Origin of the sequence: Alkanindiges illinoisensis (assembly GCF_004377485.1) — a bacterium.
Classification (GTDB): Bacteria; Pseudomonadota; Gammaproteobacteria; order Pseudomonadales; family Moraxellaceae; genus Alkanindiges; species Alkanindiges illinoisensis_A.
In genome coordinates, this window is sequence record NZ_SNTY01000019.1 from 1 (window position 1) to 44,124 (window position 44,124).

Consider the following 44,124-nt stretch of genomic DNA (forward strand, 5'->3'; position numbering starts at 1 on the left):
AGAGCACGTAGTCTTCATGGATTTCTGAGTGGAATTTACGCCTCACTATGTGCATATCAACTCACTCATCAAAATAAGCCAACAATTCAAATTAAGGAATCATCGGCTTAAGCACGATTCGGGTTAATCTAATAATTTTAAAAGGGCTAACTATTTCATTTAGCCCTTTTAATTTCTTAAACTTAGTTTAGCTCAGCGCGGATTTTTTCAGCCAATTGCTTAATTTTTTCCTGATCGCCCATCTGGCTGGCATGTCGGCCTAATTCGTGAATGGAGCTTGGAATCAGGTGAAAGTGAATATGCGGTACCGTTTGGCCTGCTTTACTGCCATTGAGTTGCATTAGCACAATCCCTTCGCTTCCCAATGCCTTTTTAATAGCATTGCCCACTTTTTGCACAATATTAATGGTGTAAGCTGCACTCTCGGGTGATAAGTCCAGCAGGGTTTCAGCAGGTTCCTTGGGAATGACTAGTGTGTGACCATCAGCTTGCGGCATGATGTCCATAAAGGCCAGGGTTTTGTCATCTTCATAAACCTTTGTGCAAGGTATTTCACCTCGTAAAATTTTGGCAAAAATATTCTGGTCATCATAGGCCATGGTAAGGTTCCTTTATTCTGCGGTGAAAATAATAATGCGGTTAAAAAATTTAAGAATAATCTGCTTAACTGAGTTCGATATTGGTCCAGCGTTCCAGCATTTTGACTGCTGCTGAAAAATCACTGTCATTGGCTGAGGTGTCGCTAGCTGCACGAATCAGGCTTTGGGTTAAGGCCAGAACCGGGGCAGGCAGTTTGGCGCGTTGTACCAGATCAAGGGCAATGCCTGCATCCTTGGCCAGCAGGTTGAGTGCAAAGGTATTGGGAAAGCTGCGGTTAAACACCCGTTGCGGTAACACAGTTTCGGTGGCATTGCTTTTGCCACTGGACGCATTGATACAGGCAAGCGCACCTTGCACATCAACACCATGTGCTTTTAAGGCACTAAAACCTTCTGCGGCTGCCCATAAATTAACCGCCAGCAGCATGTTGTTTACTGCTTTGACTGCAAAGCCTGAACCACTGTCGCCGACATGCTGGATTAAACCGGCAAAGGGTTCAATGGCCGGGCGTGCACGTTGCAGTGCTTCAGCATCACCACCCACCATAACTGTTAAGGTGCCTTTTTCTGCACCAATGGTCTGGCCTGAAACCGGGGCATCCAGAAAAGCCACGTCGCGCGCCTGCAAATGGACATTCAGGTACTGTGCCGAGGTAGGCTCACCACTGGTGCAATCCACCCAGATACTGCCAGCCTTAGGTAAATGTTCAGCAATCAGGGTTTCAACTTCGCTACTGGTAGGCAGGCAGGAAAAAATAATATCCGCCTGTACTGCTTCTTTAATATCAACTGCCCGGGTGCCAAATTCTGCTGCATGCTGCTGTGCCTTGCTGAATGTCCGGTTCCATACCCTTACATCAGCAAATGCCTTGGGCAAATGGGCAGCCATGCGCCATCCCATGGCACCTAGTCCAATAAATGCAACAGAACTAATCGTCATTACCCGCTTTTTCCTAAAAATCTGGTTGAGATGTTGCCAAGACTAATCAAGAAAAAGCAGTCTTGGCAAGCTTAACTTGAGCGTGTAGCCAGCCAGTTTGCCATGAATGGCCAGAACTCTGTAGCAGCCTGCTGGCTACTCATCAAGCCAACATGACCACCGGGAATTGTGGTAAAGGTCGCATCATCAGTACCAACCAACCGTGTGAGTGGCCGTACGGAATCGACAGTTACCATGCCGTCATTGCATCCACCACCTGCCAGCAAGGAAGCATGAATATCTTTCAGGTAGGCAGTCTGACCACCAATGGGAAACTCACCCCGGCTCAGGCTGTTTTCCATCCATACTTTTAGCAGCATATCGCGATTAATGCCACCGGGATAATCCACCATATTGTTTAAAAATGAACCCAGCGTGGCATGAGCTTCCACTGCCTTGCGGTCATCGAGTTGCCGGATCAGGTTAATATGGCCTTTGAGCGTGCCTACAGGATCAAGCAGCTTGAAACCCAGCGCATTTGACCAGCCGGGCGAGTGTAACAGTGTTGCCGGAAGTTGACGCGGATGCAGGCCAGTTTTGTTCTGTAACCAGCGGAAACTATTGCCGGCATGGCGGTACAAGCGGCCAATGCCACCCGAGGCATAGGCATCAATAGGCGTTCCCAGAATAATCATGTTTTTAATGTTCGGGTCTTTGGTGGCTGCTGCATACAGCAGTGTAAATACACCTGCCATGCTCCAGCCATGCAGGGTTACCTGCTGTTGTCCACTATGCTGGCGCACCTGAGCCAGCATATTTGGCATCAGCTCCAGCACATAATGTTCAAAATTCAGGTTTGCATGTTTGCGCGATGGATTGCCCCAGTCCATCAGGTAAACCTCAAAACCCTGTGCTGTAAAATAGCTCACTAGCGAACGGTCATGAAACAGGTCGTAAATATCCATATTTATGGCTAGCGGTGCAACAAATACCAGTGGAATCCGATGCTTGATGGGAGCTGTGGCAGCCGCTGGATAGTAGCGTAAGGTTGCCAGACCGTCGTGGTAAATCTCCTGATAGGCTGTCCTGCCGGATTGTACCAGTGGAGCTTTGTTAAACAATCGGTCATAGGCATTGATCAGGCGTGTATTCTTACGAAGCTGATTCACTGGTGTAAACGGCTCGGGCTCAAGCGCCTTGGAAGTAAATGCCTTGGGTTTAAACAAATTGGACATGGCAGGACTCTGGCAATGTAGTGCAACGGGATACAACAGGTAAATTACAGGAGTTTGCAAGGAGGAATGCAAGAAACTGTAATCGACAAAGTCATTCATTTTAATCCAATACAACAATTGATGATTTGGCATTACTGACAATTTGTATTTTCAAAATTATCAATCATCCCTAAATACAGGGTGTGTCAATTTCCAAAATGACTTGCCGGACTTACATCTCAATTTTCTAATAATTTAACCTTGACGGGCTGGTTTGCCGCTCTCACAATTAACCCTTAATTAATAATCTGTGTTTTTAAGCACCTTGAGAGAAAAAATGAGTCAAACACCTGATTTTGAGCCTAATTCATTCAGTACTGCTAAACAGGATCAGGAATCGCAAAACCAGCATTTTGACACGCTGGCCCTGCGTACCGGACATCGCCGTACCCATGAAGGCGAACATGGTGAACCCATTTTTTTAACCTCATCATTTGTTTATCAGAGTGCGGCTGATGCAGCTGCCTATTTTTCCAATGAAAAGCAGGGCAATATTTACTCCCGTTTTACCAATCCTACCGTGCGCATGTTTGAAGAACGTCTTGCTGCACTGGAAGGTGGCGAGCGTTGTGTGGCAACCTCTTCAGGGATGGGCGCTATTCTGGCCACTGCGCTGGCATTTTTAAAAGCAGGGGACCATGTGGTGTGCTCGCGTGCTGTATTTGGCACGACTACCGCCATGTTTGACAAATACATGCGCAAGTTTGGTGTAGATGTTACGTTTGTTGATCTTACCGATTTAAGCCAGTGGCAAACTGCCGTTCAGCCCGGTAAAACCAGATTGTTTTTTTGTGAGTCTCCCAGCAATCCATTGTCGGAAGTCGCTGACCTTAAGGCGCTGTCTAGTCTGGCTCATCAGCATGATATTTTGCTGGCTGTAGACAACTGCTTTTGTACACCTGCCTTGCAGCAGCCATTAAAACTTGGCGCTGATCTGGTAATTCATTCGGCCACCAAATATCTGGATGGACAGGGTCGTGCGCTGGGGGGCGCGGTGGTGGGTAATGCCAAACTGCTGGAAGACGTGTTTGCCGTAATTCGCACCTGTGGTCCCAGCATGAGCCCGTTTAATGCATGGATATTTCTTAAAGGTTTAGAAACCCTGCGCTTGCGGATGGAGGCACATTCCAGGAGCGCATTACAACTGGCCAACTGGCTACAAACGCATCCAGCCGTTGAAAAAGTCTTTTATAGTGGTCTGGAAAGTCATCCCGGTCATGCGCTGGCCAAACAGCAACAACGTGCTTTTGGTGGTATTGTTTCGTTTATTGTTAAAGGTAAGCGTGCAGGTGCATGGTCGGTAATTGACCAGACTCAATTTATTTCCATTACCGGTAATCTGGGTGATGCCAAAACCACAATTACTCATCCGGCCACAACCACGCATGGCAAGTTGTCTGATGAAGCAAAGGCGGCTGCGGGGATTGTCGAAGGCTTGCTGCGTGTATCAGTAGGTTTGGAAGATATTGCCGATATTCAGGCTGATCTGGCGCGTGGCCTTGATCAGTTGGCTTAACTCGACTTATTCGTTTTATTTTCATCAGGAGACGTGATATGAACATTAATATGCTGATGCAGCAAGCGCAACGCATGCAAAAAGATGTTGAAGCCAATATCAAAAAGGCCAAGGAACAACTGGCACAAACTGAAGTGAATGCTGAAGCCGGTGGCGGTCTAGTTAAGGTGACCATGACTGGCCGTTTTGTGGTCAAGCGCATCCAGATTGACCCTGAGTTACTAAAAGATGATGCCGATATCATTGAAGATTTAATTGCAGCCGCCATTAATGATGCAGTACGTCAGGCAGAAACCGTTTCTGAAGAAACCATGCAAAAAGCCAATAGTGGCATGGGACTTCCACCCGGAATGGCTGGCCTGTTTTAATCTAAGATATACAGCACAGGATAAATATGTCTGGAATACTTTTTTCCAAGGATGAGGTCAGCGGCCTTGGGCTTGGGCAAAGCAGTGCTTTGGGGTTCTTCGCTAATCGTCTTGCGCTCAGGTCGAGCAGTGCGCGATTAGACCTCTTTGCCTCAAGCATAGCTTTTGGCCTTGCGCTCGGGCAAAGCAGTGCTTTGCTGACCCTCGCTCATGTTTAGTCCAGCGTTTGATGATCTGGTGCAGCGCCTGCGGGTGCTGCCGGGTGTCGGCCCAAAATCCGCGCAGCGCATGGCTTTACATTTGCTATCGCGTAACCGGCATGGGGGACTGGATTTGGCGCATGCCCTGAATCATGCCATGCACTCTATTCAGAGCTGTGTCATGTGCCGCTCCTTGTCTGAAAAAGAAGTCTGCAATATTTGTGCTTCCAATGACCGTGACCAGCATTTGCTTTGTGTGGTGGAATCGCCTGCCGATGTGATTGCCATTGAACAAAGTGGCAGCTTTAAGGGACGCTATTTTGTATTGGGTGGGCACTTGTCACCGCTAGATGGCATTGGCCCGGAAGAAATAGGCATACCGTTATTGCTGTCACGGATTAACCACGAAGAAATTAGTGAGGTTATTCTGGCAACCAATGCCACTGTAGAAGGACAGGCGACTGCGCACTATATTATTGAAGCCAGTAAAAACCTGCCTATTAAGGTCACCCGCATTGCGCAGGGCGTACCGCAAGGCGGCGAACTGGAGTATGTGGATAGCCATACCTTGAGTCAGGCTTTGCAGTATCGTTTATCCGTACGTTAAAGCATCTTAAGTCTGGCTAATTAATGAGCGAGCAGTAAGGCAATTTGTCCAGAAAAGCTGGCTAAAAATTGTCTAAATGGTTGGCTTATTGCTTAAATTATTGCTTTTAGCTTGTCAGTCATTAGGCAACGTGGCTTAATGGTTTCCTAGATTGTTACGGTAGAAAATGGATGTTCCAGTACATCACTCAGCAGGATCAGCTGTATGATTTGTACGCTGCTATGGCCGGTACAGATACCTATGCTCTGGATACCGAATTTATTAAAGTCAATACGTTAAGACCTTGCCTGGGCCTATTGCAAATTAACGTTGATGGACAGGTATTTTTGCTGGATGGTAAAACGCTTGACCTCACTGACTTATGGCTGCTTATTTTTAATGCACGCCTGAATATTTTGCATGCCTGTGGCGAAGACCTTGACCTGATTCATTATTATGCCAACCAGAAGCCGCTATCCAATGTATTTGATACACAGGTTGGATTAGCATTTCTGGGTCATGGCTTGCAGCTGAGTTACCAGCAGTCACTAAGCCAGGAACTGGATATTCAGATTGACAAGGGTGAAACCCGTTCTGACTGGCTGGCACGTCCGCTACGTCCCGAGCAATTGCAATATGCAGCCAATGATGTTATTCACTTGCCGGCACTGGCCAAAACCATTCAGGAACAGTTGCAGCACAAGCAGCTGTGGGAATATGTGCTGGAAGACTGCCAGACTTGCGCCCATGAAATCGCCAGTGATACCCCACTGACTGAGCTTTATCTTGAAGTTGCCAATTTTCGCTATAACCGCAAGCAGCTCGCCCAGCTTCAGCAGCTTTGCATCTGGCGTGAACAAATTGCCCGTGCCACAGACCAGCCCAAAAGTTTTATCTTAAAAAATAGCACGATGGTTGATTTGCTGGATAAGCAGCCCATGAATGCCTATCAGTTACAGCGCATCAAGGATTTACGTCCCAATATCCAGCGTGAACATGGTAAAACCATTCTGGATCTCATGCATTATTTGCCAGAGCATTCGCAGTGGCCAATGCGTTTACCACGACCTTTGCGCTTTAAAAATAATGAATTGCTGGATCAGGTCAGTCATTATGTAGAATCGGTTAGCCAGAGTATTCAGGTGCCGACAGAGGTACTACTGCGTAAAAAATGGCTGAGTGCGATGATTAATCTTGTTGCGCTTAAAGAAGATGAAAGCAAATTGCCGCCCTTTTTGCTGGGCTGGCGCTATGACTTGCTTACCCGGCCTATTTTAAGCCTGCTGAGTCAGCAACAACAGGCCCTTGCTGCCGAAATGTCCCCTGTAGACTAGTAAATTTTACTCACCAGTCTAAACTTTCAGTCAATGGCATTCTTTCAAATTAGTGTATGCTAGGTGGGTTATTGGCGATCCATGTTGACATCTATGCATTGCGATATTTATAAGTCCAGCAAAAAAGATGAAATGTACCTGTACATTGCGCGCCCGGATTATCCGGATGATGCCGATGTCCTAGACCCGCTTGCCGTGGTTCCTGCGACATTAAGGCAGGCTTTTGGACGCGCGACGTTTGTCATGCATCTGGAACTACAGCCTGACCGTAAACTGGCGCGTGTCAATGTTCAGGATGTCTTGCAAGCCTTTAACCAGCAGGGATATTTTCTGCAACTTCCACCAGAAGGGCTGATTTCTGCCACAGCGCCTGCACCAGAGGGTTTGCGCGGTGCCTGATCTCTTTGCATTTCTCGACAACATTCCTGAATATTATCTGGCAATTGCCATCTATCTGGGTGGTAGCCTGTTTGTGCTTTGGCTCTGGTATTTTATTGCCCGGGTACTGCCACGGCCAATTGGTGGCATGAGCTGGATATTCCTGTTTGCAGTGCTGCTATCGCCAACTATTACTGAGGGCGCCAATGCCAAGATTGCACCAGCCATTGTTGGGCTGATGTTTGGCTTCCTAACCGATGAAAAGCACCTGATTTGGTCTAATCTGGTTCCCATTCTGTTTGTGTCAGCACTTGGTTTTTTTCTGGGATATTTATGGAACAAATATCAGGAATACCAGCAGCCAGCCGCTGAATAGGTGTAGTGATTGAGCCGTATAGGCTAATTAATGCCAATTTCTCTTTTGTAATGATCTTATTGTGATGAATCCCATGACAAACCTACAGCAAAAATTTAGTGGTACAGACCAGTACATTGCAACAGACAACCTGCGTCTGGCAGTCAATGCAGCCCGTACCCTGCAAAAGCCCCTTTTAGTTAAAGGTGAACCGGGGACAGGTAAAACCCTGCTCGCTGAACAGGTAGCCAAAAGCCTTGGCATGAAGCTGATCACCTGGCACATCAAGTCAACCACTAAGGCACAACAAGGCCTGTATGAGTATGATGCTGTATCGCGCCTGCGTGACAGCCAGCTGGGTGATAACAAGGTTTACGATATTGGACACTACATCAAGCCGGGCAAATTATGGGAAGCTTTTACCAGTGATGAGCGCTGCGTGCTGCTGATTGATGAAATTGACAAGGCCGACATTGAATTCCCCAATGATTTACTGCATGAACTGGATCGCATGGCATTTTATGTGTATGAAACTGGCGAAACCATTAGTGCCAAGCAGCGTCCCGTAGTTATCATTACCTCAAACAATGAGAAGGAATTGCCGGATGCTTTCTTGCGTCGCTGCTTTTTCCATTACATTGAGTTCCCTGATGAAGCCACCATGCGTCAGATTATTGATGTGCATTTTCCCAATATCCGTGAAGGACTAGTGAGTGAAGCGTTACAAATTTTCTTCAAGCTGCGCGACGTGCCGGGCCTAAAAAAACCGCCATCCACCAGTGAACTGATCGACTGGCTTAGCCTGCTCATGGCTGATGACATGCCGGAAGATATACTGCGCATGCGTGATCCCAAATCGGCCATTCCGCCATTGTATGGTGCCTTGATTAAAAATGAGCAGGATGTACAGCTGCTGGAACGCCTTGCCTTTATGTCACGTCGCTAACCTGAGTTATAAGCTGGGCAGTCCATGTTTGTTCATCTGTTTTATACCCTGAAAAAATACGGTGTGCCGGTTACCACCACGGAACTGCTGGATTTAAACGAAGCTGTTCAGGCAGGGCTGGTATTTGCCAATCGTGAGGAATTTTATCATCTGGCCAAATTATGTCTGGTTAAGGATGAGCGTTATTACGATAAGTTTGACCGTGCCATCAAGGATTATTTTGAGGGCATCCAGTCGCTTGATACAGATGAGCTGCTGGAACGGCTAAAGCAGATTCCACCTGAATGGCTGGATCTGGAACTGCTGGAAAAAACCCTAACGCCAGAAGAAAAAGCGTTACTGGAAAAAGCCGGTTCACTTGAAGAACTGATGAAAATGTTGCAAGAGCGTTTGCGCGAACAACATAAAAAACATCAGGGCGGCAACAAGATGATTGGCACAGGTGGCACCTCTCCATTTGGTGCTTATGGCGACAATCCAGAAGGTGTGCGTATCGGTGGGCCAGGTCGGCAGCGTTCAGCAGTCAAGGTGTGGGAACAGCGCCAATACCGTAACCTTGATGATGATCAGGTATTGGGCACACGCCAGATGCAGATTGCCTTGCGCCGCTTAAGGCGTTTTGCACGGCAGGGCGCTGCTGAGGAACTGGATGTTGACCTAACCATTGATGCAACAGCACGTCAGGGCATGCTGGATATCCAGATGGTGCCGGAGCGTCGCAATCGGGTTAAAGTGCTGATGCTGTTTGATATTGGCGGCTCCATGGATAGCTATATCCAGCAGTGTGAAAAGCTGTTTAGTGCTGCCAAATCCGAATTTAAGACGCTGGAATTTTTTTATTTTCATAACTGCCTGTATGACCATGTCTGGAAAGATAACTTGCGCCGTTCCAGCAGTCGTATAAGCACGTGGGACTTGATGCATACCTATGGCAAGGATTACCGTGTAATTTTTGTGGGTGATGCCAGCATGGCGCCTTATGAGCTGATGTCACGTGGTGGATCGGTTGAGTACATGAATGATGAGCCGGGTAATATCTGGTTGCAACGTATGCGTCATCATTTTAGTAAAACCGCATGGTTAAATCCTGAAGATGACAGTTATTGGCACTATACCCAGACGATTGCAGCCATCAAGCAGATATTTGAAGGCAAAATGTTCCCGATGACCTTAAAAGGCATTGAAGACATGACGCGCTATTTGTCACGCTAACATATGGTAATTACCAATTAATAAAAAGAGCGAGAATATACTCGCTATTTTTATTCCTATTTACTATTTGACTGGCATATACTGGTTTAGGAAGTTAACCAGATAGTTTGTTCCTTCAGTAATGACGGTAATATGATTTTTACCAGTGACGTAATTGAACTGAATGTTGGTGTTGCTACTGTTTTTAGCTTTTATTTGCTGCTCAAGCGCTCTGGTTGCATCTATGGGTACTGTAGGGTCTATATCTCCCTGTACTACAACAATTGGTTGATTAATTGTTTTATCACCAATTACGGAAGCTGCAAGGAAAGTCTTAATTTCTGGTACTTCATCAAAATTACTGATCAGACCAGGATAAGGATTAGTTATTCCATTGGTTTGGAAGTAAGACTGTATATCAGCGCCAAAAGTTTGGCCTAATTCACCTGAACATAAAACATTTTCTGCTTTTTCAGCAATAGGCGCAGATCGGGCACCAAAGACATCAGTATATTTAAGATTGGGTAAGGTCTGTTTAACACCAGCAGTTACCAGCGCAGAAAAAGTTTCTATACTGGCCAGGGTTGAAATGGCTTTGGGAAGATCACCCTGATTTAAATACTCACCGGCAGTAGCCTGTCCCATACCAAAAATTTCTTTTAAGTGAGAAGCTGGCGCATAAGCCAACACACCTTTAAAACTCATACCCTTGGCTTCACTGGCCCGTTCGGCTGCTGCAATGGCTGCATGACCACCTTGTGAATGACCAACAACTGCCCACTGATCGGCAAGCTGAGTTCTATATTGTTGCTTGGCTGCTCTTACAGCATAAATAATAGATTCACCTTCACTTTGGGCATTTAAGAAGGGATGAATACCATCAGTGCCCAAGCCTTCATAATCAGGTGCTACTACAGCATAACCCTGACTCAACAAGAGATTGACCAATGACAAATTGCCACCGAGATCAAATAGTCCATCGGCATTCTTTAATTTGCTAGGGGCGCACCGATCAGCGACGCCGGTGGTGCCATGCGCCCAAGCGACAATAGGCCAGCCAGAAGAGGGTATAGTACCTTTGGGTATCATGACTACAGCTGTTGCCTTGGTCTCACCACCATTAATGGCAGGCATTTTATAGGTAATGGTTTGACTAACTGTAGTGTTGGCCTGGGTTTGTTCTGGTGCATAATTCTCAGTATTGGTCACCAGATTTTGTGCAGATTCATTAAAATGGTAGTCGTCGTTATCATCATTACAGCCCGTTAGTACTAAAACTGAAGCAAGGACGGATACAGCAAAGAGCTTGGAGAAATGATTAAGCTGAGTCATATAAAATCCTTTTTCACCTGTTGAGGGTATTGACCTGTTTATTTACTAGATAACTATATTACAGTTTCTTGTTATGAATAGCTGGGTAAACAGGGCTGACATAGGAATAATAGGCACAGCAATACGAAAGATTTATAGCAGAAATGTGTAGACATGTTGTTTTATTGAATTAAATAAAACGGCAAAATTCTGGGTGGCTATTAGAAATAAATATAGAAGAAAATATTTTAAAAATTATCCCAGACGACTTTTTATTTTTCCAGAAACCACACTGGCATCTGCACGACCCGCGATTTTTGGCCGTAATGCATTCATTACCTTGCCCATATCGCGAATGGTCGTGGCGCCTTGTTCGCTAATTTCATCTTCAATCAGTGTATCCAGTTCTTGCTCGGATAACGCTGCTGGCAGAAATTGACTTATCACCCCGATTTCGAATTGTTCTTTAGCAGCCAGATCATCACGTCCTGCCCCTAAAAAGGCAGCAATGGATTCCTTGCGTTGCTTAATTTGTTTCTCTAAAACTGCTAATACTCGTGCGTCATCCAGTTCTTCACGAGTATCAACCTCTATTTGCTTGATTGCAGCCTGCACATTACGAATGACTGTAACAGTTTCCATGTTGCGTTCGCGCATGGATACCTTAAGTGCTTCAGTAATTTTGGATTTTAATGCAGACATGGCAAACAAGCCTTACTAATTAATAGTTGTTCTGATAAACAATTAATTAGTACAAGCGAGTTGTACGAACAGACTCACGAGCCAGTTTTTTTGCGTAACGCTTTACTGCAGCAGCTTTTTTACGCTTACGCTCTTGAGTTGGCTTTTCGTAGAATTCGCGCTTGCGCACGTCAGCCAATACACCTGCTTTTTCGCAAGAACGCTTAAAACGACGGATTGCAACGTCAACTGGTTCGCCTTCTTTCAACTTAACTTGTGGCATGTAACATCCTCTGGAGGTTGATATTAACGCGCCTGATGTTTATCCAGTCATTGGATAGATACAAAGCAAGGACGCAGTAAAGGCCAGTATTTTACGCGTTTACATCTATAAGAACAAGACTATAATAAGTCCGTTTGTAGTTATTTTTTATGCAGGACTTCTGCAGGTAGGCACCTTATGCTGGTTTTAGGCTTGGAAACATCCTGTGATGAAACAGGTTTGGCATTGTTTGATAGTAAACGCGGCTTGTTAGGGCAGGTGTTATATAGCCAGATTCAATTGCATGCCGAATATGGCGGTGTTGTGCCGGAATTGGCTTCACGCGATCATGTGCGCAAATTAATTCCGCTTCTGGAACAGTTGTTATTACAAACGGGTGTCATTAAACAGGAAATCAATGCAGTTGCTTATACCCGTGGGCCGGGCCTGATGGGTGCTTTAATGACGGGTGCATTATTTGGGCGCACACTGGCTTATGCGCTGAATATTCCAGCCATTGGCGTGCATCATATGGAAGGGCATTTGCTGGCACCTTTATTGTCAAATAATCCGCCCCAGTTTCCCTTTGTGGCCTTGCTGGTTTCCGGTGGCCATACCCAGCTAATGGCAGCCTATGGAATCGGCCAGTATCAGCTGCTGGGTGAATCCATTGATGATGCAGCCGGTGAGGCATTTGATAAGGTGGCCAAGATGATGGGCTTGCCGTATCCGGGCGGGCCAAATATTGCCAAACTGGCGTTGCAGGGTGATCCTAAATCGTTTGATTTGCCACGGCCCCTGATGCATCAGGCGCTGGATTTTTCCTTTAGTGGTATGAAAACCGCCGTGCTCACGCGTTATAACAAGGTGAGAGGGCAAGGGCGTGAGGCTGATCTGGCTGCCAGTTTTCAGGAAGCGATGGTAGACACGCTGGTTAAAAAAGCCATTCGTGCCCTAAAACAAACTGGTTTAAAGCAACTAGTCATTGCAGGCGGGGTCAGTGCCAACCAGTTGTTACGTGAGCGTCTGGAAAGTGAGCTTAAAACAATAAAAGGGCAGGTTTATTATGCAGAACCTGCGTTATGTACAGACAATGGTGCCATGATTGCCTTTGCGGGCTGGCAACGCCTTAAAGCCGGACAACAGGATGACTTAAAGGTAACAACCACCCCACGCTGGCCAATGACTGAATTACAACCACCAGCCTAAAATTTTTTAGTTAATAAATAGAATAATAGAAAGCTTGGCGTCTGAAGATACTAGTCATATTAGGCGCTATAACCTTACTTGGTAGTCGTCTAATTACACTAGACTTCTTTCATAAGTTGTACCAACTCGCCTTCGACAGGCTCAGGCAGCGTTGGTTGAGCTTGTTGAAACCAGACTTATGCAAGAGATCTACTGTAGACAGCAAATTGGCTGAGTCTATGCAATCATTTCTAATAGATCAGTTTAAAGCCGAATAAATATTTACCAATAGACACTTTGCATAACCTGTTCTTGGGTATTGAAGCATCCATGTTATGTTTTGATTCATTTCATCTTTTTCAGCAGCTTCTTGTTAAAAATGACTTGCAAAAAATACTCAAGAATCTTATTTATAACTAATGAGTAAAGATTAAACCATGTTGATTTAGATCAGCTTAACTAAAGCCTGTTGTTAATCAATAAGTAATGGAAATTTGAGCAGTTAGCAATAACGCTACTACGGTTTAGCAAGAATACAACAGGGAACTTTTATGAATCTGCATTTGCCAACTTATACCCATCATTCCAACCTTTCTACCCGCATTAAAAAGCTTGAGCAGAATCTGCAAGCCGCAAAGGATTATCAAACCTGGAAAGAGGTGGCACTGGAATTAGACGAGGCCACAGGCAGACAGGACTGGAAGCTGGACAATACTTCACCTTATTATGATTATGAACTGATTGCTGATCGGTTGACCCGTTTGCGCCGTTATCGCCTTGAGCGCAAGGATGTTGAGCTGGTGCGGATTTTGCGCGAAGGTCTGCATCATGATCTGGGTAATATTGGTCATCCCTTACTCTATAGCCATGCATATATTGGTACTAAAAAACTGATAGAAGACTATATTGAAGAGGTTTGTCAGTGCCTGTATTACGTGTGCGACCATGACTTTGATTTTTTACCTGCTGCAGAAAAATACTGTTTTTTTGAAGACACCAAACATAGTTATGGCCAGCCAGCCCTGATGTTTTCTGGCGGCGCAACGTTGGGGCTGTTTCATACTGGTGTGTGCAAGGCGCTGCATGCACAGGATTTATTACCTAAGGTTTTTTCCGGTTCCAGTGCCGGTGCTTTGATGGCGGGCATGCTAGGTACCCATACGGATGAAGAACTCATTGATTTATATGATGGTGATGGGTTTTATCAGCACGCGTTCCGCTTTCGAAAGCTGTTTGAAATTTTAAGAGGCGGTGGTATTGCCGATGTTAATGTGTTGAAGGTATTTTTGCGGCAAAATCTGGGCAATTATACGTTTGAAGAGGCATTTGCGCGAACTGGACGCCATATCAATATTGCGGTAGCCCCATTTGAGGGGAGCCAGTCCCCACGCATTATGAATGAGCTGACGTCGCCATATCTGTTGATGTGGAGTGCTGCACTGGCATCCTGTGCTGTACCGGTTTTATTCCCGCCAGTAAAACTGACTGCGAAAAATGCTGAAGGTAAAAATAGCCCTTATATGTCGTCGCTGCGCTGGGTAGATGGCAGTGTCCGCAGTGACTTTCCACGTACCCGGATTGCACGGCTCTATAATATTAACTATACCATTGCCTGTCAGGTAAACCCGCATATTGTGCCTTTTATGCAAACCGATGTTCAGCGTTATCGTAAGGATTTACTCAGCTGGCCCAGCAAGATTGTGCGAGGGCAGGGCAAAATGCTGGCTATGGGCGCCATGGATTTTACCCGTGAACGTTTTGGCCGGATGCCAACAGTCAGACGAATGCTGGATCATGGTTATGGCATTATTGGCCAGCGCTATTATGGCGACGTCAACATTGTGGGTAGTTATAATCTGCGTCATTATACTTATATGCTAAAAAATCCCAGCAAAAAACTGTTTCAGATCTTGCAACACGAAGGTGAGCGCGCTACCTGGCCAAAAATCAGCGGGATTGCAACCCATGCCCGCATTGGCAAAACTCTGGAGCATTGCTTGGAAATATTAAGTGCCAAGCGTCTGGAATTACTTGCTCAATCTGTAAATGATGAAGAATGTGCCAAAACCTTGCTGGCGATCGAATCGCGACGTGTGCATCCTTCACAAATCTAATTATTTGCAGGTTTTGCCATATTGATGGAAGGAAGACTCGGGCAATACCACTTAATCAGGCCATTGCAGGCACAGGTGTCTCACCTGAATTTTGCACGGCCCCAGCTTTATCTGGCGCAAGCAACAGATGATCAATCACTGTACGTCATAAAATTTCTATCTGTAACAGCAGGCCAGATTGAGCAGGAATTATTTCTCAACGAAGTTCGGGTCTTGAATGAGTTACGAGAGATAGATTCATCATACTGGTTGCCATTATTGAAAATTGGGCAAGAAGTATTACGTTTAAAATCATCCAGCACGCCGCCTGAATTAGTACGTTATTTGGTTTTGCCCTATATGGAGCAGGGTAATATCAGGGATTTTCTGAGTAGCCAGATTTGCACTTTACAGCAAACAGAACAATTATGGCTGGGCATGCTGGATGCAGTGCTTGCATTGCACAAAAACGGCTGGCTGCATCTGGATTTAAAGCCTTCTAATTTTCTGATTAACGCGCCTTCTAATGTGTATTTGATTGATTTTGCACTTGCTCAACCTGACATTAAATCTCAAGCATCTAATGTTGCTCCGAAAGCAATGGAAGCAACCAGAGGCACACCACGGTATATGAGTCCAGAGCAGTTTCTGGGACAGCAATTGACAGCACAAACCGACTTTTACAGCCTTGGTTTGATTCTTTATGAACTACTGATGCAAAAAAGTTTATATCAAGCAAATGATTATCAAGGTTGGGCCATGCAACATTGTCAGCAGCCTGTGCCATTGCTACCTGAACATTTGGCCAGTTTTCAAATGCTCATAGATGGATTATTGGCTAAGAATCAGCATAATCGCCTGAACGAAGTTACTGAAATCCGGCGACTGGCCCAGCAGGCTTTTCAGGGTGTTCATCATCACCTATAGTGATCACTGCCAACTTGCCGTAGGAATAACCCTTCACAATGTTAAATACACCAATATTACCTGAACCTGTGACACCCTATTATGAAACGGACGATATTGTGATAGGGAGATGGTGGAATCGTTCCATAACACGTCAGGTCAGGTTTTCTGCCGAAGACTATGATGAGTTTTCCAAGAAGTTTCAGCATATGGCAGATGAATTAAAGACATGGCAACAGCAGTATAAGCGTAAGGCAAAAGTGCTTGAGGTTTCCATTTTTGCCCATCCATGGATTTTAAAGCGTATTTTGCAGCAATTTAATACTACATTTAGTGCAGGCCATGGCTACGGTGATTTTAGTCAGAAGGGAACAGTTAAACTGCATTTACAAGATGCTTTTGATGCCTCGGGTACGCATTATTTGCTTTATCAAAATGGTCAAAAATTGCAAATAAATAAAAACTAAGCTTATTTGTGCAATGTTTGAACGTTTGATATTAATAATGCTAGGCAAGAATAAGCTGGTTTGTTATTATCCGTTCACAGAAAAATCATGGGTTTTTCTCTTGCAGGAAGAAAATGCAGTGCATTTTTAATCTTCTCTCAGGGGGCGTGGCGGAATTGGTAGACGCACTGGATTTAGGTTCCAGCGCCGCAAGGTGTAAGAGTTCGAGTCTCTTCGCCCCCACCATTTATATAAAATTGTATACCTCCATATATTTAAATATGGTAGATAAAGGCTTGAATCCAAAGGGTTTAAGCCTTTTTTATTGCCTGTATATACCGTTTTACACCACTATATAACAACTGGTTTTGAGGACAATGAAAAGGACAACCATAAGAGCCACATACTACAACTATAACAACCTGATTACGGCTACAGATGCCCAAATAACCACAAGTCAATAGAGCAGTCATTTTTTTATTATTTCGTCGATGCGCGTACTGTTCCGAAAACAACTTGAGCCTATATCAGTATTCTTTTTTATGGACTCAAAAAACTCCTTATTAGCTGTGTAAACATACTAGATCTCATGCATAAGTCTGGTTTCGACAAGCTCAACCAACGGTGCCTGAGCCTGTCGAAGGCGAGTTGGTACAACTTATGAAAGAAGTCTAATAAATAAAAAACGCCAGCATTTGCCAGCGTTCTTAGAATATTAATAAATTACAGATTAGAAATTAAATTCCATACCTACACCAGCATACATGCGGTCATCAACATTTTTACGGTCATCTGACTGCTGGGCAAGGTAACCATACGCACGGGTTTTGCTGTTAAACATATAGTCAACCATGCCGCCAATCTGGCTCAGTTCAACATCATCACGGCCGCCATCAAAGCTGGTGGTAGATTGATGATACTGTGCTTTTACCGCCCATGGAGTTTCGCCAATAGCGTACGCCGCGCTAACCAGGAAAGAGTTTTCCTTGTCAAAGTTTCTGAATACACCAGCAGCAACCGCTGGAATGGCAGGGGTGGTGCCAGTCGCTGGAATGCCAGGGATTCCTGGAGCAGTCGCCGCGGCAGACAGGTTGGTTGGTTCTGCATTTTGATACATGCCGTTCAAGGTCAGGCCTGCTACATTGGCCATTGCACCCAGATTAAGGCTACCAACCAGACGAATAACATCAGCTTCTGCTTTGGCACTTACTGCATTGAAAGTACTGACTACGTTTTTGTCACCAGCCAGAGCAGCAAATACGCCCATGTCTTTGTTTTCATAAGTCAAGGATGCAGAAATGGCATCGCCCAGGTTCTTGCTTACATCATTACTGTTGGGGTCCAGTTTGTTGTTTTCGCCCTGTTGCAGCATCAGGTTAATGCCAAAACCGTTCAGGGCTTTTGTATCACTTTCAAAGCCAATCACGTTATTAGGGCGGTTCTCACCAGCCATAATTCTGGTAATATCCAGATAATTCATATCATTAAATATATCTACCTTACCCTGAGCCGTTTTCAGGTAAGAGTCAAATTTACCCACTTTAACAGTACCGATGCGGTCATATTTCAAACCAACAAAACGATTGCGTTGGCCCAGATCAGTACCATCACCATCAGTGTTGACTTGCCATTCAACCAAGTAAATTGCTTTTAAATTGTCAGTTAACGTTTCTTCACCCTTAACGCCGATCCGTGAATTGTTAGAATTGATTTCCCATACATTGTCAGTATCGGCTTTGGTAGTTGCACTAAACTTGTCCACGTTATCAAGGGTAACGTGCAGTTTGCCATAAACTGTAGGGGCCGCTTGTACTGCGTTGATGGTCAGGGCAGATACCGCAGTCGCCAGTAACAGTTTTTTCATGTGTCTCTCCAAGATTCCAAGACCCTCAAGGTCAGTTTTGTACATTCATCATTTAGTTATAGGCTAATCAGGTTCTGGATTTACCAGCTTGGCCGTTGCTCGCTAGTATCGGGGGCAAATATTTCAAAATTGTTAAATATGACAGTACAAAAAAAATAAATTATTAAAATTTTTAAGGGGAAAAATTCATTTTTTCATAAAAAATGGAACAGATATTGCTTTAGGTACGAGTAATTTTTAGCGCAATGCTGAGTAAAAAATACCCATAAAACGGCCAACGATGCCCGTAGTCATTACAATGGATTCACTGGCTTGCGGGAGGTCACAATGTTAATTATTCATTGGTAAAATTTAAGTATGACACTGTATTTAAAAGATTTTATGAGCCATAAATCTTAATGGATTTGCTGATGTGATCTAAATTACTAAAGCATACTTTTAGGATAAACCCATAGTCCTTTATTCAGTTTTTTAATAAGCAATGCAAAACTAATTGTTTTGTTACATTTTAAAGACAGTTCACTATATGTGTAACAATTCAGTGACTTGAACCATGTAACGGCTTGTCACTTTTAAAACATACCGCACCATTATTGGGGATATCTGCAATGAAAAAATTACTGTTGGCTGTATTAATCAGTGGAATTGGTTTAAATGCTGCCAGTGCAGCACCCGCATTATATGGCAAGCTGGATCTGTCAGTTGATCGCTTCGACTATGACAGCAGTGCCACCACCAATAACGATAACTGGAAGGTTGATTCCAATATTTCATTCTTTGGCTTAAAGGGTGATGAGAAGCTGACTGATGATTTAAGCGTACTTTATCTGATTGAGTGGCAAATCAATGCGGATGGCGATGGCACTGATCTGGGGCAACGTAATCGTTATTTGGGCTTAAAATCTGACAAGCTGGGTGCACTAAAGATTGGTAAGGTTGACAGCTATGTCAAGCGACTGGCTGGTGGTGTTGACCTGTTTGATAACTATGTGGCCAATGCAGTGGATATTACCGGTACATTGACTGGTGAAAACCGTCTGAACAATACCGTATCGTATGAAACCCCAGTATTAAAAACTGCCAATGGTGATTTTCAGTTTAATGCTCTAATTGCTGCGGGTGAGGATAATAATGATGGTGCATTTGTTGCCAGCGCAGGTGATGCTTCTGGCAAAAATCTTGCCGATGCATGGTCTACCTCGCTGACCTATAAAAATGACAGTGGCGTATCAGCAGGTCTGGGTTATGATAGTGGCGTTGGCAGCCGCTGGTTGGGTCTTTCTGGCTCACCGATTGCGACTGCCAATATTGTGCGTGGAACTGGCGCAGTTAATCTAAAAGAAGTGGGCTTAACCTTAACTGCATTAGTGCAGCGTGCCACTGTAGATAATGCCAATACCACTAGCGCTGCCACCGCAAGCGGTGCAACAGCCGTAACGACAGCAGCATCTATTGCAGCTTTAAATAATGTCGATGATGAATTTGGCTACACGGTAGGAGCCAGCTACAAGATTCCAAATTATGGCAAGGTCTCTGTAAAGGCACAGTATAACCATGCGACCACCAGCTTTAAGCAAATTACCAAAGACTACGATATCGATCAGATCGCAGCTGGTGTTGACTACGCTTTTAATAGCAAGACCCGGGGCTATGGCTTTTTAGCTCAGAACACCAAAAATAACGGCACTGTTGATAATAAAACCCGTTATGCCGGTGTTGGTCTGGAATACAAGTTTTAAGATTCAGTCGTCATAAAATTTGGCAAGTGGTCTGACCGGATTGTGCTTAAGCCCGCCTTGTACGGGTTTAAGTGTTTAAAACGGGTCATTTTTAGGCACAACAAAATAAAAATAATGAAAACACAGGATGTGCTTTGCTTTATGAGGCGTGGGTGAAGTAAAATTGCGCCCCATCAGTAAACGCCATTTGTAGGCTGTAACAGATTGGAATATCAATGACTCACTTTATTTTTGTGACTGGCGGCGTCGTATCCTCACTGGGCAAGGGGATTACCGCAGCATCAGTAGCAACCTTGCTGGAAGCCCGTGGTTTAAGTGTCACCATGATTAAAATGGACCCTTATATCAACGTTGACCCTGGCACAATGAGTCCATTTCAGCATGGCGAAGTGTTTGTGACCGAAGACGGCGCGGAAACCGATCTTGATCTAGGCTACTACGAGCGTTTTTTACGCCGCTCCCGCATGACCAAGAAAAACAACTTTACCAGTGGCCGTATTTATCTGGACGTTTTGCAAAAAGAACGTCGTGGTGACTATCTGGGCGCTACGGTTCAGGTGATTCCGCACATTACCGACAATATCAAAGACCGCATCAAAGCTGGTGGTGAAGGCTACGACGTGGCCATTGTCGAAATCGGTGGTACGGCTGGTGATATCGAGTCACTGCCATTTATGGAAGCGGTGCGCCAGATGCGTGTTGAGCTGGGCAGCCGTCGCTCCATTTTGATGCACCTGACGCTGGTGCCTTATATTGCTTCAGCCGGTGAAACCAAAACCAAGCCCACCCAGCATTCTGTTAAAGAACTGCGCTCCATTGGCTTGCAGCCTGATATTCTGATTTGTCGCTCAGATCATTCCATTAGTGATGACTCACGTCGTAAAATTGCCCTGTTTACTAACGTGGAAGAGCGTGCCGTTATTGTGGCCGAAGATGCCAAAAGCATTTATATGATTCCACGTAACCTGCATAACCAGCAGGTAGATGACCTGATCTGCGAGCGCTTTGGCTTTAATGGCCTGCCAGCTGCTGATTTGTCAGACTGGGATCAGGTGACGGATGCGCTATTAAATCCCGAGCATCAGGTACGTATTGCCATGGTAGGCAAATATGTTGAATTACCAGATGCCTATAAATCCTTAAATGAAGCCTTGCTGCACGCTGGTATTACACATCGTAGCAAGGTGGAAATTATCTATATTGATGCTGAATCTCTGGAAAATGATGATTTAAGCCGTTTGCAAGACGTGGATGCTATTCTGGTGCCTGGTGGATTTGGCGAGCGCGGGACACAAGGTAAGATGAATGCCATCCGCTTTGCCCGTGAAAACAAGGTGCCATATCTGGGCATTTGCCTGGGTATGCAACTGGCAGTAATTGAGTTTGCCCGTAATCAGGCTGGTCTGCCTGAGGCCACATCTACCGAGTTTAACCGTCAGACCAAACAGCCTTTAATTGGTTTAATTACCGAATGGCTGGATGAGCGCGGTGAAATTCAGACGCGTAGCGATGCATCAGATCTTGGTGGCACCATGCGTCTGGGTGCACAAAAAGCCGAACTGGTAGAAGGTAGCCTGATTCGCCAGATTTACGGTCAGGCTGATGTGATTGAACGTCATCGCCATCGTTATGAGATGAATAATCGCTACATCGAGCAGCTTGAAGCTGCGGGCATGAATATTTCCGGTTATTCAGCCGTGCAGCATCTGGTGGAGTCAGTGGAAATTCCAGCGCATCCCTGGTTTGTTGCGTGTCAGTTCCACCCGGAATTCACCAGCTCGCCTCGTGGTGGTCATCCGCTGTTTGCCAGCTTTGTTGGCGCTGCCCTTAAGCATCAGGCACAAAGCCGCGCATAAATTCAATAAAGATAAGGAATACACAGATGACCGAATTAAAAGCAGCACAGTCTGTTGTGAGTCTGGGCGACATTCAAATGGGCAATGATTTGCCGTTTGTCCTGTTCGGTGGCATGAATGTACTGGAATCCAAAGATCTGGCTTTTGAGATTGCAGAAACCTACATTGATATCACCAGACGTCTGGGCATTCCTTATGTGTTTAAGGCCAGCTTCGACAAGGCCAACCGTTCCAGCCTGAATTCATTTCGTGGGCCAGGTCTAGAAAAAGGAATTGAATGGCTGGCTGAAATTAAAAACAAGTTCAATGTACCTATCATCACTGATGTGCATGAACCCTATCAGGCGGCTCCCGTGGCTGAGGTTGCGGATATTATTCAGCTACCTGCCTTTTTAAGCCGCCAGACTGACTTGGTTGAGGCAATGGCCAAAACCAATGCCATTATTAACATTAAAAAGGCTCAATTTTTGGCACCTGCCGAGATGCGCCACATTTTGCACAAGTGTTTGGAAGCTGGAAATGACCGGCTGATTTTATGTGAGCGTGGCTCAAGTTTTGGCTATAACAATCTGGTTGTAGACATGCTGGGCTTTGACACCATGAAAGCCATGAATGTTCCAGTATTTTTTGATGTGACGCATGCCTTGCAAACGCCCGGAGGACGTACTGATTCGGCAGGAGGACGCCGTGCACAGATTACTACGCTTGCTCGCGCAGGCATGGCAACTGGTTTGGCCGGTTTGTTTCTTGAGGCGCATCCAGACCCGGATAAGGCCAAGTGTGATGGGCCTTGTGCCTTGCGTTTGTCCCAGCTTGAACCATTCTTAGCACAGCTCAAGCAGCTAGATGAACTGGTCAAGGGCTTTGCGCCACTGGACACGCACTAATTTTGTAGGATGCCCGATAGTTATGCGGGCATTTTATTGGGGTATGACGCTGGTTTTGAAAAATCAGGTTTTGAAAAATCAAGTTTTGCAGCATCAGGCTTTTTAAGCTGGGCTTTTAGAATAGATATCTGTTAAGGACAGGAGCTTTACATGAGTCAAATTACCGATATTCGCGCCCGTGAGATTCTGGACTCACGCGGTAACCCAACCATTGAAGCTGATGTCATTCTTGACTCAGGCGTGGTAGGTCGTGCCTGTGCGCCAAGTGGTGCCTCAACTGGCTCTCGTGAAGCTCTGGAACTGCGTGATGGCGACAAGGGTCGCTATCTGGGTAAAGGCGTGCGCAATGCCGTTCATAATGTAAATAGTGATATTCGTGACCTGTTGCTAGGCAGTAATGTACGTGACCAGAAAGCACTGGATGACAAACTGATTGCCACTGACAATACCGAAAACAAATCCAAGCTGGGTGCCAATGCCATGCTGGCAGTATCGCTAGCAGCTGCCCGTGCTGCGGCTACTGAGCTAAAACTGCCGTTGTTTCAATATATTGCTAATCTGCGTGGCCAGGCAACCTTGAGCATGCCTGTTCCCATGATGAATATTTTAAATGGTGGCGCACATGCTGATAACACCGTTGATATTCAGGAATTCATGATTGAGCCAGTGGGCTTTAGCAGTTTTGGTGAATCGTTGCGTGCTGGTGCTGAAATTTTCCATGCCTTAAAAAGCGTTTTGAAAAAACAGGGTCTGAACACCGCAGTGGGTGATGAAGGTGGTTTTGCACCCAACCTGCGTAGCAATGAAGAAGCTATTACTGTGATTTTGCAGGCTATTGAGCAAACTGGTTATAAAGCTGGCACTGATATTATGTTGGCGCTGGACTGTGCCGCTACCGAATTTTATAAAAATGGTCAGTATGTGCTGGCAGGTGAAGGCAACAAGGCATTTAGCAGCCAGCAGTTTGCCGACTATCTGGCCGGTTTGGCACGTCAATATCCGATCATCTCCATTGAAGACGGTCTGGATGAATCTGACTGGGACGGCTGGAAATACCTGACTGATATTTGTGGTGACAAAATCCAGCTGGTCGGTGATGACCTGTTTGTAACCAACCCGGCTATTCTGCAAAAGGGTATTGACCAGAAAGTGGCCAATGCCATTTTGATTAAATACAACCAGATCGGTACACTGTCTGAAACGCTGGATGCCATTTATCTGGCCAAAGCCAATGGCTATGCAACCGTCATTTCGCATCGTTCTGGCGAAACCGAAGATTCAACCATTGCTGATCTGGCAGTAGGTACGGCTGCAGGTCAAATCAAAACCGGTTCACTGTGCCGTTCTGATCGTGTGGCCAAGTACAACCAATTGCTGCGTATTGAAGAAATGATTGATGCGCCATATCGTGGCCGTGCCGAATTCAAAGGCCTAGTTTAAAAATTGGGTTTGAGGCGCTGGCCTAACAGACTGGCTAAGTATCAATTTTGATCTTGGCCAGTGATGAGCAGGGAAGTCTGACTTTGAGGTTAGGCTTTCTTATTTAGTAAATCAGGTAAGTTTTATGCTTTCTACGCTCAGCGGTCGCATTGTGTTTGTTGTTGCCATATTACTGCTAGCCTTTTTGCAGTATAAATTGTGGTGGGGTGAAAGCGGCTACTATGACCGTCAGGCGCTTCAGGAGCGTATTGCCTCTTATCAGGTTGAAAACAGCAAACTGGCCGAGCGTAACCGGATTTTAAGTGCAGAGGTTTACGATCTAAAAAGTGGTCTGGAAGCTGTTGAAGAACATGCCCGTCTGGATCTGGGATTGATTAAGCCACGTGAAACTTTTGTGCAGCTAAGTACTATTGATGTCTCCGATTATAAAAAACAAGTTGAAGTTACCGGAGATGACCTGATTACCAATGAAACTGACAAATGTGATAATACCAGCACGATACTGGGCTATTTTACCTGCGGCCGGTAGTGGCAGCCGTTTTGCATCTACTACGCCAAAGCAATACCTAACCCTGATCAATAAAACGGTCATGCAACATAGCGTAGACCGTATTTGCCAGTTGCCTGTTCAAGGCTGCGTGTTGGCGATCAGCGCACATGATGAGACAGCCAAAACCCTGAGTTTTGCAAAGCCTGCATTGCTGCACTGGGTAACAGGTGGAGTAGAGCGCATGGATTCAGTACTGGCTGCCATGCAGTACTTGCAGCAGTTTGCCACTGCGCAAGACTGGGTACTGGTACATGATGTTGCCCGGCCTTGTATTTTGGCAAATGATTTACAGCATTTGCTGGATGAACTAAAAGAAGATACCGTGGGTGGCCTGCTGGCCGTTCCCGTTCGGGATACCTTAAAGCGTGGTAATGCAGGGCAAGTGGTTGAAACGGTGCCACGCGATCATCTTTGGCAATGCCAGACACCGCAAATGTTCCGTTTTGGTCTCTTGCTGGACGCATTACAGCAAGCTAAAACCAAACAACAACTGGTTACTGATGAAGCTGGTGCTATTGAACAGCTTGGCTTGCCAGTAAAGCTGGTAAACGGCAGCAGTACCAATATTAAAATTACCTATCCTGAAGATTTAGGACTGGCTGCTGCCATTTTAAAAGCACAAGCAGAAGAAAGCCTGATTTAGTTTTTAAAAATGCCGATCATAAAAATCTATTTTTGCAGTTCATAAACACCACTAAACCGCAGATTCTTGTTACCGCAAAGCGGGGAGGCTTGCCATACCCGCCATTGTTCCTTGTACTGGCGTAGTTTCAGAATACAGCCAGTATCCAGATCCTTAACCGTTATTTTTTTGGCCTGATTGGCATAGCCGCTAAAATCGGTAGTCTGATTACTCTTGTTGTCCTTGCTATTCCAGAAGGTTTGAGCCAATACGCGGATACGTTTTTCATCCAGGGTTTGCAGTTGCAATAAAGCAAGGTTGGGATCAGGCCGGTTGTCTTTGGTACGAATAAAATAACGTACAAATTCCTGATCAGTTGTATTCAGGTTTTTAATTTCCAGCAAACGCTTCTGATAGGCTTGTTCAATGCAGGCCGTGTTTTTGCATTGATTGCGTGCTTTAGTCCAGCGTTGCTGGGTAAGTTCCAGCATTTGCGCAGGTACTTTGGTTTCATGAGTAGCCTGTTCCAGTTCAGCAAAAAGTTTGTTGTCCAGTTCAGTGAGTTTGGGATTACTACAGGTGGTTTTTTCCACAAAGTTACCGGGATTTTCGCAATCAAGTGGCAGGAATTGTGCAAAGGCCAGTGGTAAAAAAGCGATATTGATAAAGCTACCCGCTAGCCAGCGCCTGCAATTAAAAACAGCCATATGACCTATAACATCCTGCCAGTTTAGTTGGAAAAATTTAGCACAGCCACTTCCAAGATTGCAAAGCACAAACTGTTAGAAAATAGCCAAACTCTTAGGCCATCGCGTATCATGCCTGCAAGATTTGTTATTCTGTTATTTTTTGGGATGAAATATCACATGCTGGATATTCGAATTGGGCAGGGAATAGACGTTCACGCGTTTGAGGACGGTAGTTTTGTGACGCTGGCCGGTGTCAAAATTGCACATACGCATGGCCTAAAAGCACATTCTGATGGGGACGTAGTGCTACACGCATTGGCAGATGCATTGCTGGGTGCATTTGCACTTGGGGACATTGGTCAGCATTTCCCGGATACCGATGAAAACTATAAAGGCGCTGATAGCCGGGTGCTGCTACGTCATGTCTATGATTTAATCAAAAAACAGGGTTTTGAGCTGATTAATGCCGATATTACCGTGGCATGCGAGCGTCCCAAGTTAGCACCGCATAATCTGGCCATGCGTTCTACCATTGCAGCGGATCTGGAAACAACACTGGACCGGATTAGTGTAAAAGCCACCACCACGGAACAGCTTGGTTTTACCGGACGTAAGGAAGGTATTCTGGCCAGTGCAGTTGTATTATTGGGACGCAAATAGTTTTGCTCCGATCTTTAGGGAGCTGGTGTGTTATTGAAGTGAATGCCTAAGGCTTTATCTTTTTTTGAGATAAGTAAATCAAAAATTATGAAAATTCTTTTATCTTAAAAATAGATATCATACTAACCTTAATAGCATTAATGATGAAAAGTGATTGGTTATGCCTGATATTTTCCAGTTTATCTTGGCCGGCATTGTGGTAGGTTTTTGCGTTGGAGTCACAGGCGTGGGGGGCGGCTCATTGATGACGCCTATCCTGATTGGCCTGTTTAAAATAGAGCCACATGTTGCCATTGGTACAGACCTACTGTACGCCGCAATTTCCAAGTTTTGTGGGTCAATGGTTCACGCCAAAAAACTTAATATTGTCTGGCCTATTGTAGGCTGGCTGGCACTGGGCAGTATTCCGGCGTCATTGGGAACCAGTTGGGTGCTGGAACATATCCTGAGCGGTTCAAATCAGTATAAAGCCATATTAACGATGGTACTGGGCTTTATGCTTACCCTTACTGGCATTTCTATTGTTTTTCGTCATCGCATCGAGGCTTTTTTTAAGCGCCGTTCCAAAAGTATAGCCAGCGCTGTTGAGCTGAGCCGTGAGCAAATTGCCCAACTGGTTAGCCGTAAAAAGCTGCAGGTTATTATCATGGGTGTGGTGCTGGGTGTGTTTGTTACCTTGTCGTCCGTTGGGGCAGGTGCATTTGGGGTTATGGCGCTGATCCTGATGTTTGCCAATTTGCCCATGATCCGCATTATCGGTTCAGATGTAGTGCACGCCGTAGCGCTCACGCTGGTGGCTGGACTTAGCCACATGAGTGCCGGCAATGTGGATTTTCATTTACTGGGCTGGCTGCTGGTAGGTTCCATTCCAGCCATTATTGTTGGCACATTGGTGAGCTCGCGCATGCCAGAGCACCTGATTCGCCGGGTTCTGGGGATTACCTTGTTGCTGTTGGGTATTAATTTTATGATTAATCCGGTCAAGGCCAAGCCTGCTGCACCGAAGCCACAACAACACGCCCAACTGATCGTATCGACCAGTAATGTTAAAGCTTAATTGGCCTCCTTCCATCGCTTAAATTGTTAATTAACCGATGGACTTTATTGATAACTGCAATGAATTTTTTTAAAGATTTACTTGCAGTTATTGATTACAGGCCCCATCCTATAAGCCTTAAATTGATTTAATGTCTGTGGTGAGCGTGTTGTGAACGCAATGAATAATATGGTTAATAATTCAGGTTCCGGTGAACAGGTCGAGAATATCAATATTGCGGCGATTCAGCCATTGATTACTCCTGCACAGTTAAAGGCTGAACTGCCGTTAAGTGATACTGCAAAAACGGTGGTGCTGCAAGGCCGCCAGACCATCCGCAATATTCTGGATGGCAAGGACAATCGCCTGTTTGTGGTCATTGGCCCATGCTCAATCCATGATCCTGTGGCTGCGCATGACTATGCAGATCGCCTTAAAGCCCTGAGCGAAAAAGTAAAAGACACTTTATATATTGTGATGCGGGTTTATTTTGAAAAGCCGCGTACCACTGTGGGCTGGAAAGGGTTGATCAATGACCCTGACATGAATGATTCCTTTGATATTGAAAAAGGCCTGCGCATTGGCCGCAAGCTGCTGCTGGAGCTTAATGAAAAGGGTCTGCCTTGTGCCACTGAAGCGCTTGATCCCAATTCACCACAGTACCTGCAAGACCTGATTAGCTGGTCGGCGATTGGTGCGCGCACTACCGAAAGCCAGACGCATCGTGAGATGTCATCAGGTTTGTCTTCTCCAGTTGGTTTTAAAAACGGGACTGATGGCGGCCTAACCGTAGCCATTAACGCTATGCAGGCCGTGCAATCCGGGCACAGTTTTCTCGGCCTAAATGAAGATGGTCAGGTTGCAGTGATTCGCACCAATGGCAATCCATACGGCCATGTGGTATTGCGTGGTGGTAACGGTAAGCCGAATTATGATGCAACTGCCGTGACCCAGACTGAGGCAGCTTTAACTAAAGCCAAGGTTAGCGGCAAGATCATGATTGATGCCAGCCATGCCAACAGCAACAAAGATCCATTCCTGCAACCGCTGGTACTGGAAAATGTGACCCAGCAGATTGTTGATGGGAATCAGTCGATTGTTGGCTTGATGGTAGAAAGTCATATCAAGGGTGGGCGTCAGGATATTCCTGCCGATTTAAGCCAGCTTGAATATGGCAAATCCGTTACTGATGGCTGCATTGATTGGCAAACTACCGAAGACACCTTGGTGAAAATGCATGAAGCCCTAAAGGATGTGCTGCCAAAACGCGGCTAATTCTAAAATAGTGCTATCAAAAGCCCACCGGATTAAATATGAAGGTGGGTTTTTTTTGATTTAAAATAAATAACTTAGAATTAATAAAAGCAGGATCTAAAAAATATGGAAACATTAAATGATCAAGCTGGGTTTGTGGCAGGTACATTAGTACATAGCGATCAAGGTTTGGTTGCTATTGAGCAGCTTAAAGTGGGTGACAGGATCTTATCTAAAGCCACTGATAGCAGTGGTGAGCTGATGTATAAAGCGGTAACCAAAACAATTACAACTGAGCATGTGCCGATATTTTTACTGGAGTTTGAACCGTATGTTGATCCGGCTTTACCTATCAATGAACGGATTAACCTAAGACGCGCCTTAAAGAAACAATTGCAACCTGCGCCTTTATTAGTCACGGCTAATCATCCATTCTGGACTACTACAAAGGGTTGGATAAGTACTGAATCATTAACAACTCAAGATCCAATGATTACCAAAGATGGTAGATACGCTATTACCCTTGGAGGTGGGGGATTTAATCATAAGTATAAAGGAGTCACTCCACTGCTAAAAACCAATAAAGCAGGTTTTGGTTATATTGTAGATTACAGTGATGAAACTGGACAATCAGGAGGGCGTTTCATTGATTTAATTACAGGCGAGAGAGATTATAGTGAGCTTGCTTATAAACCAATAATAAATAAACTCTGGATAAGCGACCAAGAATGGAAGCAGCGATTATTAGCCCAAACGCCAGAAGAACACGGCGAGCATGCCGAGTTTTATGGTTTTAGACAGGGTAATTGGCGAGACCCGGATACCGTAGAATGGAGTGAGGGTGAAGGGCCTTTAACCATGACGGTCTATAATATCGAAGTAGAAGGTATGCATACTTATTTTGTGGGTGAGGCAGGTATCTGGGTAAAATCTTATATTTAAATCTTCATTAAAAATGTTAAAAGAAAAGCCCCACAAATAATGCAGGGCTTTTTTATAGCTTAATCAGCAGTTTTTGTTAACAGCTCATGGCTTTTCAACAATCGCCACAACACCCTGACCACCTGCTGCACAAATCGAAATCAGCGCACGGCCTGAACCTTTTTCGTTCAACAATTTAGCCGCAGTGGCAATAATACGTCCGCCAGTGGCTGCAAAGGGATGACCCGCCGCCAAAGATGAACCATTGACGTTCAGCTTGCTACGATCAATTGAACCTAGTGGCTTATCCAAACCTAAACGCTCTTTGCAGAAAGTTGGGTCTTCCCATGCTTTCAGGGTAGACAATACCTGAGACGCAAATGCTTCATGGATTTCGTAGAAGTCAAAGTCTTGCAGGGTTAAGCCAGCGCGCTCCAGCATACGTGGAACAGCATAAGCAGGCGCCATCAGCAAGCCTTCTTTTTTGCCTACAAAGTCAACTGCCGCAGTTTCAGAGAAGCTCAGGTAAGCCAGCACTTCATGGCCATTGGCTTTGGCCCATTCTTCAGAAGCCAGCAGTACTACAGAAGCACCATCGGTTAATGGGGTAGAGTTACCCGCAGTCATGGTGGCGTTTTCGCCTTTGCCAAATACAGGTTTCAGCTTGGCCAGTTTTTCAACCGAACTGTCTGGACGCAGGTTGTTGTCACGGGTTAAGCCCATGAATGGAGTGATCAGGTCATCAAAGAAACCACGCTCATAGGCAGCTGCCATTTTCTGGTGACTAGCCGCTGCCAGCGCATCCTGATCTTCACGGGCAATGTTCCATTCCAGCGCAGTAATCGCCTGATGGTCGCCCATGGATAGGCCAGTGCGTGGCTCGCCATTTTTAGGCGCATCCAGCAAGTCTTTTACGTTGATTTTGCTTAAGGCCTTGAGGCGGTCTTTACCAGTTTTGGCAATGTTCAGCTCAAGGAATACTTTACGCAAGCCATCACCAAACGCGATTGGCGCATCAGATGTGGTATCCACACCGCCCGCAACACCGACTTCAATCTGGCCCAGTGCAATTTTGTTGGCAACCAGAAAGGCAGCCTGCAAGCCAGTACCACACGCTTGCTGAATGTCATACGCTGGGGTTTCTGGCGCTAGTGCAGTGTTTAATACACACTCGCGGGTCATGTTGAAGTCACGGCTATGCTTGAGTACGGCACCAGCAACCACTTCGCCTAAACGCTGGCCTTGCAGGTTAAAACGTTCAACCAGACCATTCAGTGCAGCGGTGAACATATCAATATTGGAAGCAGTGAAATATGGGCCATTTGAACGGGCAAATGGAATACGGTTGCCGCCGATAATGGCAACGCGACGAACAGAAGCAGCTTGTTTGCTCATGGATGAGTCCTGTTTTTGGGTGGAAGTGTTGGCAGTTTTTTTGGTAGCACTGCGCTTGGTCGCATTGCTATTGCTTGCACTGCTTTTAGTTGCATTGCTTTTTGTTGCATTGGCACGACGGGTTGTCGTCGCTGAAGATGCTGTACCGCTGGTAGAGGAACGCGGGGCACGTGTTGATGCACGTTTGGCAGCAGGTTTGGGCGTACTGGAAATGGTACTGGCCTTGGCTGCGGTTTCCCCGGTGTTGCTCGATTCGGGTTGGTCTTTTGAGGATTGACTCATAAGTGCCCCAAAACAATGAATTGAGAGGGGCTAACCTTAACATAAAGTTGCTGCAAAGTATTGACTGCAATGCCCACCAGTTTTGCCTAAAAGTCAAATATCTAGCTGGCAATCTTGGGTAGCATAGACCCAAGTTATTTTGTATAGACAGCTTGCCTGGGCAATGCAGTTGTATATTTAACATGCTGGAACAGCCTGCAGACACGCAAAGTCAGTGAAAAACCACATGTTATGCATTGCAATTACTGTAGTGATGTCCTACTGTTTATACCATTTTAGATGGCCGCTCAAGGATGGAGTACGCTGTTTTTATTCAGGTTATGCACTTTTGAGATGAGAGATAAATCATGAGCGATCGTTATCAGGCATTTGCCAATTCTGCTTTAGGTAAACTGGTTATCAAGAATCTGGGTCTGCCAGCCCCGATTGAACTGGATCGTTATGAGCCGGGCAAGCCACTGGTTAATGGTGCTGTATTGTTTGGTGCAGCGCCGGATAGCACCCTGTCTGCGGCAATCAGTGATGCACTGGCTAGCATTCATGCCGATACATATGCCGGTGACAATGCCCAGCTCCAGCAAGTGGCTGCCAAATCTGGCCTGAACCTGCGTGCCTTTAACAGTGGTGACAAGGAATCACGCTTCAAGGCATTTGTTTTTGATGCCTCTGGCATTGCAAATTCTGAACAACTGGTTGAACTGTATAATTTCTTTCATCCGGTTGCGCGCCAGTTAATGCCATCTGGCCGCGTGATTATCGTTGGCCGTGCGCCAGAAGCGGCAGGTAGCGTCAAAGCAGCAACTGCCCAGCGTGCACTGGAAGGCTTTGTAAAGTCAGTTGGCAAAGAATTCAAAAAAGGTGTTGCGGCCCAACTGGTTTATGTTGGTAAAGGTGCCGAGAAAAACCTTGAATCCACACTGCGCTTTTTGATTTCTCCAAAATCTGCTTATGTTTCTGGTCAGGTTATCAATATCAGCAAGGCTGCAACCGTGAATGTTGACTGGAGCATGCCTTTATCTGGCAAAACCGTACTGGTTACTGGCGCAAGTCGCGGCATTGGTGAGGCCATTGCACGTACCATGGCACGTGATGGCGCGCATGTGATTTGTCTGGATATTCCAGCGCAGGATGCCGACCTGCAACGTGTTGCGGGTGAAATTGGCGGTAGCGTACTGGCACTGGACATTACAGCTGAAGATGCTGCCCAGAAAATCAAGGAATTTTCAGCAGGCAAAGGCGGTCTGGACGTGATTGTTCACAACGCCGGCGTAACCCGCGACAAGACTTTGGCCAACATGAAAGAAAACCTGTGGGACATGGTGCTGAATATTAATTTAAGTGCTGCTGAGCGCATTAATGACTACCTGCTGGAAAACGATGGCTTGAATGCCAATGGTCGCATTATTTGTGTGTCTTCCATTAGCGGTATTGCCGGTAATTTGGGTCAAACCAACTATGCAGCATCTAAAGCTGGCGTGATCGGCCTAGTGAAATTTACGGCGCCTGTACTGAAAAACGGCATTACCATTAATGCGGTTGCACCGGGTTTCATTGAAACGCAAATGACTGCCGCCATTCCTTTGGCAATTCGTGAAGCAGGCCGTCGCATGAACTCCATGCAACAGGGTGGTCAGCCAGTTGATGTAGCAGAAGCGATTGCCTGGTTTGCCAATCCAGCCTCTACTGGCGTAAATGGCAACGTGGTACGCGTGTGCGGACAAAGTTTGCTGGGTGCTTAATCCAGCGCTTTCTAGCGGGGTGCTTTGGGCGCCCCGTTTGTCTTTATAGCCAGCTATATTTACTGATGTTAATTGATATTTTGAGGAAACCAGCATGAGCATCCGCCATTTTGATGCATTGCCCAAGCCCTATAAGGCTTATGGTAAAGTGATTTTATCCCTGATCAAAAAACCCAAGGTTAAAACCAAGACCTTGCCACAGGCGGAATATATTGTTGACCGCCTGAATATTGATGAAAAACACTTAAAAGCCTATAACGATATTTGCACCTTTAAAAATGACGGCACTGTGCCTGCCATGTATCTGGCGGTATTGGCGCAATCATTACAAATGAGCATGATGACGGAAGAACCGTTTCCTTTTGCCTTGCTGGGCATGGTGCATATTCGCAATGTGGTCCGCCAGACCCGCAAAATAATAGTGGATGAAGTTTTAACATTGTCCTGCAAATTTGGCGAACTGCGTCCCCATGATAAAGGTCAGCAGTTTGACTTTATCACTGCTGCCAGCGTCAATGGCGAGCAGGTATATAGCGGTGTTACAACCTATCTGGTGCGTGGCAAAGCAATAACTGCCAAGTCTGATAAGCCTAAGGAAACTTCCAAGCAGGAATACCAGACCAAACAGGACTGGAGCATTCCAGAAAATATTGGCCGCCGTTATGCTGCCATTTCTGGTGACGTGAACCTGATCCATATTCATGAATATACTGCCAAGGCTTTTGGGTTTAAGCGTGCGATTGCGCATGGCATGTGGACCAAGGCTCGCTCGCTGGCTGCATTGGGCGATTTGCCGGATGCCTATGAAGCCGACGTGCAATTTAAGTTGCCAGTATTTATTCCGACCAAGGTAAGCTTGCAGAGTGTTAATGATTCCAATATTCGATTTGAATTGCATGATACCAAGACAGGTAAACCACACTTAAGTGGCCAAGTGATTGCACAATAATCCGTTGCGCTGCATAGCTTAACAACTTAGACCCTAATATAAGCAGCCCTTGCACGAATAATGCACGGGCTTTTTTATTGATTAGAGTGATGGGATTTTGCGCAGCCTGTACGCTATTTTTTAAAAGTCATTCAATTCAAAAGCGGTTTAGGCTATAACTAAACTCTTTGCCTTACACAAACAGGATGTGACATGCAATTTCCATTTTGGCCCAGAGGTGAGAATGTTCAGCTTCACGGGTCTTATGATGATTCCTTTATCCCTTTGATTCAGGCGTTCCGGCAAATTCAGCCACAAGCCCAGCATAATAGTAGGCAGTCTGGTGGTTCTGCACTGGCCGTGTATTTTCAGGGCAAGAAAGTAGTCGACGTCTGGACAGGGGCCATGAAACAGGACACCCCGTGGCAGGAAGACAGCATGGCGCTCAGTTTTTCAACCGGTAAAGCTGCTTTGGCAATGCTGGTGCATCGTCTGGCTGATCAGGGATTACTGGACTATGACCACAATATTGCGCATTACTGGCCCGAGTTTGGCAAAAATGGCAAGGATAGAATCACGATAAGGCATGTGCTGGCTCACCAGTCTGGCCTGTTTGACATTCGCCAGAACATCCAGTCTGCGGTGCAAATGCTGGACTGGCATGACATGCTAAAGGTCTATGAAAATGCTACGCCACGCTTTGAACCCGGCACAAAAGTGGCGTATCAGGCGCTCAGTTTTGGCTGGCTACTGGGTGGCGTGGTTGAAAAAGTTACTGGTCAGTCGGTGTGTGAGGTTTTCCAAAAGGAACTGGTGACGCCACTGGGGCTGGATGGTGCCTATTTTGGGGTGCCTGCCAGTGAACTGGAGCGTGTGGCACGGCCTATTATCCTAAACAAACCTCAGCAAGCTGAGGACAACCAGAAAACCCGACCAGCCACTCAAAAGAAACTGTTGCCCAATGGACGCAGACCTTTAACCTTGCAGGAAAAAATGATTAAGCTCACCGGCCTTGATCCCTATGAAGCTGAAGATGCGTTGATGCCCAAGGGAATTAGCCGGTTTAGCTTTTTTAACGACCGCGTTTTGCAGGCCTGTATCCCAGCAGCCAATGGCGTATTTACCGCAAGGTCGCTGGCAAAAATGTATGCCATGCTGGTTAATGAAGGAGAAATTGATGGCCAGCAATACCTGTCACCAGAACGGGTAAGATTGCTCAGCCAGATTCAAAATACCCAGCGTGACCGCATTATGTCCATTCCCATGAACTGGCGGCTGGGCTATCACCGGATTTTGTCGCTGGGTAAGCGTGTACCGGAAGGTTTTGGGCATATCGGTTATAACGGCTCTGGCGCGTGGTGCGATCCATCCCGTGGTTTAAGCTTTGCCTATGTGCATAACTTTGCTGGCAGTAGCATCACCGGTGATCCGCGCTTATGGTGGCTAACCCAGACTGCGCTGCAAAATGCCGATTTAAGCCTGACTGGCAAGAAAGGCTGATTCTTCGGGCAGGGGAATGGCATGATGCGTGCGTAACAGGCTTGCAAATTCCTCAGGCAGCACAGCCTTGCTAAAGTAATAGCCCTGCATCTGGTCGCAGGAATTCTGGCGCAGGAAGTCTTCCTGTTCCTCGGTTTCAACGCCTTCTGCAATCACAGTCATGCATAGGGTTTTACCCATCGCGATAATGGCTTCAGTAATGGCCTTGTCACTTGCATTGGTTGCCACTTCCCGGATAAATGAGCGGTCAACCTTTAAGGTATCAATCGGGAAATTTTTGAGCTGTGCCAATGAGGAATAGCCTGTGCCAAAGTCATCAATGGCCAGCCGTACGCCTATCTCTTTGATGGCAGCCAGCAGGGTAATGGCCTTGGCCGGATCACGCATCACCAGGCCTTCGGTAATTTCCAGTTCCAGCAACCTGGGGTCCATGCCTGTTTCTTTAAGAATGGTGGCAATGTCGAGCAGCAAATGATCGTCGGTAAACTGGCGAACTGACAGATTAACGGCCATGCAAACTGGCGGCAGGCCTTCACGCTGCCAAGCCATGTTTTGCAGGCAGGCTGTACGCAGCACCCATTTGCCAATTGGAACAATCATGCCGGTTTCTTCAGCAATGGGAATAAACTGGGCAGGAGAGATGGGGCCAAGTTCCGGGTTTTGCCAGCGCAACAGGGCTTCTACCCCAGAAATGGCACCGGAAGCCAGATCGCGCTTCGGCTGATACAGTACGGTAAATTCATGGCGTTCCAGTGCCTGACGCAGATTCCTCTCCAATGCCATACGTTCAAGCGCATAGGAGCGCACCTGCTCTGAGAAAAACTGGTAATTGTTTTTACCTGCTTCCTTGGCAGCATACATTGCGATATCAGCACTTTTGATTAGGGTGACTTCATCCTGACCATCATCAGGGAAAATAGCAATTCCCACACTCGCCGTAACTCGGCATTCCTGTCCTTGTAGTAAAAAAGGTGCAATAGCGGCATCGACGATCTTGCGGGCAATGAGTGCGATTTCCTTTTTTTCATGAACCTGAGGTACCAGTACGACAAATTCATCACCTCCCAGTCGTGCCACAATATCGCTTGTGCGCAGCGTTTGTCTGAATCGGGTAGAAATCTCGTACAGTAGTTGATCTCCCGCTTCATGTCCTAATGTGTCATTAATAAACTTGAAGCGATCCAGGTCAATAAAAAGTACTGCAAAACTTCCGCCATAGCGTAAAGCAGATTGTACTGCAATGCTAAGCATCTGGTTATACATGACCCGATTGGGAAGGCCGGTCAGGCTATCATGCGTGGCCAAATGCTCAATTTTTGCATCCGCGCGTTTTTGCTCTGAAATATCCCGTGCCACCCCACGATAACCTTGCAAAATACCATGGCTGTCGAGCACGGCCTCACCACTCACGCTAATGTAAATATCAAGATTATCCGGCATTGCAAAATGCAGGATCAGATCGCGAAAGGACTGGTGCGCCAGGAGTTGTGCCTTATGCGCTTCCCAGCCGCCGGGCGTCTTGATGGTAATCCCGGATTCAAACAGGCGCTTGCCGAGTAGCATTTCAGGAGGCAAATCCTTGCTGGCGCGTCCACTTTCAAAACGGGTAATCCGAAACTCAGCATCCTGTTCCCAATACCAGTCTGACGACAAGTCAGTGAGTGCCCGGAAGCGTGCTTCGCTCTCCTTAATGGCTTTATTGGTGGCAACCAGACGTGAACGCAGGAAATCCAGATAAATACTGCCAACAATAAAACGGCTAATGGCAAGAACCAGCGAAAAATATAACAGGACTTTGATAGCCAGCGTTGAAGTGGGAAATGAAATGGCTGTACCAAAGCCTATAAATACCGCGATTCCAATTGCAAAAATAATAAACAGGATCATGAACTGGCGTACAGTCAGCAAAAACAGGCCATAGGCAGCAGCTTCGACAATACGGATTAAAAATAAAAAATTGAGCTCAGGCACCAGATATAACCCGATAAACTGGCAGGCAGAAACCACGAGCAAATGCGGGAGAGCCAGTGTAGGATCTTTAAAGCGCTCACTTAATCTGGTTTTATGCAGGATATAAAAACAGCTGCCACATATCAGGGCAAGCCCTGTATACAACAGCCAGAACCAAAGCGGCAGACTGGCAAATAGCACAAGGCCACTGAGCAGGCTGATTTCCATCAGCCAGTTGATGGCGCTTAATTTCATTGCTGTTAAACGAAGCTGATAGGCATTTTGATGCCTTCCTATCCGTTTGCCGATGATATGCATTATATTCGTCCATGCTGTTCAGCGTTTTTTGCTTATAAACTGGTCTTTTTACAGACACTTCCTGGTTTAAATCCGGCGATTTTATACAACATCAGCGCATAATCTCGGCTTTTAAGACTATAGCTCTACCCAATATAGTACTGTCCCGATTGCATTCAACATACAAATAAAGCCGTATTTCGTCAATGCAGAACCCTAATACTAAAACGCATACAACGAATACCAAATCTCATGATTGGCATAACCAGTTTGTTGACTGTCAGCACGGCAACCAAAGTGAATCGCAGAATTTTTTAACCGCTTTTTTTGCTTAAATCGGCTATGCTAAGCGATTAAAGAAGATATTCATTAAACCCTGTTAGATACCCTAAACATTTAGGGTTTAATGTGGATTGAGATATGTATCAGGTTCTTGCGCGTAAATATCGCCCACGCAACTTTAATCAGCTGGTGGGGCAAACTCATGTATCCCGGGCATTAACCAGTGCGCTGGAGCGTAATCGCCTGCATCACGCCTATTTGTTTACTGGCACGCGCGGGGTGGGCAAGACTACGATTGCGCGTATTTTGTCCAAGTGTCTGAACTGTGAAACCGGCATTACTGCCACGCCCTGTGAGGTTTGTGCCACCTGTGTTGCCATTAATCAGGGCCGCTTTATTGACCTGATTGAAATTGATGCCGCCTCGCGCACCAAGGTGGAAGACACGCGCGAATTGCTGGATAATGTCCCCTATGCGCCAACACAGGGACGATATAAGGTTTACCTGATTGACGAAGTGCACATGCTGTCCACGCATAGCTTTAATGCGCTGCTTAAAACACTGGAAGAACCACCAGAACACGTCAAGTTTTTACTGGCCACCACTGACCCGCAAAAATTGCCGGTTACTGTGCTGTCGCGCTGTTTGCAGTTTACCCTGCGGCCATTGCAGCAGCAGGAAATCCATGATCACCTGCACAACATTCTGGATCAGGAACAGATTGGCTATGATGACAAAGCCCTGTGGCAACTGGCCGAAGCTGCACAAGGTTCGCTCCGGGATGCGCTGTCACTAACCGATCAGGCGATTGCTTTTGGTCAGGGGCAATTGCAGGGCAGTGATGTACAGGACATGCTGGGCCTTCTGGATAAAGGCCAGATTGTGCATTTGTTGCAGTCGATTTATCAGAATAACGGCCAGCAAGTGAGCCAGATTCTGCAAAATCTGGCCAATCAGGCGGTGGATTTAAAAGCCGTACTGGATCAGCTCATTACCTTGTTGCATCAACTGGCACTGCTACAGGTTTTACCGCAGGTGCCGTTGCAGGGTACGCAGGAATACCAACAGCAGTTGCGCCAACTGGCACAGCAGGTTGATCCCAGCGATGTTCAGCTCTATTACCAGATTGCCTTGCAAGGCCGACAGGATTTAAAACTGGCGGTAAGCCTGCAACAGGGCTTTGATATGTGTATTTTGCGCATGCTGGCCTTTAAGCCACTGGGCAATAATACCCAGATTCTGGAAGATTCCAGTGCTGGTTCAATTGCAGCTCAGCAGCCTAGCCAGATTAATGCAAGCAATCATTCCCCAGTATTAAAACCTGCCAGTGCTTTACCTGATCAGCAGCATGAACAAAGTATCAACGTGGTGGCTGAGCCTACGCAACAAAGCTCTGCGCCACAATTTACTGAAAACAGTGATCATTCTGAAATAGCTGTGCCTGCTACTTTTCAGTCTTCTGCACCAAAAGATGAGCAGGTTCGAGATCACTTTGCAAAAAATACACTATTAGAAAACCAATTATTTGAACATCACACTGTAGACAATGATTTGCTGGTACAGGATGAATTTTTCATTAGTCAGCCGGATGCTACAGCTATTCAATCTGCACCAGAAGTCGAAGAAACTCATGAACTGGATTTGTTCGGTCAGCCTGTTACAGCGATGCCTGATGAGCCGACACCAGCAGCGCCATTAATTGCAGTCTTACCACAGGTTGATACTGGCGTCGATGCAGGCCAGAACAGCAAGTCGCAATTAGTTAATGAGCGGTTGACTGATGACCAATTAATTGATGAGCAATTAGTTGAAGCAGCCGATACAGTAACAGATAGTCCGACGTTAGAAATTCCGGTAACAGACAATGAACCTGCTGATGCTATAGATAACCATTCACGCCAATTATTGCCGCAGCAAATATTGCAGCATCGGGCCGTAGAGTTGACCGGAGCATGGGATATTGAAAAATGGGAGTGCTGGCTACGTGAAGCGGCAATCAGCCCGGCTATTCGCAATCTGGCCCAGCATGGTTTAATCCGGGGTGAGATTGGCCAAAGTGCAGCATTTGTGATTTCACCCGAGCACCGCCTGATGGCTACCGAGCTATTTGATGGACTAATTGCAGCATTAAAGCAGCAATGGCCTGAATGCAATGCAGAACTGGTGTTTGAGCATATTGATGAGCCTTTGCCTTTGGAATTAAAAGCAATCCGGCGTGAAAAAGCCTTGCAGCAGGCTGACCATTTACTTCGACAGGAACCTGTAATTCAGCCTTTAATTGCCAAGTTTGAAGCCAGCCTGACCAATGTCAGCTTCAAGGAATAAAGTTTGCTTACGCATTATTTGCACACTTGAGCAAAACCTTACGCAAAATGTACCGAGAGCCAAAAACAACTGCGCTATAACTGTTGGATTCGTAAAAGAAACAGCAGGTAAGGTATGGCAAATATTTCATTGATTGTGGGCAGTTTGCGCCGGGAATCCATTAATTTAAAAATTGCCAAAGCATTGATCAAGCTGGCACAACAGGAGAATTTGCCGCATCAGTTTAAGCTGGTGGATATTGCCAGTTTGCCACTTTATAACGAGGACTTATGGGAAGATATTCCTGAAGCGGTTACTCAGTTTAAGATCATTATAAAAAATACTGATGCCTTGCTGTTTGTGACGCCAGAATATAATCGTTCGGTGCCTTCACCCTTAAAAAATGCACTGGACTGGGGTTCGCGGCCCAGTGATGATAATAGCTGGAAGCACAAGCCAGCAGCCATGCTAGGTGCAAGTCCGGGGCAGGTAGGTACAGCAGTGGCACAGTCGCATTTACGCAGTATTTTATTGACGCTAAACACGCGCGTGATGGGCCAGCCGGAAATTTATCTTAAATTTGAAGAAAGCATGGTGAATGATAACAATGAAATTACCAGCGAAAGAACCCGGCAGTTTTTATTAAAATTTTTAAATAAATTTAACGAGTGGATTGATGAAGTGAAGCCAGCCACAGCTTGAATTCACTTCATCACTGTTAAACGAAACAAGGTTAACGTTGTAAGGTGGCTTATTTAATTGGCCGTTACTAATAACTGTGCCAGTGCTTCACGTAACTGATCTGGTATGGCAACAGCTTGCCGGGTTTGCCGATCCACAAACACATGCACAAAATGTCCTTGTGCCACGGCTTGCTGATCGCCCGGCTTAAAAATTGCCAATTCATAACGTACCGATGAGCGACCCAGATGGGCAACCCGCAGCGCACCTTCGAGCGCATCCGGGAAAGCAACCGGTGCAAAATAGCTACAGCCGGAATCCACAACCAATCCGATAATAGGGCCATCATGAATGTCCAGTCCACCTTGCTCAATCAGATAGCGGTTAGCGGTACTGTCAAAATAGCTGTAGTACATGACATTGTTGACATGGCCATAAATATCATTATCAGCCCAGCGCGTTGTTAGCGGTGAAAACCAGCTAAAGTCTTTACGCTGATAGGCCACAGGTTTGGCAGCCGGGCTGGATTTAGAGGCGGGTACATAAGTATTCATCAGTTTCTCAAAAATGCTTTTTTAAAAACGCTTTCGCATAAAGCTGGTGGTTGGCATCCTGCTAGTCAGGCGTACACTGCCTGATAAATTGCCAGTGCATCGGCGTGGCTAAGTTCACGGGGGTTATTCACCAGCAAGCGGGTTTGCAGCATGGCATCACGCGCCAGCATTTCAAGGTCTTGTTCTGGGACATTCAATTGGCTTAGGCGACGGGGTAAACCACTGTCCAGAATGTGTTGTTCCAAACGATCAATCAACTGGTTGGCCAGTTCCATATCTGAACCTTGTGCTGCCGGATTTAACATCAGCATCAATTCAGCATAGTGTCTGGCCGCGTGGCTTAGGTTAAAGCGGATCACTTCACACAGCACCAGCGCATTGGAGAGGCCATGGGAAATATGGTAATGCCCGCCCAGTGGGTAAGCCAGCGCATGAACGGCGGCAACGGGTGAGTTGGCAAAAGCCTGTCCAGCCAGCATGGCACCAAACAGCATATTCTGGCGAGCTTCCAGATTGTGGCCTTCATGCACGGCGGTTTGCAGATTTTGATCCAGTAATACCAGTGCCTGCTTGGCCAGCATGTCGGAATACAGGTTTTTCTTGTGAACGCTGGTATAAGCTTCAATGGCATGCACCATGGCATCAATTCCGGTGGCTGCGGTGACGCTTGGTGGCAGGCCAGTGGTGAGTTCAGCATCCAGCAAGGCAATATCTGCATACAATACCGGCGATACCACACCCATCTTGGTGGTTTCACCAGTCGTCACAATAGCCACGCTGGTGACTTCCGAGCCAGTACCGGCAGTGGTAGGTACCTGAATCAGTGGCAAACGCTGGCCCTGAATATTGCCTACGCCATAAATTTCGCTTAAGGCCTGGGTTTGCTGCGGATTGGCCAAAATGGCAATCAGTTTGGCCACATCCATGGAGCTGCCGCCACCATAGCCAATTACCCCATCAATCTGCTTTGACTTTGCCTGTTCAACTGCAGCCAGAATTACATGATCCGGCGGGTCGGCCAATACCTGATCGTAAATGCTGTATTCAATCCCTGCATGACTCAGGCTTTGTAGTGCATCATTATGCAGCTGGTATTGCACAATGCCACCATCGGTAACAAACATCACATGACTTAAGCCCAGTCGCTTACAGTGCTCACCAAGCTGGTGCCGCGAGCCAGCAGCACAGATAATTTGTTTAACAGTATCAAAGCTAAAGTGATTCATGGTTTGTTCCCTGGTGGCAAATGGTCCCTGATTCCTGTCAGAATCATTCATATTGTGGCACGGGCTATAGCAGTGTGCCTAGCGTTGCCGCTATACTCAATTGGTTTATTTTGTTAGGAAAAGCGTGCAATGGCAAGCTCGCCATATCAGGTATTGTGTGTCTGTCTGGGGAATATCTGTCGTTCGCCCACGGCAGAAATCGTTTTAAAACATTATGTAAAGCTGGCTGGTTTGTCCATAGAAATTGATTCTGCGGGAACCAGCAATTACCATCCCAACAAGGCGCCAGACCCGCGCACGCAGAAATTTGCCCGTGCCCGGGGTTATGATTTGTCACATTTGCGCGCGCGTCAGATATGCCGGGAAGACTACGACCAGTTTGACCTGATTCTGGCAATGGATGAGACCAACCTGTCAGATTTAAAGTGGCAAATTAATAATCTGGTGCAGCAAGGTGAGCTGGATGCATCGGTACTTGACCGGGTAGTGCTGATGAGTGAACAGGACCGGAATTTTTTCCGGCAGGCAATCCCTGATCCTTATTTTGGTCAGGCCAGCGACTTTGAGCGGGTCATTGTGCAATGTGAAAGTGCAGCACAGGCCTGGGTAGAATACTGGCAAGCCAATCCAGAGATCCTGCGCCGCCAATCTTAATTTATCCAGACTAAGTCATCACCATTAAGTAAAAATAAGCCATGATTTTTCAGAAATAGTTTCTCTGAATTAGGGCGTGTCCTCATTTGAAGAATTGGTTTTAAATACTTAAAATCTTCCTTTGAGTTATTTTTATTTCTATATTTTCAATGGCACGTACTCTTCTTACCGATGATATCTGGCAGCAAATTCAAGATACTATGCGATTACATGGTTGCTACTGTTCAAAAAACAGTAGAAATATCATGGAAGCGATCTTAT

At 46.0% G+C, this 44,124-nt stretch carries 39 protein-coding genes, 1 tRNA gene and 3 pseudogenes; 31 read left to right on the top strand and 12 right to left on the bottom strand.

The window, feature by feature from the left end; genetic code table 11:
- Positions 1 to 111, top strand: a pseudogene (locus tag E2B99_RS06140) (IS982 family transposase); the annotation flags it as partial.
- 71 nt (positions 112 to 182) lie between these two features.
- Here the strand turns inward: E2B99_RS06140 and E2B99_RS06145 are convergent.
- From E2B99_RS06145 to E2B99_RS06155, 3 genes are all read right to left on the bottom strand, one after another.
- Positions 183 to 599: an HIT family protein gene (locus E2B99_RS06145; protein ID WP_134244071.1), complete on the bottom strand. Its 417-nt coding sequence runs from the start codon at positions 597 to 599 to the stop codon at positions 183 to 185.
- A gap of 64 nt (positions 600 to 663) precedes the next feature.
- Positions 664 to 1,539 carry an NAD(P)-dependent oxidoreductase gene (locus E2B99_RS06150; protein ID WP_134244072.1) on the bottom strand — a complete coding sequence of 292 codons (876 nt, stop codon included), beginning with the start codon at positions 1,537 to 1,539 and terminating at the stop codon, positions 664 to 666.
- A gap of 71 nt (positions 1,540 to 1,610) precedes the next feature.
- Positions 1,611 to 2,852, bottom strand: a complete 1,242-nt coding sequence (locus E2B99_RS06155; protein WP_240687754.1) for an alpha/beta fold hydrolase — start codon at positions 2,850 to 2,852, stop codon at positions 1,611 to 1,613.
- A gap of 217 nt (positions 2,853 to 3,069) precedes the next feature.
- Between E2B99_RS06155 and E2B99_RS06160 the strand changes: the two genes are divergently transcribed.
- The 8 genes from E2B99_RS06160 (at position 3,070) to E2B99_RS06195 (ending at position 9,687) form a co-directional block, all read left to right on the top strand.
- Positions 3,070 to 4,308 (top strand): O-succinylhomoserine sulfhydrylase, encoded by a 1,239-nt coding sequence (locus E2B99_RS06160; RefSeq protein ID WP_134244073.1) that lies wholly within the window; start codon positions 3,070 to 3,072, stop codon positions 4,306 to 4,308.
- Positions 4,309 to 4,346: 38 nt separating this feature from the next.
- A complete protein-coding gene (locus E2B99_RS06165) occupies positions 4,347 to 4,676 on the top strand; it encodes a YbaB/EbfC family nucleoid-associated protein (protein WP_026470313.1) in 330 nt (109 codons plus the stop codon).
- A gap of 210 nt (positions 4,677 to 4,886) precedes the next feature.
- Positions 4,887 to 5,483, top strand: a complete 597-nt coding sequence (recR, locus tag E2B99_RS06170; protein WP_134244074.1) for a recombination mediator RecR — start codon at positions 4,887 to 4,889, stop codon at positions 5,481 to 5,483.
- A 170-nt stretch (positions 5,484 to 5,653) separates the two neighbouring features.
- Positions 5,654 to 6,796, top strand: coding sequence for a ribonuclease D (locus E2B99_RS06175; protein WP_134244075.1), 1,143 nt, complete (start codon positions 5,654 to 5,656; stop codon positions 6,794 to 6,796).
- 93 nt (positions 6,797 to 6,889) lie between these two features.
- Complete coding sequence (locus E2B99_RS06180) at positions 6,890 to 7,195, top strand: YcgL domain-containing protein (protein WP_134244107.1); 306 nt, start codon at positions 6,890 to 6,892, stop codon at positions 7,193 to 7,195.
- Positions 7,188 to 7,550, top strand: a complete 363-nt coding sequence (locus E2B99_RS06185) for a hypothetical protein (protein ID WP_134244076.1) — start codon at positions 7,188 to 7,190, stop codon at positions 7,548 to 7,550. Before E2B99_RS06180 ends, E2B99_RS06185 begins: the two co-directional genes overlap by 8 nt.
- A gap of 73 nt (positions 7,551 to 7,623) precedes the next feature.
- Positions 7,624 to 8,475, top strand: a complete 852-nt coding sequence (locus tag E2B99_RS06190; RefSeq protein ID WP_134244077.1) for an AAA family ATPase — start codon at positions 7,624 to 7,626, stop codon at positions 8,473 to 8,475.
- A gap of 24 nt (positions 8,476 to 8,499) precedes the next feature.
- Positions 8,500 to 9,687, top strand: a complete 1,188-nt coding sequence (locus E2B99_RS06195) for a vWA domain-containing protein (protein ID WP_134244078.1) — start codon at positions 8,500 to 8,502, stop codon at positions 9,685 to 9,687.
- A 63-nt stretch (positions 9,688 to 9,750) separates the two neighbouring features.
- Here E2B99_RS06195 and E2B99_RS06200 read toward each other — a convergent pair whose 3' ends face one another.
- The 3 genes from E2B99_RS06200 to rpsU all read right to left on the bottom strand — a co-directional run bounded on the left by E2B99_RS06200 (position 9,751) and on the right by rpsU (position 11,941).
- Entirely contained in the window at positions 9,751 to 10,800 is a 1,050-nt protein-coding gene (locus tag E2B99_RS06200) for an alpha/beta fold hydrolase (protein ID WP_166738998.1), read from the bottom strand.
- A gap of 432 nt (positions 10,801 to 11,232) precedes the next feature.
- Entirely contained in the window at positions 11,233 to 11,679 is a 447-nt protein-coding gene (locus E2B99_RS06205) for a GatB/YqeY domain-containing protein (protein WP_134244080.1), read from the bottom strand.
- A gap of 46 nt (positions 11,680 to 11,725) precedes the next feature.
- Positions 11,726 to 11,941, bottom strand: a complete 216-nt coding sequence (gene rpsU / locus E2B99_RS06210) for a 30S ribosomal protein S21 (protein ID WP_026470322.1) — start codon at positions 11,939 to 11,941, stop codon at positions 11,726 to 11,728.
- Between the two features lie 177 nt (positions 11,942 to 12,118).
- Between rpsU and tsaD the strand changes: the two genes are divergently transcribed.
- The 5 genes from tsaD (at position 12,119) to E2B99_RS06235 (ending at position 16,799) form a co-directional block, all read left to right on the top strand.
- On the top strand, positions 12,119 to 13,129 hold the full coding sequence (gene tsaD, locus E2B99_RS06215; protein ID WP_134244081.1) for a tRNA (adenosine(37)-N6)-threonylcarbamoyltransferase complex transferase subunit TsaD: 1,011 nt from the start codon (positions 12,119 to 12,121) through the stop codon (positions 13,127 to 13,129).
- Between the two features lie 530 nt (positions 13,130 to 13,659).
- Positions 13,660 to 15,222 carry a DUF3336 domain-containing protein gene (locus E2B99_RS06220; protein ID WP_134244082.1) on the top strand — a complete coding sequence of 521 codons (1,563 nt, stop codon included), beginning with the start codon at positions 13,660 to 13,662 and terminating at the stop codon, positions 15,220 to 15,222.
- A gap of 24 nt (positions 15,223 to 15,246) precedes the next feature.
- Entirely contained in the window at positions 15,247 to 16,128 is an 882-nt protein-coding gene (locus tag E2B99_RS06225; protein ID WP_134244083.1) for a serine/threonine-protein kinase, read from the top strand.
- A gap of 38 nt (positions 16,129 to 16,166) precedes the next feature.
- Positions 16,167 to 16,574 carry a hypothetical protein gene (locus E2B99_RS06230; protein ID WP_134244084.1) on the top strand — a complete coding sequence of 136 codons (408 nt, stop codon included), beginning with the start codon at positions 16,167 to 16,169 and terminating at the stop codon, positions 16,572 to 16,574.
- 140 nt (positions 16,575 to 16,714) lie between these two features.
- Positions 16,715 to 16,799, top strand: a tRNA-Leu gene (locus tag E2B99_RS06235).
- A gap of 484 nt (positions 16,800 to 17,283) precedes the next feature.
- On the opposite strand, the gene E2B99_RS06240 is transcribed toward E2B99_RS06235, so the two are convergent.
- The gene (locus E2B99_RS06240) at positions 17,284 to 18,417 is read right to left on the bottom strand and encodes a porin (RefSeq protein WP_134244085.1); all 1,134 of its coding nucleotides are present in this window, start codon (positions 18,415 to 18,417) and stop codon (positions 17,284 to 17,286) included.
- 608 nt (positions 18,418 to 19,025) lie between these two features.
- On the opposite strand from E2B99_RS06240, the gene E2B99_RS06245 reads away from it, so the two are divergent.
- From E2B99_RS06245 to ispD, 6 genes are all read left to right on the top strand, one after another.
- On the top strand, positions 19,026 to 20,156 hold the full coding sequence (locus tag E2B99_RS06245) for a porin (protein WP_134244086.1): 1,131 nt from the start codon (positions 19,026 to 19,028) through the stop codon (positions 20,154 to 20,156).
- A 215-nt stretch (positions 20,157 to 20,371) separates the two neighbouring features.
- On the top strand, positions 20,372 to 22,012 hold the full coding sequence (locus tag E2B99_RS06250; protein ID WP_134244087.1) for a CTP synthase: 1,641 nt from the start codon (positions 20,372 to 20,374) through the stop codon (positions 22,010 to 22,012).
- A gap of 26 nt (positions 22,013 to 22,038) precedes the next feature.
- Complete coding sequence (gene kdsA / locus E2B99_RS06255; RefSeq protein ID WP_134244088.1) at positions 22,039 to 22,899, top strand: 3-deoxy-8-phosphooctulonate synthase; 861 nt, start codon at positions 22,039 to 22,041, stop codon at positions 22,897 to 22,899.
- A 150-nt stretch (positions 22,900 to 23,049) separates the two neighbouring features.
- Positions 23,050 to 24,339 (top strand): phosphopyruvate hydratase, encoded by a 1,290-nt coding sequence (gene eno, locus E2B99_RS06260; protein ID WP_026470410.1) that lies wholly within the window; start codon positions 23,050 to 23,052, stop codon positions 24,337 to 24,339.
- Positions 24,340 to 24,463: 124 nt separating this feature from the next.
- Entirely contained in the window at positions 24,464 to 24,868 is a 405-nt protein-coding gene (locus tag E2B99_RS06265) for a septum formation initiator family protein (protein WP_134244089.1), read from the top strand.
- Positions 24,807 to 25,532, top strand: coding sequence for a 2-C-methyl-D-erythritol 4-phosphate cytidylyltransferase (gene ispD / locus E2B99_RS06270; RefSeq protein WP_134244090.1), 726 nt, complete (start codon positions 24,807 to 24,809; stop codon positions 25,530 to 25,532). Before E2B99_RS06265 ends, ispD begins: the two co-directional genes overlap by 62 nt.
- 26 nt (positions 25,533 to 25,558) lie before the next feature.
- Here ispD and E2B99_RS06275 read toward each other — a convergent pair whose 3' ends face one another.
- Positions 25,559 to 26,218 (bottom strand): lysozyme inhibitor LprI family protein, encoded by a 660-nt coding sequence (locus E2B99_RS06275; RefSeq protein ID WP_134244091.1) that lies wholly within the window; start codon positions 26,216 to 26,218, stop codon positions 25,559 to 25,561.
- A 159-nt stretch (positions 26,219 to 26,377) separates the two neighbouring features.
- Between E2B99_RS06275 and ispF the strand changes: the two genes are divergently transcribed.
- The 4 genes from ispF (at position 26,378) to E2B99_RS06295 (ending at position 30,092) form a co-directional block, all read left to right on the top strand.
- Positions 26,378 to 26,860: a 2-C-methyl-D-erythritol 2,4-cyclodiphosphate synthase gene (ispF, locus tag E2B99_RS06280; RefSeq protein ID WP_134244092.1), complete on the top strand. Its 483-nt coding sequence runs from the start codon at positions 26,378 to 26,380 to the stop codon at positions 26,858 to 26,860.
- Positions 26,861 to 27,020: 160 nt separating this feature from the next.
- Entirely contained in the window at positions 27,021 to 27,917 is an 897-nt protein-coding gene (locus E2B99_RS06285; RefSeq protein ID WP_134244093.1) for a sulfite exporter TauE/SafE family protein, read from the top strand.
- 159 nt (positions 27,918 to 28,076) lie between these two features.
- The gene (locus tag E2B99_RS06290) at positions 28,077 to 29,171 is read left to right on the top strand and encodes a 3-deoxy-7-phosphoheptulonate synthase (RefSeq protein WP_134244094.1); all 1,095 of its coding nucleotides are present in this window, start codon (positions 28,077 to 28,079) and stop codon (positions 29,169 to 29,171) included.
- 105 nt (positions 29,172 to 29,276) lie between these two features.
- On the top strand, positions 29,277 to 30,092 hold the full coding sequence (locus E2B99_RS06295; protein ID WP_134244095.1) for a hypothetical protein: 816 nt from the start codon (positions 29,277 to 29,279) through the stop codon (positions 30,090 to 30,092).
- Positions 30,093 to 30,176: 84 nt separating this feature from the next.
- On the opposite strand, the pseudogene E2B99_RS06300 reads toward E2B99_RS06295, so the two are convergent.
- Positions 30,177 to 31,595 (bottom strand): annotated as a pseudogene (locus tag E2B99_RS06300) (acetyl-CoA C-acetyltransferase); the annotation flags it as partial.
- 500 nt (positions 31,596 to 32,095) lie between these two features.
- Between E2B99_RS06300 and E2B99_RS06305 the strand changes: the two are divergent.
- From E2B99_RS06305 to E2B99_RS06315, 3 genes are all read left to right on the top strand, one after another.
- Positions 32,096 to 33,487, top strand: a complete 1,392-nt coding sequence (locus E2B99_RS06305; protein ID WP_134244097.1) for a 3-oxoacyl-ACP reductase — start codon at positions 32,096 to 32,098, stop codon at positions 33,485 to 33,487.
- A gap of 94 nt (positions 33,488 to 33,581) precedes the next feature.
- Positions 33,582 to 34,436 (top strand): MaoC family dehydratase, encoded by an 855-nt coding sequence (locus tag E2B99_RS06310; RefSeq protein WP_134244098.1) that lies wholly within the window; start codon positions 33,582 to 33,584, stop codon positions 34,434 to 34,436.
- Positions 34,437 to 34,628: 192 nt separating this feature from the next.
- The gene (locus tag E2B99_RS06315) at positions 34,629 to 35,915 is read left to right on the top strand and encodes a serine hydrolase domain-containing protein (protein WP_134244099.1); all 1,287 of its coding nucleotides are present in this window, start codon (positions 34,629 to 34,631) and stop codon (positions 35,913 to 35,915) included.
- Here the strand turns inward: E2B99_RS06315 and E2B99_RS15000 are convergent.
- Positions 35,889 to 38,183, bottom strand: coding sequence for a putative bifunctional diguanylate cyclase/phosphodiesterase (locus E2B99_RS15000; protein ID WP_134244100.1), 2,295 nt, complete (start codon positions 38,181 to 38,183; stop codon positions 35,889 to 35,891). The two genes, E2B99_RS06315 and E2B99_RS15000, sit on opposite strands and share 27 nt — an antisense overlap.
- Positions 38,184 to 38,582: 399 nt before the next feature.
- Here E2B99_RS15000 and dnaX point away from each other — a divergent pair, with 399 nt between their 5' ends.
- Together dnaX and E2B99_RS06330 are read left to right on the top strand one after the other, a co-directional pair.
- Positions 38,583 to 40,769 (top strand): DNA polymerase III subunit gamma/tau, encoded by a 2,187-nt coding sequence (gene dnaX, locus E2B99_RS06325; RefSeq protein ID WP_134244101.1) that lies wholly within the window; start codon positions 38,583 to 38,585, stop codon positions 40,767 to 40,769.
- A gap of 114 nt (positions 40,770 to 40,883) precedes the next feature.
- A complete protein-coding gene (locus E2B99_RS06330; protein ID WP_134244102.1) occupies positions 40,884 to 41,450 on the top strand; it encodes an NADPH-dependent FMN reductase in 567 nt (188 codons plus the stop codon).
- A 53-nt stretch (positions 41,451 to 41,503) separates the two neighbouring features.
- Here E2B99_RS06330 and E2B99_RS06335 read toward each other — a convergent pair whose 3' ends face one another.
- Positions 41,504 to 41,983, bottom strand: coding sequence for an acyl-CoA thioesterase (locus tag E2B99_RS06335; RefSeq protein ID WP_134244103.1), 480 nt, complete (start codon positions 41,981 to 41,983; stop codon positions 41,504 to 41,506).
- A gap of 65 nt (positions 41,984 to 42,048) precedes the next feature.
- Positions 42,049 to 43,209, bottom strand: a complete 1,161-nt coding sequence (locus tag E2B99_RS06340; RefSeq protein ID WP_134244104.1) for an iron-containing alcohol dehydrogenase — start codon at positions 43,207 to 43,209, stop codon at positions 42,049 to 42,051.
- A 129-nt stretch (positions 43,210 to 43,338) separates the two neighbouring features.
- On the opposite strand from E2B99_RS06340, the gene E2B99_RS06345 reads away from it, so the two are divergent.
- Together E2B99_RS06345 and E2B99_RS14855 are read left to right on the top strand one after the other, a co-directional pair.
- Complete coding sequence (locus E2B99_RS06345) at positions 43,339 to 43,863, top strand: low molecular weight protein-tyrosine-phosphatase (protein ID WP_134244105.1); 525 nt, start codon at positions 43,339 to 43,341, stop codon at positions 43,861 to 43,863.
- A gap of 149 nt (positions 43,864 to 44,012) precedes the next feature.
- A pseudogene (locus E2B99_RS14855) lies at positions 44,013 to 44,124 on the top strand (IS5/IS1182 family transposase); the annotation flags it as partial.

Excerpts from the sequence above, each read along its gene's own strand:
- E2B99_RS06265 (WP_134244089.1), top strand. The coding sequence starts at position 24,464 with ATGCTTTCTACGCTCAGCGGTCGCATTGTGTTTGTTGTTGCCATATTA.
- E2B99_RS06275 (WP_134244091.1), bottom strand. The coding sequence starts at position 26,218 with ATGGCTGTTTTTAATTGCAGGCGCTGGCTAGCGGGTAGCTTTATCAAT.
- E2B99_RS06330 (WP_134244102.1), top strand. The coding sequence starts at position 40,884 with ATGGCAAATATTTCATTGATTGTGGGCAGTTTGCGCCGGGAATCCATT.
- E2B99_RS06335 (WP_134244103.1), bottom strand. The coding sequence starts at position 41,983 with ATGAATACTTATGTACCCGCCTCTAAATCCAGCCCGGCTGCCAAACCT.
- E2B99_RS15000 (WP_134244100.1), bottom strand. The coding sequence starts at position 38,183 with ATGCATATCATCGGCAAACGGATAGGAAGGCATCAAAATGCCTATCAG.
- E2B99_RS06230 (WP_134244084.1), top strand. The coding sequence starts at position 16,167 with ATGTTAAATACACCAATATTACCTGAACCTGTGACACCCTATTATGAA.
- dnaX (WP_134244101.1), top strand. The coding sequence starts at position 38,583 with ATGTATCAGGTTCTTGCGCGTAAATATCGCCCACGCAACTTTAATCAG.
- kdsA (WP_134244088.1), top strand. The coding sequence starts at position 22,039 with ATGACCGAATTAAAAGCAGCACAGTCTGTTGTGAGTCTGGGCGACATT.
- E2B99_RS06200 (WP_166738998.1), bottom strand. The coding sequence starts at position 10,800 with ATGCCTGCCATTAATGGTGGTGAGACCAAGGCAACAGCTGTAGTCATG.
- E2B99_RS06195 (WP_134244078.1), top strand. The coding sequence starts at position 8,500 with ATGTTTGTTCATCTGTTTTATACCCTGAAAAAATACGGTGTGCCGGTT.
- E2B99_RS06225 (WP_134244083.1), top strand. The coding sequence starts at position 15,247 with ATGGAAGGAAGACTCGGGCAATACCACTTAATCAGGCCATTGCAGGCA.
- E2B99_RS06205 (WP_134244080.1), bottom strand. The coding sequence starts at position 11,679 with ATGTCTGCATTAAAATCCAAAATTACTGAAGCACTTAAGGTATCCATG.
- E2B99_RS06240 (WP_134244085.1), bottom strand. The coding sequence starts at position 18,417 with ATGAAAAAACTGTTACTGGCGACTGCGGTATCTGCCCTGACCATCAAC.
- E2B99_RS06295 (WP_134244095.1), top strand. The coding sequence starts at position 29,277 with ATGGAAACATTAAATGATCAAGCTGGGTTTGTGGCAGGTACATTAGTA.
- E2B99_RS06285 (WP_134244093.1), top strand. The coding sequence starts at position 27,021 with ATGCCTGATATTTTCCAGTTTATCTTGGCCGGCATTGTGGTAGGTTTT.
- E2B99_RS06150 (WP_134244072.1), bottom strand. The coding sequence starts at position 1,539 with ATGACGATTAGTTCTGTTGCATTTATTGGACTAGGTGCCATGGGATGG.
- rpsU (WP_026470322.1), bottom strand. The coding sequence starts at position 11,941 with ATGCCACAAGTTAAGTTGAAAGAAGGCGAACCAGTTGACGTTGCAATC.
- E2B99_RS06175 (WP_134244075.1), top strand. The coding sequence starts at position 5,654 with ATGTTCCAGTACATCACTCAGCAGGATCAGCTGTATGATTTGTACGCT.
- E2B99_RS06165 (WP_026470313.1), top strand. The coding sequence starts at position 4,347 with ATGAACATTAATATGCTGATGCAGCAAGCGCAACGCATGCAAAAAGAT.
- E2B99_RS06190 (WP_134244077.1), top strand. The coding sequence starts at position 7,624 with ATGACAAACCTACAGCAAAAATTTAGTGGTACAGACCAGTACATTGCA.
- E2B99_RS06160 (WP_134244073.1), top strand. The coding sequence starts at position 3,070 with ATGAGTCAAACACCTGATTTTGAGCCTAATTCATTCAGTACTGCTAAA.
- E2B99_RS06250 (WP_134244087.1), top strand. The coding sequence starts at position 20,372 with ATGACTCACTTTATTTTTGTGACTGGCGGCGTCGTATCCTCACTGGGC.
- ispF (WP_134244092.1), top strand. The coding sequence starts at position 26,378 with ATGCTGGATATTCGAATTGGGCAGGGAATAGACGTTCACGCGTTTGAG.
- E2B99_RS06220 (WP_134244082.1), top strand. The coding sequence starts at position 13,660 with ATGAATCTGCATTTGCCAACTTATACCCATCATTCCAACCTTTCTACC.
- E2B99_RS06245 (WP_134244086.1), top strand. The coding sequence starts at position 19,026 with ATGAAAAAATTACTGTTGGCTGTATTAATCAGTGGAATTGGTTTAAAT.
- eno (WP_026470410.1), top strand. The coding sequence starts at position 23,050 with ATGAGTCAAATTACCGATATTCGCGCCCGTGAGATTCTGGACTCACGC.
- tsaD (WP_134244081.1), top strand. The coding sequence starts at position 12,119 with ATGCTGGTTTTAGGCTTGGAAACATCCTGTGATGAAACAGGTTTGGCA.
- E2B99_RS06340 (WP_134244104.1), bottom strand. The coding sequence starts at position 43,209 with ATGAATCACTTTAGCTTTGATACTGTTAAACAAATTATCTGTGCTGCT.
- E2B99_RS06345 (WP_134244105.1), top strand. The coding sequence starts at position 43,339 with ATGGCAAGCTCGCCATATCAGGTATTGTGTGTCTGTCTGGGGAATATC.
- E2B99_RS06315 (WP_134244099.1), top strand. The coding sequence starts at position 34,629 with ATGCAATTTCCATTTTGGCCCAGAGGTGAGAATGTTCAGCTTCACGGG.
- E2B99_RS06310 (WP_134244098.1), top strand. The coding sequence starts at position 33,582 with ATGAGCATCCGCCATTTTGATGCATTGCCCAAGCCCTATAAGGCTTAT.
- E2B99_RS06155 (WP_240687754.1), bottom strand. The coding sequence starts at position 2,852 with ATGAATGACTTTGTCGATTACAGTTTCTTGCATTCCTCCTTGCAAACT.
- recR (WP_134244074.1), top strand. The coding sequence starts at position 4,887 with ATGTTTAGTCCAGCGTTTGATGATCTGGTGCAGCGCCTGCGGGTGCTG.
- E2B99_RS06145 (WP_134244071.1), bottom strand. The coding sequence starts at position 599 with ATGGCCTATGATGACCAGAATATTTTTGCCAAAATTTTACGAGGTGAA.
- E2B99_RS06290 (WP_134244094.1), top strand. The coding sequence starts at position 28,077 with ATGAATAATATGGTTAATAATTCAGGTTCCGGTGAACAGGTCGAGAAT.
- E2B99_RS06180 (WP_134244107.1), top strand. The coding sequence starts at position 6,890 with ATGCATTGCGATATTTATAAGTCCAGCAAAAAAGATGAAATGTACCTG.
- ispD (WP_134244090.1), top strand. The coding sequence starts at position 24,807 with ATGAAACTGACAAATGTGATAATACCAGCACGATACTGGGCTATTTTA.
- E2B99_RS06305 (WP_134244097.1), top strand. The coding sequence starts at position 32,096 with ATGAGCGATCGTTATCAGGCATTTGCCAATTCTGCTTTAGGTAAACTG.